The sequence below is a fragment of the Acinetobacter sp. LT1 genome (genome assembly GCF_059800965.1).
Genome location: NZ_JBBAXE010000003.1, coordinates 230,686 through 272,929 on the forward strand (window position 1 = coordinate 230,686; position 42,244 = coordinate 272,929).

Sequence of the window (42,244 nt, forward strand, 5' to 3'; positions counted from 1 at the left end):
TTCAAGAATATAAAAATTTGAAATAGTCTTTGTATTTATAGTAGATATCACCTTACTACATGAGTTGAATTAAATCTTCATAAAAACGCCTGAATAATCAGGCGTTTTTTATTTTGTATTTACTATTTCCATTGGCACAAAATTTGTTTAATTTCTAAACATTACGAAGTGAACAAAAGATCTTATTATGCCTGATCCTAAAAAATACGAACGAATACTCGACCGTTTCGGTCATTACGCCGTAGAAGCCTTCCATTATTTAGCCTTATTCATTATCGGGTGTATGGTGGCATGGTCGGCAGCCAATACGGTTTTTGAAATTCTGACCGTCAAAAAGTATGCTTCAATTGATGATATTTTATTATTATTTATTTACTTAGAGCTTGGAGCAATGGTTGGAATTTACTTTAAAACCAACCATATGCCTGTACGTTTTCTTATTTATGTCGCGATTACGGCCTTAACCCGTCTACTCATTTCAGATATTCAACATGATCATAAAGCGGATATCGATCAAGTCATTATTACGGGCTCAATTTTGATTTTAGCTTTATCTATTTTAGTCGTTCGATTTGCTTCATGGCACTACCCATCAGTGATGAAAGAGAAACATGCAAAAACTTCTAATAATTTGAAAACCCCTCAACCGCAAGATGACGAATTAGCATAGAAAAAGGCCTCAATATTGAGGCCTTTTTATTTTTACGTTTAACGAACTCGGTAAATGTTGTGTCTTGAGTCTACTAATAAGTATTGATTAGGTGTTTTAACCCAGTGGTATCCACGTGGTGGTGCATATAAACGGTGTGCTCTCCAGTCCGAAACATAATAGCGGCTATGGCGATATTGGGCAGGAATACGTTCACCACGTTTAAAAGCAACATAGTTACCATAATGCTTACCACGATCAGCATTTGACCAAACTGGCGCTCGGTGATCATTACGATAATCATGACGGCGGTCATCGCGATGCTCATATCGATCATAGTTTTTACCATGGTCATTGTTCCAACGGTGTCCAGAATCGGCCATCGCGGTAGCTGATATACCTAACATTAATGTCGAAAGTACAAGAACGATTGGCTTTTTCATGGCCTATTTCCTTTTAATCTTGATATGAAGCTAGATTAAAAGAGACTCAAGGAGAAACCATGAATAAAACCGCTTTGATTGCTAAACTTTGTAATGACTATAAAGAAAATATGAAGAATCTGTATCTGTGCTACCATTAGCATTTTTCAAACTAGGTCAATTGCTGTGTCTGAAATCAGTTTTGAGCGTCTTCATCAATTTTTTTGCAAAGTTCCAAGTGTACAAGAAGCCCGTATTATGGCTCATGGAGCAGATGGCGAACATGCTTGGTGGTTTAAGTTCAGTATTGACGTAGAGCATGCACTTGCATGGCAAACAGTTCAAGAACTAGGTCATGTTTTAAATTATCTATCGACGAATGAACGCCTACCAACATTATTCTTCCCTGTTTCACCGCCACCTTACATGAATGGTGAAGCCAAAGACTTTTTATCATGGATTATTCAATGTAACCATCCTGAATTTTCTCCCGATGTGGTCTGTGATTGGCTTGAAGCGCGTTTGCCGAATCCTGTAGATGATGAGTCACAGTGGAAAATTAAGACGGATTTGAGTGAAATCGAAAAACTTGATGATAAAGCGTTGGATCAGTTGATTCCGCCAGCGCCTTAAATTATTTCAATGATGGGTAGGCTAAGTGATATAGAAATTAATATTTTCCAATATTCGCTTGTGCTAAATGTCATCCACAACCTACCCAAAATTTATGAATATATTGTATTTGCAATAAAATCGGTTAAATGAAGATATTGAACAGGTTTTGTGGATGACAAATGCCTTTGGTTACTTTGGGCAAAACCAAAGTAACGAATGAGCTCTAGTTTTAGGGTGAGACTAAGTAAGACTCCGTCGTGAACATATAGCCTCAACGTTTATATAAAAAAATAGAATTAGAAAGTCGATAATCCTGACCATTCCATAAAACGATAAATCCAATACTTCACTTTAGACTCATCTGCATACTTCGCGTAATCCACGCTCATCTGTCTATCTTTTAGGTTTGACCACGAGGTATTGAAGTAATCTTGCGCATCTTTAAAAACTTGATCTTGAACTTTGCCAATGACCAACATATCCGTTTCAAGGTTGTAATTTTTTAAATTACGGGCCGTAAAGTTGGCGGATCCTACAATCAACTCAGCGTGTTGGGCGTTATATTTCAAGATCATTTTGCTATGGTTCTGCTCGCCATGAGTATCACACCAACGGATTGGAATACCGACAGCATGCAACTCTGAAGCCACCTGACGGTTTGGAATACCATTCTTTTGTCGACCAAATGCATCTTTATTTGGATCAAGTAAAACACGAACAATAACACCTCGTTCTTGAGCACTTTTTAGAGCTTTAATAATCTTACGTTCAGACAAATAGAACATACTTAAATCAAGATGTTCTTTAGGTTTAGCCGTATTAATTAATTTTAATACAGCTTCATAGATTGCGCCTTCAGTTAACACCTGCACTTGAGGCTTGCTAACGTCTTTTTCAAAGTCACCTAAAATGAGCGATGGAGAGCTACTGCCTGACATTTGTGCAACGGCAGCTTCAGTTTGGAGAACATCAGCAGCTGTTGCCCCTGTTACAACCAACGCGACATTAGAGTGTCTAGAACTACCATCGTGTGGATTTGCTGAGGTCACCAATGACTTCCAACCAGCATCGGTATCGACCACAACAGTCTTACGGTGATTGGCCTTAAAATTAAATAAGTTTAGATAGCTGCGCAGTGTAATTTTTTCATCACCGAATGGATTCGGTAACCAGCCCTTTTCAGGGTTATTACCAATATTTTGACAGCAGATGTACCAGAAGCCTGACCAGAATGGGTTAGAAGCTCGTAAAGGGGCTAAATTCGTTTCAATCACATCAACACCTGCCTGACGTAACTGACGGTAGTGTTCAGGGCTGATACCACCATAAACCGAGTTAATCGGGTCGGTAATCATAACGATCTGAATTTGGCGGTTCTGTCTTTTCTTACTTACTAATGCATCGGTTAGCTCTTGCATTAATGGTCTTTGCTTGAGTTTTGAGTCACCCACTTCTGAATTAAACAAGAACATATCCACCACAATCGTGGTTTTTGCCTCATCAATCATTTTCAAAATTTCATCAAAAATATGCTGGTCAACCTGCTGTTGTCCTTTTGCATCAAGATAAGTTTTGTCTGCTAAAAATTTGACATCGGCATGTCTAAGCTTGCCACTAAAGTTAATCCCTTGTGGTAATGGTTTTACTGTGTGGTAAATCGCTGATGCAAGATATGCAATAGCAACAACGCAAAGTAATACCGCCATATAACGACGCCCTGACCAATTTATTTTTTGATGAATTCGTTGAAAAATACGCATAAAAAAGACCTAACTTGATGCTTTCAAATTAGGTCTTTTGGATTGATTTTTCAAGTTTAGTTTCGTGTTAAAACCTTAGAAACTAAAATCAACACCTACAGTAAAATTACGTCCAACTTGTGGAATATTTGATAAGAATGAAGCATGTTGATAAACCGTGTCATCTAACAAGTTATTTGCTTTCATATAAACACGATAATCTGTTTTTGCACCATATTGTCCAGAGTATGCCACGCCAAGATTAAGCATGTTATAGCCTTCTGTTTCGGTCTCGTAAGCTGCGATCTTATCTTGGTTAAAGACATGATAGTACTCGGCAGAACCACTAAAACCATCGCCAAAGTCTGCATCAACTTTAGTACCTAAACGTCCCGCTGGAATACGTGGAGCGTTACCCTCTGCATCAATTTTACCGCGTACATAGTCACCGAAAGCACTGATCTTGTACATTGGGGTAATTTGATAACCAATTTCACCCTCTGCACCATAGAAACGAGCTTTATCTTGAGTATATTGAACTAAACGGAAGTCTTTATAACGGTCAAGGGTTTGCGCATAGGTGTAGTCATCAAACCAGTTATGGTAAACATGAAGATGGTAATCAAGTTTGTTATTATCAAAATGCAAACCTAACTCAACATTATTCGATTTTTCCTTACTGAGTTGATCATTTCCTAACTCATAAGTATTTGTCGCAAAGTGCCCACCATTTGCATATAACTCTTGAGCTAAAGGTAAACGTTCCTGATGTGAAGCGACAAAAGAAAGTTTATAGTTCGGTGCAAACTCCCAATTTGCAGCACCTGCGTAAGAAAATGCCGAGCCATCAAAATCCTGTTTAGAATTATCGTCTACATCAATTTCTTGCTGATCTGCACGGGCAGAAAGCTCAAAATGTACGTCTTTCCATTGTTTATGTTCTAAAGCAAATACGCTCCACTTTTTGGTAGTGGTCGGGGCCATAAATGCTTCTTCACCAGTTAAATCTAATTTCTGTTGACCTAACTGTGCGCCAATTACCCCTTCCCAACTTGCAATCGGGTTATGTACTAACTCAATGCGTCCATCATAGCCTTTGTTTTGGAATCGGGTTGCAATTGCGCCCTCTTCAATTTCATCATGCTGATAGTCAGTATAGCTTGCTTGCGCACGTAACTTTTGGAAGCCTGCAAATGGATCATTTAACTCAGTTTTAAAATCATAACGCTCAGATTTTAAGTCAATCCATGGGCCGCCGTGTTCGTGCTCATGTTCTTCATGTTCATGATCGTGAGCTTCTTCACCCTCTTCATGTTCATGGTCTCCACAATGCAAATGCGGTCTTCCACCTAGATGAGCGCTACAACTTTCATATTCATGGCTATGCCCCGGTAAGCCATATTGATCCCGACGGTTGCTATAAGAAATACCCGTATAACCACGGTCATAAATCCAAGACAAACCAACGTTAACTGAATCACCCTGCGCAAAGGTATTGTCTACACGGCGCTCTTTTTCACCTTCATGAATATAATTGGGCGCAATATAATTATTCGCATCACGAGTTAACCCCTCAACACGTAAAGCAACTTGGCTGCCCAAGCCAACAGTTACGCCAGCACTCGCTAGTTTTTCATCACTTCCAGTGTTGTAACGTAAGCCAACTTGTCCTTCATAACCATTTTCAGGCATTTGCGTAGGGATCTTGTTATCAATGACGTTAACTAAACCACCGACAGTCCCCGCACCAAACAATAAAGTTGAAGGGCCGCGAATTACTTCGACTTGTTTCGCAAGCACAGGATCTACAGTGACGGCGTGGTCAGGAGACAACGTCGATACATCAATATTTTCTGATGAATTTTGAAGAACTTTAACACGTGGTCCATCTTGTCCACGGATGACTGGACGGCTCGAACCAGCCCCAAACTGATTCGCGTAAATTCCCACTTCACTACTGAGTGCATCCCCAATGGTAGCAGCGCCTTGCGACAGATGCTTTTGATCAACCACAGTATCTGCAACAGCAAAATCTTGTGACGTTTGCTCAAGTGGATGAGCCTTAATTCGAATGGTTTCTAGCTTTTCAACATTTTCACTTTCTGCTGCAAACGAAGGTACGGATATGACAGCTAAAATGGATAAGGTCAAAATATTTTTATAGAACAACATGAGGTGATTCTCTGATCGCTACGCCTTTTTGTTTTGTTATATTATAACATTTCAGTCTTTTTGCAATAAAAAACATTTCCAATCGGCTGATTCGTTAGACTGGGCAATTAAATGATGTGAGTAATCTCTGTTTTATAATGCCTTTTACAATCTCTCATGCCGTTATAGCTCCTCCTCTTTCAAAGCTTAGCCGAAACACTTTACCAGTTGCAGCTCTAGCAATTGGAAGTATGACACCCGATCTTTACCGCTTATTTACAATGCAGTCAGGGATGTTGACACATCAATGGAAAGGACTTTTCTACCCAAATCTTGCATTAGGATTATTATTCTGTGCTATTTGGTATTTACTTTACCGGCCTGTAATTTATCGTTTTTTGGGCATTCAACATGATCTTGACCTCCACTCTTTAAAACGTATGTTTTTATTTTTGATTGGAACATTACTCGCGCTTATTTTAGGGATTGCCACTCATTTAATTTGGGATGGCCTAACACACTCAGACTTTCGGACTTTTATATTTAAAGATGTATTAGCGACCACAGTTCATCTTTTGGGACACCCTTATCCCTTACATCGTCTTTTACAGCTAGGCTCCTCTGCTCTTGCGCTACCTTTTATTGCTTGGATGTGTGTTCATTATTATCAGCGCTATAAACAACACTGGAAAGTAAACTATAAAATTAAAATTTTCGCATGGTGTCTGTTAATTCTATCTACAGTGTTAGGTTTATTCTCTTTTTGGGATTATGCCCGCTACATTCCTCATGAAGTTTGGCATGTCGATACCTATTATTTCACTGGTCGTTCTATTAATGAATTTATGCAAGGCTGGCTAAGTACCTTTAGCTTAGGATGCTTACTATTCTTGGTTTTAGATCGGCAAAAAAGAATGGGGTGAATACTTAAAGTTGCTGCCAAATTGCTCATTTTCAGCTTAATTTCTGCGGTTTTTTGATCTAGTTCTTGTGGCAAACCATCCAACAAGGCATAATCGAAAACTTACTTTTTTGACGGTGCGCGGTTTACGCATCCGTCCTTTCAGCCAATATAGTTTGGATAATCTTCATCATGATGCGAACTCATTACTGTGGCTCTTTAACTGAAGCCCAAATCGACCAGACCGTTACACTATGCGGTTGGGTACATCGTCGCCGTGACCATGGCGGTGTTATTTTCCTTGATATGCGTGACCGTGATGGTCTCGTTCAAGTGGTTATTGACCCAGATACTCCAGAAGCATTTGCAACAGCAGATAAAGCACGTTCTGAATATGTATTAAAAATTACAGGTCGTGTTCGTCGCCGTTATGAAGGTACTGAAAACCAAAATATGGTGAGTGGTCAAATCGAAGTTTTAGGCAAAGAAATCGAAGTTCTTGCTGCTTCTGAAACTCCGCCATTCCCGTTAAATGATGACACAATTAACGTGTCAGAAGAACACCGTTTAAAATATCGTTTCTTGGACATCCGTCGTCCAGAAATGTTAGATCGCTTACGTTTCCGTTCTAAAGTAACTAACTTGATCCGTAATTATTTAGACGATCACGGTTTCTTAGACGTTGAAACTCCGATTTTAACTCGTGCAACTCCTGAAGGCGCGCGTGACTATTTAGTACCAAGTCGTGTACAAAATGGTAGCTTCTACGCACTTCCACAATCACCGCAATTGTTTAAACAATTATTGATGGTGGGTGGTATTGATCGTTACTACCAAATCGCGAAATGTTTCCGTGATGAAGACTTACGTGCTGACCGTCAGCCAGAATTCACTCAAATCGACATTGAAACATCGTTCTTAAACGACGATGAAATCATGGATTTGATGGAAGGCATGACTGTTAAATTATTTAACGACTTGCTTGGCGTAAAATTTGAAAAATTCCGCCGTATGCCATATAGCGAAGCAATGCGTGACTATGCATCTGACAAACCAGATTTGCGTATTCCGTTGAAACTCGTTGACGTTGCAGACTTAATGCAAGAAGTAGAGTTCAAAGTATTTGCTGGCCCTGCAAAAGATCCTAAAGGTCGTATTGTTGCTTTACGTGTTCCTGGTGCAGCTTCATTGCCACGTAGTGCAATCGATGAATACACCAAATTCGTTGGCATCTATGGTGCTAAAGGTTTAGCGTACATTAAAGTTAATGAACTCGCTAAAGGAATTGAAGGTCTTCAATCTCCAATCGTGAAATTCATTGAACCGATTGTACTTGAACTGTTGGAACGTGTTGGCGCACAAGATGGCGATATCGTATTCTTCGGTGCTGATAAAGCTAAAGTTGTAAATGACGCAATGGGTGCGCTTCGTGTCAAGATTGGTCACGATTTGAATCTTTCAACTTGTGAATGGGCTCCACTTTGGGTTGTTGACTTCCCAATGTTTGAAGAAACTGACGATGGTAAATGGACTTCTGTTCACCACCCATTCACACTACCTAAATCTAGCGTAGAAGACGTGAAGAGCAATCCAGGTGAAGCACTTTCTGTTGCTTACGACATGGTATTGAATGGTACTGAAGTTGGCGGTGGTTCACTTCGTATTTACACATTAGAAATGCAAAAAGCGATTTTTGAAGCGCTTGGTATTTCTGATGAAGAAGCAGAAGAGAAATTCAGCTTCTTACTTAACGCGCTTCGTTATGGTGCTCCTCCTCACGGTGGTTTGGCATTTGGTCTAGACCGTTTAGTTATGCTTATGACTGGCGCGACTTCAATTCGTGACGTTATTGCGTTCCCGAAAACTAAGACTGCTGAATGTCCACTTACTCAAGCACCTGCTCCTGTTGAAGCAAACCAGCTTCGTGACTTGGGTATCCGCCTACGTGAAAAGCCAAAAACTGAAGAATCTAAATAATTTTTAGATTTTCTCAATAAGAAACCCTGCTTATGCAGGGTTTCTTATTAGACAGTATTAAACAAACATTCAATTTTCATAAGCTATACTTTGCGAAAAAGCACGTCAGTGGCATAATAGGCTGCTTTTAATTAAGAGGTCAGCTTTATGGCTATGCGCCCTGATGTACGTCGACATGCTTTAGTCGTGATTGTATTCTCCCTCGCACAATGGTTTTTCATGCGCTATATTCTTGCAAATGAATTATTTAACATGACTACAAATCAACGTATTTTATTTTTCTGTGTAAGTAGCTTGGTTGGTGCATTGCTCATTTTTGTTGCATTGATTTATATGGTTTTAAAAGGAAATGCGGACAAAGAGTAATGCAAAAGAAATTACTCATTCTTGGTAAACGTGGGGGTATATTGCAATGGTTCGAAAATATTCTTGCCACTTCTCACCGACACCCTAATTATGTGATTCAAGGCTTTGCTTTAAATCACAATAATACCTGTGAACGATTTCTTAAGAAAATTTTACCAAATAAAGATATATATACAGCTAATTTACTAAAGAAAAAGTTACAAACATTTCAGCCCGATCTAATATTGATTGCCGATCTCTTTTATTTTAATGATTATCTACTAGAAGTTTTAGCTGACTTTCCATGCAAAAAAGCTCATTGGATCGGAGATTTTTTTGATTCAAGGCTAAAAAAAACAAAAGAAATTATTGACTTATACTGCTTTACCGACTTCAGTTTTATTAAAGATGCTAAAGATATAGGATTAGATCATTCAATCTACCTTCCATTAGCTTACAATCCTGAAATCTTTTTTCCGAAGGATGAACAAAAAAATGACAGACTTTTATTTGTAGGAGCTTGGTCTCCTGACAGACAAGAACTAATTGAACGAATTCCGCTCCCAATTACTATTTATGGTAAAGGCTGGAATAATCTTGTAAAAAATGACAGTATTATTCATCCACATAATATTAGTCTACCCAATGTCGCTGAACTTTACCGTAAACATAAGTATGTTCTTAACCTCATTAATAAAGTAAATATACGACAAGGCATGAATATGCGTTGTTTTGAAGCACCTGCTTGCGGTTGCATTTTAGTCAGTGAATATGTAAAAGATCTTGAATTTGCATTCAGCATAGAAAATGAAATTATAACTTTTTCAGACCCTTCCGAACTGCAAAGCAAACTCAAAGAAAATTCTATTAATCCCTTACTAGCAATGGACAAGGTTCAACGAGATCATACCTATAAAAATAGGATAGATACGATTGTTGACCTATTGCTTTAAGAGTATCGTTACCAGTATTCATGTTATAGGTTCTACTCAGTGTTTGTTAGTATCATTGTCCCAAGTTATAATCATGCTCAATATTTAGAAGAAAGAATTAATAGTATTCTTAATCAAAGCTATTCACAATTTGAATTAATCCTTTTAGATGATTTGTCACCAGATCATAGCGCTAAAATTTTAGAAAAATACCGAAAACATCCTAAAGTTTCTCATTGCATTATCAATGAAAAAAATTCAGGCTCCACCTTCTACCAATGGAACAAAGGGATGCATTTAGCGAAAGGAGAGCTGATCTGGATTGCTGAATCCGATGATATAGCAGATCCTCGTTTTTTAGAGAAATTAGTACCACAGTTTGAGAAAAACCACAATTTAGTACTGGCGTATAGCCAATCATATCGAATGAACGCTAAAGGAGAAATAACTGGTTCTTGGAAAGATTTTACAGATCAAGTAGACCCAAAACTTTTCGAAAACAACTTTGAAATGAAAGGGCTTGAATATATAGAAAAATTTTTAAATACTCAAAATACTATTCCTAATGCGAGTGGGGTTATTTTCAAAAAACAAACTTACTTTGATGTGGGAGGGGCTAACCCGAGCTTACGCTTCATTGGCGATTGGGAAATTTGGGCAAAGATCGTAACACAAGGCGATATTTTTTTTACTCATGAATGTTTAAACTATTTTCGTTATCATAATACAAGCGTTATTGCGCAGGCAAAAAAGAAAAAAGATCATTTTGAAGTTAGACGTCAAGTCATTTTGTTCCGCCAAAGCATGTCACAGTTTTTAAAAGCCTATTCCCATCAACATCCAGAAGCGAATAAGGCTTATCAAATTAACCAAAGATGTCTATCAAAAGAATTAAGAAAAAATGCTTCTTTAGCTATTCGTCGTCGTTATTATAATCGGATTATGCCAACCTGTATAACAGCGCTGGAGACTTTACCTTTCTACATTGTACCTATTTATATTCTAAAACTACTTATACAACTTATTTTATCAATTTGCTTCGTTGCTCCTTATAAAGCATTATTAAAGCAAACAAAATAAAAAAGAGGAGATTCCTGCTCTTTTTATTTTTTAAATTTATCTAGAATTTGATATATTGAATGATCAAGTTGGCGATTATTAAAAAATAAAATCTAAATATTTAGTTTATTTTCCCAAAATATTATTCAATTTTCGAGTCATCTCTCCCGTATGGTCTTGTACTTTTAATTTTTGGACAGCCTCAACAATTTGATGAGCATCTAAAAAATTTAATAAATATAACCACCGCTGTTGAGCTAAGGAGTTTAATTGTTGTTTGATAGCCACATCTTGTACTGCAACTTCATCATAAAGTACTAGCAATTTGCTTCCGGACATAATAACCTCTGCAACCATCGAGGTTGAGTCTGGGCTCGCTAAAATCCAATCAGCTGCTTTAATGTAGTCTTTAATATCACAACTTTGCCCTTGTGCAACCCATGTTAGCAAGTCATTTGCCTGAAAAATATCGTACTGTTCAGTAAGCTCTTGTAACTCTTTTTCGAAATTAACTGACGTTCTACGCGATGTCGTAACTAATAATCTCGCTGTTGGATATTGCAACCGAATCTGTTGTAAAACAGTTGCCCATTGTACAGCATCACCGATTTTGACTGTTTTGGTATTCGCACCAATTAGAACTGCTATCACTAATTCAGCACTGTGAATTCCTAAATGCTCACGTGCCTGATCACGTGTCAAAGGCAAAGCACACATTTTATTAGGTGCAACTGGGTAGTAAAAGTAATGTGGCAATGTAGCTTGTTGATCATGAATGGTAAATACCACATCGAATAAATCAGCACGAATTCCTCGTAATGAACTCGCTACTAAATTTTTAATGGCTTGATTATTGCGTAAATGTTGTTTTAACAACAAATTGGCGAGCAAGGTATTTCCCCCCGCTGATACAATATATGCAACTTGTTTCTGTTCTAACGACTTGATAGTTTTCATATCAAGGAAATAGCATAACCAATGAGTATTTATTGAAAAATTGGACAGAAACTTAAGAACACGGTATAACCATTTCTTAGGTAAATTTAGTTGAATCCATTCCACTTGATAGTTTTTCTGTTGATTCAATAGCTGAACCATTCCCTGAGTTTGAGTTTCGTGACCAGGTTTACCATCTGTCAATGCAAGAATAAAATCCTTTTGTTGTGTCATCAATACATAATCCTATACTGAAAACAGTGACTGATATACTTGTACTGTATGATCAATCATTTTCGTGAAAGTAAGTTGTTCTTGTGCTAGTACATAAGCAGTTTTAAAACTACTCTCTGGATCAGATATTTTTAAATAATTTTGGATGAGCTGCTGTAAAGCCAATATATTATTAGGTTCACATAAAAATTCTGTGGGAATAAATTCAGACATCATCCCGACATTTGTACCAATAACTGGTCGCTCAAGCAACAAGGTCTCAGCAAGTGTATAAGGACCGCCTTCACGTAAAGATGAAACAATTAAGGCTTCATGTTCCGCAATCAATGGATGAATATTATTACTATAACCATATAGCTTAACACGATCAGCTAACTGATATTCTTTAATCAATTTTTCCAGTCTGTCCCGTTCTTCACCATCACCAATAATAGTTAATTCACAAGGAATGTTCTGCCAAGCGGCTAATAAAAGATTAAAACCTTTCACTTCATTTAAACGGCCTATTGCAATAAATTTTCTATTCTTTACAAATGGTTGAGCAGTTATATTTAAGGAAATCCCATTATAAACCACACTTACTTTATGTGGTTGCCCTACTATTTGTGCAAGACGTTTACTTACACAAATAATATGATCAAATGCCAAATAGGTTTTAATATTCTTTTTTGCACCATGCATGGTTACAACACATGGAAAATTCAAACTATTCAATATACCTTGTAAAAGTTTTGCTGTTTTCGAAGCATGAGCATGTAGCACTTGTGGCTCTGTCGCCAATATTAATTTTTTAAGCCGATATTTTGTCCATGGGTTATAACGGCTACCACTCATGTCGAAAGCCACAAAGTTCACCGCACTTTTCACCTGACTTTTATATTTCTGATGTGCAATTAAAGATACTTCATGTGATTGTGACAAACCAGCAGCCAACTCAAGTACATGCTTTTCTAGTCCCCCTTCCTCATCACTCGCCATTACAAGAGTAATTTTCATGCTTATCCCTCACGCTTACCAAGCTTTAAACGGAGCTTGACAGCAAATAATGAATCTTTACCACTGATTTTAATACGTTGTAGTTGAAAAAAGTCTGGCTGTTCGCCTTCAATTCCTTCTACAGTCGTTACAGCATTGCTATACCCTGACTGTTTTACCAGTTTGACATCGCGGTCTGAATAAATCCCAAATGGATATGCAAAACTGGTCACGGGTTTGCAAATTAATTGCTCAAGTTGTTGCTTTGAGTCAGTCAATTCTCTTAAACAATCGGCATCACTGAGTTTATTTAAATTGGCATGCGTCAATGTATGTGAACCAATTTCAATCAGCCCACTGTCTGCGAGTTGCTTGACTTGGGCATCATTCAACTTAGCTTCACGCATAAGTTCACCACTATTGTGATGTTCTTTTTTATAAGTTGACCAATCTCTATCATGACGGTCAACCACCACATAAACTGTTGCTTTTGCTTGATATTTTTCTAAAATTGGATAGGCATTTTGTAAGTTATCTAAATAACCATCATCAAATGTAATTGCTATTGTTTTAGCAGGGTGTTTCCCCCAACCATTTTGTAACTCTTGCATAGTTACAAAATGGAATCCTTGTGATTTCATCCAGGCAATCTGCTTTTCAAATTCAGCGGGTTTCACACGAAGTTTATTAAATTTAGCACCATCAATATGGTTTCTGACCATGTGATACATCAATATACGAGGCTGATTCCAACTTATTTTCGGCTTCCACCAAGCATACTTATAACTTAATACGAAGATAAGCAGAACCAATAAAATCAGTATATATAGCACAATCTCAAACTCATTATTTTGCTAAAAGATATGTTGCCACACGGTCTGCTTCTTTAAAAGCATAAGGTTGTGGTAACTGTACAACATAAGTCTGCTGTGAGATTAATTTTGATTCTAACATTTGGTCAACTGAGTGCGTAATCCGGTCGTCTTTCAAACGGTCCATTGCCATCACCCCGACTCGACAACCCGCGGTAAGCGCCTCAAAAATCATAGAGACGCTGTCTTCTGTCACCCAAACTGCTTCTGCTTTTTGCATTTCTTCGAAAATCCAGCCTTGGGGTGTTTGATCAACTGGAAATATGTGTAAATGCTGGGCAAAACTTTGTTGCCTTAAAATATCGACAAACTCTGCTGGGGTTCGACGTGAAGTGGTCAGAATAATTTCAGCGTCTGGATTATTCTCAACAATTTTTTGAACACTGGTTAATACTTTATTTTGGTTCCATTGATGTCGTTTAGATGAACCACCTAAAGCGATTAAAACTCTCGCGGTTTGATGGCGATTTTCATTACGGATAGGATTTAATGCACCACGCGTGACAATCACATGGTTATCGGCGTGAATACCGTCATGTTCTGGAATAACAGCATAATCAAAGCAACCAATAGGTAAACTTGGCTTCATTAAAATAATCGTTTTGGCCTTTTTGAAAATTCTACCGAGTAACCAAACACGAAAATGAGTGTGACTTCCCACGCCAAATACAAAGTCAGGCACTTGTTTAAATAAGGATTTTTTTGAAGAGAAAAGTGCCTGAATTAAAGAAATAATAGGTAAATCAGAAATTAGGACCTCTTCAAAAGTTGTTTCTGGCTGTTGTCTTTGCATTGCCTGAAACAAGCCTAATGCTTGTGAGCGGTGCCCTGCCTTACCATCAGACACATAGACAATATGCATAGAAGCTCCCTAAGCCAAAAAATAAAAAAGGCGAAACCGAAGTTCGCCTTTTTATGTTAACGGATTAACTTATTTTACGTAAGTTAACCAGTGTTCATATTTCGGATTTCTACCTTGAACCGCATCAAAGTAAGTTTTTTGGATTTCAGTGGTAATTGGGCCACGAGTACCCGAACCGATTGGACGGTCATCGTATTCACGAATTGGTGTTACTTCAGCAGCAGTACCTGTGAAGAATGCTTCGTCTGCGATATAAAATTCGTCACGTGTAATACGGCGCTCAACAACTTGGTAACCAAGATCTCTAGCGATTGTCATCACAGTTTGACGTGTAATACCATCAAGCGCACCACCAGCGATATCTGGAGTGTGCAAAACGCCATCTTTAATTAAGAATACGTTTTCACCAGAACCTTGGCACACATAACCTTGTGGGTCCATTAACATTGCTTCGTCGTAACCAGAATGTGCAACTTCTTGATGAGCAAGAATTGACAATGTGTAGTTACCAGATGCTTTTGCTTTACACATCGTCACGTTTGGATGATGGTGAGTAAATGATGAAGTTTTTACGCGAATACCTTTCGCCATCGCTTCATCACCAAGATATGCACCCCACGCCCACGCAGCAACAGCAGCATGAATCGTGTTATTTGTTGCTGCAATACCTAGTTTCTCTGAACCGATCCAGATGAGTGGACGTAAATAGCAAGAAGCTAATTTATTTTCACGAACAACATCGATTTGTGCTTGTTCAAGCGTTGCTTGATCATAAGGCACTTTCATTTGATAAATTTTTGCTGAATTTAACAAACGTTTTGTGTGGTCTTGAAGACGGAAAATCGCTGTACCTTTAGGCGTTTCATAAGCACGAACACCCTCAAATACGCCCATACTGTAGTGTAATGTATGGGTTAAAACGTGAATCTTTGCATCACGCCAATCAATTAATTTTCCATCTTGCCAAATAAAACCATCACGATCAGCCAAATTCATGGAACACTCCAAATTGTTATAAAATCATTCACTATCCAACTCAACCGAAGCGGTTGGGTCTATTAATCTTTGCCATAAATTGCAAACGACCGCACGGGTACTACGCCAGTCCGCTGCGCTGACTTGCATGGATTGATTTGCAAGGGCTAAGCGGTGGCTTTCGGCACGTTCACTAAGATAGGCTCGAATTAATGCTGTGGCATCTTCACTGGATAAGCAGTCTGCTTTAGCAGCATCTTCTAATATTCTTACATTATCAGAATAATGGGCGAGATCGGGTTTCGTCCCGCTCCATGCAAGTACAGCATACTGTGCCATAAATTCGATATCGACGATACCACCTGCGTCCTGTTTTAAATGAAAAATACCATGTTTTTTTTGTTCAGAAGACGAACCTAGGTGGTCTTTCATTTTCTGACGCATTTTCAACACTTCCTCACGAACATAAGCCTCATCTCTAGATTGAGTCAATATCTCGCGTCGAAATATTTCAAATTTCTGGCAAAGCACCTCATCACCTGCAATAGAGCGGGCACGTACTAATGCCTGATGCTCCCAAAGCCATGCACTTTTCAACTGATAGTGTTCATAGGCTTTCAGACTTGTCACCAATAAACCAGCCTCACCTGAAGGTCTTAAGCGTGTATCAATCTCATAGACACGGCCATCAAGGGTTTGCGTAGTCATCAAAGACATAAACTTTTGAGCAACACGCATAGCAAACTCAAAGCCACTAATTGACTTGGTTCCATCCGTATCAGCTTGTTCATCTAGGTAATGAATAAAGACAAGGTCTAAGTCAGAACCATAGCCCAGCTCAATACCACCCACTTTGCCATAACCAATGACAGCAAAAGCTTTGTAGTCGAGTGAGCAGCGTTTCCCATCAACATCTTTTGGGTAACCATGGCGCTTCGCCACAGTTTGATAAGCCAAATGTAGGGTTGCATTAACACTAACTTCAGCAATATCTGTTAATGCATCGGAAACCTTCATTAGAGGGCTTTCAGCTAACACATCACTTGCAGCAACAGTAAGTACATTGCTCTTTTTAAACAGGCGAAGTGCTCGCATTTGGTCTTCGACCTGATCAATCTCAATACGAAGTAACTGCTGACGTAATGAGTCTTCTAAATCCTTACGTTTTGGTAACTCAAAATCCATCGATAAGAACTCATCCAACAGTACCGGATACTGTGTCAGTTCTTCACAAATCCACGGACTCACCGTCGCCATTTTCACTAAGCGTTGCAATGCGCCTTTACTTTCAATCAACATCACCAAATAAACGGTTCGACGCATGACTGATTCAATCAGTGGCATTAAACGCAACAATGCAGTTTGAGGTTGTTCAGACTGTAAGATCGCTTCAATTAAATGAGGCCAAAATGTTTTTAAACGCTGCACAGCATTTGAAGGAAGTTTTTTAAGTGCATGGCCATGCCAAAACTCATGAATCAGATTTTTCGCATTGTCATCCAGCACTTCATCTAATTGCTGCTCTAATTGCCCAAAATTTTCAGTTGCGGCATTAGAGCTGGTATCTTCAATGAGCTGCTTAAATTGAACTTTTACCTTTTGACGTTTTTCATTAAGAACATCGAGAAACTCATTCCAGCTCGTAAAACCTAAGGTATCTATAATGCGTTGTCTTAAGTCCAATTCTTCTGGTAATAATTGGGTTTGTTGATCATTTAGAGCTTGAATCGCGTGTTCAACACGGCGTAAAAATAGGTAAGCATCTTCAAGCTCTAATACAGCTTGTTTTTCTAATAAGCCAGCTTCACCAATGTGCTCAAGACTGACTAAACATTGACGGTCTTGTAACTCACGTTTAGAACCGCCGTAAATCAGCTGGAAGACCTGAACAATAAACTCAATTTCACGAATACCACCCGCCCCGAGTTTAATATCATCCTCAATATGACGACGTAAGACTTCGCGCTCGATCATTGCTTTCATATCACGCATGGCAGCAAAAGCGGTGTAATCGACATAGCGGCGGAACACAAAAGGACGTGTCATTTCTAACAAATCCTGTCCTTCTTTACCTCCAGTGACAACACGCGCTTTAATCCAGGCATAACGTTCCCATTCACGGCCATGTTGACTTAAATATTTTTCTAAAGCTGCATGACTAATCGCTAATGCCGAGCCATCCCCCCAAGGACGTAAGCGCATATCAACTCGAAATACAAAACCATCGGCAGTAATGTGTTCAAGCAAATAAATGAGTTTTTGTCCCCACAAAATACAGAACTGCTGTACATCAATACATTTGCGACCATCGGTTTCACCTTGCTCATCAAAGGCAAAAATTAAGTCGATATCACTCGACAAGTTAAGCTCTTGAGCACCAAGCTTACCCATGGCAACCACAATCAAATCTTGAATTTTGCCAGAGTAACTCACAGGTTCACCGTGTTTCGCCACAAGTGCGACACGCGCAAAATCTTTTGCAGCACAAATACTGGCATCAGCAAAATCAGAAAGTTCACGAGTGAGTGTGACAACATCGGTCAGTTGGTTGGCATCCTGCCAAATCCAGCGGAACATTAAACGGCTACGTAAAATGCGCATTCCGCGCATCCAAGACGTTTCATCACCAATCCCATCTAGCGTGGTCTGTACAAATTGGTAAATCTGTTCGGTCGAGAGCGGTGCAGTAAATTGATCTATTTGATAATCTTGTTCTAAAACAGCTTGATGCAAACCTAAAACTTGTTCTGCGTACTGACTGGCACGCAATGTTTTTTGTAACTGCTCCGCATTCATATAAAAAGCTCTTTTCCTCGTACTCTGTTTTTAGTTATAGCAGTTCGAGTAGTGTTAGGAAAAGGGATTAGACTAATTTTGCTTCTGATGAAGAATGATGTTCGGTATGCACCTCATGACTTTCTTGAGCTGAAGGTAATAAAACCTTAAATGTCGTTCCCACCCCTTCTTTAGAGCTAACAGTAATTTGCCCCTGATTAATCTCGACAAAACGCTTGCAAAGACTCAAACCTAAGCCAGCACCTTTTTCCCCTGCAGTGCCTTTAAAGCTAGCAGTAATACGTGGATGGAATAAATTTGCCATTTGTTGCTCGGTCATGCCCAGACCTGTGTCTCGAACAGTAATTTCTACATTTGTATCCGCTTGTTGAGCTTCAATAAAGACTTTGCCTGATCCATCAACGTCGGTAAATTTCAACGCATTTGACACCAAGTTCTGAATTACAGAGGTCATCATATTGATATCGGCGTAGATGTTTAAATCATCTGGAACACCATTAACCAGTTCAATATTTTTCTTTAAAGCTAATGTATGCAGTACATCGCAAACGATATTGCTGACTTGTCTAAGTTTAAAGTTAATCGGGTGATAGACAAAACGCCCTCCCTCGGCCATCGCCCATGTCAGCAAACTTTCAAGCAAGTTATAGGTCGATTGTGAGGTGTCATATAAATAATCTGCAATATTTTGAATACTCGATTCATCTAAAGTTTCTCGCTCTTTGGCGAGTACCTCAGAAAATCCAAGCAAGCCATGAAACGGTGCACGTAAGTCATGTGAGATAATCGAGAAAAATTTTGTCTTACTCGAATTAATCGCAACTTGTTGTTCATAAAGTTCATTTAACTCTTCATAGTTAAACTTCAACTCAACTTGTTGCATAAAAGTAGAACAATAATCGAGCAGTAATTGAATATCGTCATCTTCAAATGTTGCCGCATCGTCATCAAAAAAGACAGCAAAACCCATCGAGGTTTTATCAGGGTGTAAAAGATGCACGGCCAGTGCCCTACTGCACTCAATATTTAATTCTTTTAAATAGTTGATTAAATTTTGATATGAAGGATGTAAGTGATTAATGATCTGTTGTTTGGCGAAGCACTGTTTTAAATGCTTCGATGGCTTAAACGAAATGGCTGTCATGCCTTCAGGGCAACGATGCCAAAAGTAAGGTTCCTGATTAAAAGTCAATAAGGCTTTTTTACAATTCAAAAGACGAAGACTAAACCGGAAAAATTGCTCGATGTAGTTCTGCTCGGCATTTAATCCAAGCAACAGGGATATCCTACAAGCACTTAACTGCTCGACCTGATTTAGTTCTAAACGTTGGAATGTCATTGCCCGCCTCACAGATTATGTCGTTTTTGGTCGGAACCGCTCTCAAGAAATGTACTTATAATCATTATGATCTACTACAAACTTTAACACAGTACATTAAAAGCGCAACGTTCTTTTCAAAATAGAAATGTGAAGTTTCAATTAAAGGTTTTCAGATACATAAAGTGGGTATGTTTTAGAAAAATACAACAAATGTTTGAAGGTGGTGAGTTGAAAGAACTTGGAAATGCGAGTTCAGAATACTCGTAAAAGATGGTCAAAAAATATTATTCGAATAAGAGCTTAGATTCTTGCTTAGTTTGACTTTTAACAAACGTGTTTAGTGTTTAAACAAGAACTTCTTGAGCTTAAAAATGAAAAGATTTTTATAAGCTCTAAATTTATAGCTAGAAATTCGAGCCCGACACTCGGGATCAAATAATCATTTCATAATTTCTTAAGCCCTATCTACTTTTTTATATCCAACAAAAAACCCCTAAGCCGTTAGCTTAGGGGTTTTCGGAGAATCTTACGATTCTGAATTTGGTCCCGAGGGTCGGACTCGAACCGACACGTCATCTCTGACAGCGGATTTTGAGTCCGCCGCGTCTACCAATTTCACCACCTCGGGAGAGGAAGTATGTTTGTGTTGCGTATATTAGCGCGTTTGTAAAACTTGTCAAACCCTAAGTGAATATTATCGTTCACTTTTAGATCATTTAAACATTTTTCATGATTTAGGTCAGAAGCACAGCCATAAAAAAGCGAAAAAGTTTATACTAGGCCCAATTTTTGCGGTGTTTTTTCTCAAATATGCAACTGTCTGACTTTTCCTTTGAATTACCTGATGAACTCATTGCCCGTTACCCTCTCGAATCACGTAGTGCTTCGCGGTTGTTGCACCTAGATTCAAAGGGTCAATATCATGATCACATGTTCACAGACATTATCGATCTGTTCGAAGAAGGTGATTTGTTGGTGCTTAATGACACCAAGGTCATGAAAGCTCGACTTAAAGGAAAACGCTCTACAGGCGGTGCTATTGAGATTTTGGTTGAGCGTATGCTGAACCACACCACAGCGTATTGTCATATCAAATCGAGTAACTCACCTAAAGCAGGTGCCGAGCTTTTTGTCGGTGCAGATAATATTCCAGTGATTGTGCGTGGACGTCACGAAAATTTATTTGTGGTTGAGTTTTCACAGCCCATCTTGCCTGTACTTGAGCAATATGGACAGTTGCCTATTCCGCCTTACTTTAACCGTGAAGCAGAAGAAATTGATACTGAACGCTATCAAACGGTTTTTCATAATCCTGAAAAAATTGCCAGTGTTGCCGCTCCTACTGCGAGCTTGCACTTTGACGAAGAGTTACTAGCAAAATTAGAGCAAAAAAATGTTCAAAAATCTTTTGTGACTTTACACGTCGGTGCTGGCACATTTATGCCTGTTCGTACTGATGACATTACCAATCATGTCATGCACAGTGAATGGTGTGATGTTCCTCAAGAAACCATTGATTTAATTTTGGCGACTAAAGCACGTGGTAATAAAGTGATTGCCATTGGTACAACCGCGACACGTGCTTTAGAAAGTGCAGCTCAAGCTCATGGCGGTAAAATTGCAGCTTGGACTGGCGACACACAAATCTTTATCTATCCAGGTTATGAGTTCTGCATCGTAGACCGTTTAATTACTAACTTCCATTTACCAGAGTCTACCCTGCTCATGTTGGTATCAGCACTTTCAAATCGAGACAACATTTTGACTGCTTATCAACATGCAGTTAAAAGCCGCTATCGTTTCTTTAGCTATGGCGATGCAATGTTGATTGATAAGTTAGAAGTTTAAAAATTAAATTCTGATCGATATTGTTAATCATCTATACACATCTTCTATAATAAGGATGCAAATATTTAGCAATATCGATTAGCTTTACCAAGTCGATTATAATCTTTATAAGCCTGAATTTTAGATATTTCCTTCATTAAAATATCTATGCCATAAAACCTATCCTTAGTTTCTCCAATCTTTTTATATAACAGCTACATTTAGTAGTAGAACTACGTCGCAGAATCAAGGAAAATAGCCCTCTTTTTAGCAGCGAACTGTTTCTTCGCCTCTGCTCGAGTTCAGGATTTTTAGATGAAGTTTGAAAAATTAGGTCAGTCGGGGCGCGCCCGTCGTGGTCGTTTAACTTTAGAACATGGTGTTGTTGAAACACCTGTTTTTATGCCAGTGGGGACTTATGGCACAGTCAAAGGCATGTTACCTCGTGACATCGAAGACATTCAGGCACAAATTATTTTAGGAAATACGTTCCATTTATATTTGCGTCCGGGTCTTGAGGTGATTAAAGAGCACGGTGGTTTACATGACTTTATTAAATGGAATAAGCCAATTTTGACTGACTCTGGCGGTTTCCAGGTTTTTAGTCTTGGCGCAATGCGCAAAATCAAAGAGGAAGGTGTTACTTTCCGCTCACCGATTGATGGTTCAAAAGTATTTTTATCACCTGAAATTTCTATGGAAATTCAGCAGGTCTTGAACTCTGACATCGTTATGATTTTTGATGAGTGTACGCCTTACCCTGCAACACATGAAGAAGCTCAAAAATCATTGCAGCTTTCTTTACGCTGGGCAAAACGTTGTAAAACCCATCATCATGATGAGCTCAAAAATCACAATGCGTTATTTGGCATTATTCAAGGTGGCATGTATGAAGACTTACGCGATGAGTCTTTAAATGGTCTTTTAGAAATCGGCTTTGACGGTTATGCAATTGGCGGTTTATCTGTAGGTGAACCTAAAGAAGAGATGATCAAAGTTTTAGATTATCTACCGAATAAAATGCCGCATGACAAACCGCGTTATTTGATGGGCGTTGGTAAACCAGAAGATATCGTTGAAGCGGTGCGCCGCGGTGTCGATATGTTTGACTGCGTAATGCCGACTCGTAATGCTCGAAACGGTCATTATTTTGTCACTGATGGTCTGGTACGTATTCGTAATAGCAAATATCGCCATGACCAGAGTCCACTCGATCCACATTGCGATTGCTACACTTGTAAAAACTTTACCCGCGCTTATCTATTCCACCTTGAAAAATGTGGAGAAATGTTGGCATCTATGCTCGGTACTATTCATAACTTACGTTATTACCAACGTTTGACTGAAGGTATGCGTGATGCATTAGACAATGGCACATTTGATGAATTTGTTCAGGACTTTTATGCCCGTCGTGGTTTAGAAGTTCCACCATGTCCGGTTGATGAATAAGCCAGATTTGCGCTCAACCTCAAGACAAGGTAAATTGCAAAACGAATTAGGATTATGTCAGTTATCTGACTCATATTTTTAACTTTAGGAAATCAAAATGAGCTTTTTAATTTCTGCTGCTCATGCAGCACCGGCAGCTGGCCCAACTAATGGTATTTTGCCAAACATCTTGATGATTGTCGTATTCGTTGCAATCTTTTATTTCTTAATTTGGCGCCCTCAAGCAAAACGTGCTAAAGAACACCGTTCTTTGATCGAGAGCTTAGGTGTGGGTAGTGAAGTTGTTTTTGCTGGTGGTTTAATGGGCAAAGTAACCAAAATTGAAGGTGACTATGCAGTTGTTGAACTTAGCCGTGGTGTAGAAGTAAAAATTCAGCGTGCCAGCGTAATTTCAGTATTACCTGAAGGCACTCTAAATAACCTTTAATCATAAAACAGTCGTGCTTTAGCACGGCTTTTTCATTTAAGAAGAAAGCGAATGCGTTACCCTGCATGGAAATATTTACTGATTCTGGTTGTTCTGGTAATCAGTACATTATACGCACTGCCGAGTCTATATCCGGATGAGCCCGCTGTTCAAATTTCCGGTGCCAAAGCTGGTACCCAAATTGATCAAAGTGTGGTGAAAAAAGCAGAGCAAATTTTAAAAACAGCAAATATTGCGAGCCATGACAATACTTTTACAAATAATGCTGCCCTATTGCGTGTCAGTTCATCTGAAGCACAGTTAAAGGCAAAAGAAGTATTACGTCGTGACTTAGGTGATGAATATGTTGTCGCCCTAAACCTTGCACCAACCACACCGGAATGGCTGCAAAAGATTGGGGCAAAACCAATGAAACTTGGTTTGGACTTACGTGGTGGTGTCCACTTCTTGCTTGAAGTAGATATGGACAAAGCCGTTGCCCAACGTATGGAAACCTCTGCCACCGATTTGCGTCGTCAGTTCCGTGAAAACAAGATCAAATTTAACAGTCTTGCATTAACAAATAATGTGATCACTGTTCAATTTGCTGACAATGCTGACCGTGATGCAGCAATGGATTTTTTACGTCGTAATGGGAATGAATATACCCAACAGGCATTAGCAAGCTCTACAGGTTCTACTTTAAAGCTTACTTATACTGATGTACGTCGCCAAGAAATTCAGTCATATGCGGTAAATCAGAACTTAACAACATTACGTAATCGTATTAACGAACTTGGTGTTGCAGAAGCATTGGTACAAAGTCAGGGTAGCAACCGTATTGTTGTTGAATTACCAGGTGTACAAGATACAGCTGAAGCTAAACGTGTTTTAGGGCGTACTGCGAACCTCGAATTCCGTTTAGTTTCTGACTTAAATGATCAATATATCGATCCATATACGGGTAAATATAATGGTCAACCTTTACCTCCGGGCACAGAAGTTTTTGCTTATGAGTCTTTAGATAGTGGTCGTCAACTCTTGTTGCAACGTAACCGAATCTTGACTGGTGAGCGTGTTCAAAATGCAAGCTCTGGCTTTAGTCAGGACTCTGGCGGTGCCGAAGTAAATATCACGCTCGACAGCGCTGGCGGTAAGCTAATGTCCGATGCAACCCGTAATGCAGTTGGTAAACGCATGGCGGTATTGTTCATCGAGAACAAGCAAAAAATTAACTATGTCACAGATCCAAAAACTGGTGCACAAACAGAAGTTCGTACGCCATATACTGAGTCTGTAGTCATTAATGCAGCAACAGTTCAAGCTGTTTTAGGTTCGACTTTCCGTATTACCGGTTTAAGTTCTCCTCAAGAAGCATCTGAACTTGCATTAATGCTTCGTGCTGGTGCTTTGGCTGCGCCAATGTACTTTGTTGAAGAGCGTGTAGTAGGTCCAAGCCTTGGTCAAGAAAACATTGATAAAGGTGTATTGTCTACTCAAATCGGCTTCTTGCTCGTTGCAATCTGGATGGTGGTTTTCTTCCGCGTATTCGGTTTAATCGCGAACTTTGCTCTTGTGTTTAACTTGGCAATGATTTTAACTGTGATGTCATGGATTGGAGCTTCCCTCACCTTACCGGGTATTGCCGGTATCGTTATTACCATTGGTATGGCGGTCGATGCGAACGTATTGATATGTGAGCGTATCCGAGAAGAAATGCTCTGGGGGGCCTCACCCAAACAGGCCATTGTGGCCGGTTATGATCGAGCCTATAACACCATTTTTGACTCGAACTTAACCACGTTCCTCGTTGCATTCATTCTGTTTGCAATTGGTACAGGCCCAATCAAAGGTTTCGCCGTGACATTAATGATCGGTATTATTTGTTCGATGTTTACTGCAATTACAGTAACTCGTGCAATCGTACAAATCATTTATGGCAAACGTCGTAATTTGAAAAAGTTGAGCATTTAAGGAGATCGATGATGACTAAAGTGACTCAACAAGATTCAAAACAATATGGTCGTCCGGATGATGCAAAAATCATCCCGTTCATGAAGATTGCCAAACCTGCGGCGATCTTCTCGATCCTTATTACTTTGGCAAGTATTTTCTTTATTGCGACTAAAGGTCTTAACCTCGGTTTGGACTTTACAGGTGGTGTTTCAGCTGAGCTTAACTATGCTCAACCAGCCAATCAGTCTGAAGTTATTCAGGCACTCGATAAAGCTGGTTTTAAAGATGCTGTAGTACAAACCTTAGGTAGTAATAAAGACTTACTTGTGCGTATGCCAGTACAAGAAGTTAAGGTTGAAGACCTTAGTAATGCGATTACTAAAGCAGTGCAGTTACCAAATAATGCTGCCGAAGTTCATAAAGTGGACTCTGTTGGTGGTCAAGTTGGTAATGAACTCTATGTCCGTTCTGCTGGTGCCGTTGCACTTGCACTTATCTTAATGTTGATCTACGTAACCATTCGCTTTGAGTTTAAACTCGCGATGGGTGCCGTAATGTCTTTATTCCACGACATCATCATTATTATTGGTGCTTTTGCATTATTCCAATGGCCATTTGACCTTACAGTGTTAGCTGCGGTACTTGCTGTTATTGGTTTCTCGCTTAACGATAACATTGTAGTGTCAGACCGTATTCGTGAAAATTTCCGTAAAATTCGCGGTGCGACTCCTCGTGAAATCGTCGATATTGCGTTAACTGAGACTTTACGTCGTACCATTCATACATCAATGACTTTATTGCTGGTTGTTCTAGCTATGATGTTCTTAGGTGGTGATGGTCTACACTGGTTCTCTGTGGCAATGTTTGTTGGTGTATTTGTCGGTACTTATTCTTCGATTTATATCGGTACTGCATTTGCATTATGGCGTGGTCTTAACCGTCAAGACTTCATTGTTCAGGTTAAGCCTGAATTTGAGGATGAAATTCCTTAAGCTGTCTAAAACAAGACAAATAAAAAAAACCGCGATTCATTCGCGGTTTTTTTTATTTGATTCAAAAATTATTTACGGCGTAATGCATCTGAAATAGCTTCAACCAATTGTTGAGAAATTTCCTGTTTAGATGCTTTCTCCAACTCACGCTTTTTCATGTGATAGCTTTCAGCAAAGAAAACTGTCATCGCATTCTCATCAGAAGCAAACCCAATATCAGCACGTGATACATCGTTACACGCAATCATGTCTAATTTTTTAGCAACAAGTTTACCTGCCGCATATTCTTCAACATTTTGCGTTTCGGCTGCAAAGCCCACCATAAATGGACGTTTTTCCTGACCTGCGATTGTTGCCACAATATCCGGATTTTTGACAAGGGAAACATTCAACTCATCCCCTGCTTTTTTAATTTTATGCTCAGCAACTTCTGCTACGCGATAGTCTGCAACTGCCGCAGTCGCAATAAAAATATCGCAGCCTGTTTCTAGTGAACTCATACTGACATCGAGCATTTGTCGTGCTGAGGCAACATTTACACGTTGAACACCATTAGGCGTATCTAAACTTACAGGTCCCGCAATCAGAGTCACTTGCGCGCCAGCAGCATAACAAGCAGCGGCTAAAGCAAAGCCCATTTTTCCAGTACTATGGTTTGAGATATAACGGACAGGGTCAATCGCTTCACGTGTTGGCCCAGCAGTAATAACTACTCGCTTACCTGCCAACAGCCCAAATTTCTCAGCGATGGCACGTTGAGCTTGATGGAAATAGCCAGCGACTTGGCGAGCAATTTCTTCTGGCTCAGGCATACGGCCTAAGCCAACATCACCACAAGCCTGCTCACCCGCATCCGGCATGATCACATGCACGCCATCTTCGACCAAGGTTTGCAAATTACGTTGTGTAGCTTTAGCAGCCCACATTTGCTGGTTCATCGCCGGAGCTACCCAGACAGGAGATTTTGTTGCCAAAAAAACTGTACTGAGCAAGTCATCTGCCAAACCATTCGCAAATTTAGCCAATGTGTCACAGCTTGCAGGTGCGACTAGTAATAAATCAGCCCAACGTGCTAATTCAATATGTCCCATACCCGCTTCAGCCGCAGGGTCTAGAAGTTCAGTATGAACAGGATTACCAGAAAGAGCCTGAAAAGTTAGTGGTGTAATAAATGCCTGAGCACCATGTGTCATCACCACTCGCACGTCAAAGCCATAATCTTTGAGGCGGCGGACTAAGATAGCACTTTTATAGGCAGCAATTCCGCCAGTAACAGCTAAAACAATGTTTTTATGAGGAATAACACTTAGATCAAAGCTCACGAACAGGATACCTTTCTGTTGCAGTGGCGCTCACAATAGCATTAAATACGCGCAGACCCAAGATTGATTGGGCAAACAAAATAAAATTTTAAGCGAATAATGCTGGGGAATATGAATACTTCTATTAAAAATTGGCCTGAACAAGAACGGCCAAGAGAACGGTTATTACAACAAGGTCCACAAAGTTTATCAGATGCTGAGCTACTCGCGATTTTTCTTCGCTCAGGTTCAAGGCAACATTCAGCAGTCGAGTTATCTCGTTTACTCATTCAGCACTTCGGTAATCTTAATGCCGTGTTTGATGCCTCATTTAGTGAGTTAACTCAATTTAATGGCATTGGGGCAACGAAATATTCACAATTACTGGCAGTCAAAGAACTTGGACGGCGTTATCTCGATCATCACTTCCAGACAAATAATATCAGCCTTCATTCATCAGATTTAGTTTTGGATTATCTGCGTTATGAATTAAAAGGCGAAAAACAAGAAGTCTTTGCTGTTTTGTGCCTAGATCCCGAATTAAGAAAGCTTCATTTTAAAAAGCTATTCTTTGGTTCAGTTCAGCATTGCGCAGTCTCGGTCAATCAAACCCTACGCTACGCCTTACAGCAACATGCTTGCCAGCTCGTTATTGCACACAATCATCCATTTGGTTCAGCGCAGCCTTCTTCCGAAGATATTGCCTTAACTCAGCAACTTGAACAGGCTTGTCAGCTTGTCGAAATTCGTTTGCTTGACCATTTTATTATCTCACCAGAAGGGAGCTTTTCCTTTGCTGAACAACAACTGCTCAACCCAGCAACAATATCATTTCAATGATATTGACAAAGTACCACTAAGCCTAGAAGATCAAAACAAAAATAGCGACGTTTAAAATAAAATGATTGTTCGGGAACAGCCTAGTATTTTCAAAGTTTTATTCTCTTGGCGAGGCACAATTTTACCCAAAATTTTGCCATCCCTAGGCGTTGTGATGCTGATCTCGGCAATCATTGGTGGAGTGGAGTACATCAATCTTTATCGCTTTCCAGAGATTCCTTTGGTTGGCTTCACGCTCATTGGTGTCGTACTTTCAATCTTCCTAGGATTTAAAAATACTGCGTGTTATGACCGTTGGTGGGAGGCCCGAAAATTATGGGGCGTTCTAATCGCAACTTCACGCCATTTTGACCGTGACTGCCGTATTTTAACTCAAGCTCGCCGTGAGCGTGTTATTCAACATGTGATTGTTTTTGCTAATGTATTGCGTGACCGTTTACGTCGTCAGACGGCGAACCCAACTGAGTTGATTCAAACCAGTGGTATGAGTCAGCAAGCACTCACTCAACTCTACCAACAAAATAATGCCCCTCAGTACACGCTCAGTCTCATTCACTGGGAATTGTTGCAGGCACTTAAAGAAGGCGAAATTTCTGACATCATTTATGCACAAATGAATAAGAATGTTGCCGACTTAAGCGTCGTACAAACTGGCTGTGACCGAATTGCCAATACACCTATTCCATTTGCTTATTCAGTTTTACTTAACCGCACAGTCTATTTTTTCTGTTTTATGTTGCCGTTTAGTCTGGGTTCATTGCTTGGATTAGCAACACCTTTACTCGTCGGAATTTTGGCATACACATTTTTAGGTCTAGATGCGCTAAGCTCTGAAATTGAAGAGCCCTTCGGTACTCAAAGTAATGATTTACCGCTAGATGCAATGGTACGTAGTATCGAGATTGAACTATTAGGGACTCTCGGTAAACCTACCCCACCGCCAATTCAGGCTCAAGATAACAACTTACTATAAAAAGTTTAAACAAAACGTTCCCAAATCCCATACTGCTTATCAGTGGGTTTAGGCGTATTTCCGAGTTTAATCCATGGCATATTTTCACCATGAAAATCACTGCCAATTGAAACTGCCAACTGATATTGTTCAATCATTCGATCAATCATCTGGCGAGTAGATAGAGGTTCCATTGGTGGAGGTAACTCAATTGCATCTCCACCTGATGTCGCGAATAATTCAATTAAATAACGAACGTTAGTTGCAGATAAATCATAACGGGTCGGATGTGCTAATACTGCGAAGCCTTTACTTTGATGAATCACATCAATCGTTTCTTTTAAGCCTAGTCCTTCAAACTTTACAAAAGCACGTTTTCCTTCTTTTAAGAAACGATCGAATGCTTGTTGAGGACGAGTCACGACATTTTTCTCGACCAATGTTTTAGCAATGTGAGTTCTTGTTATCCTATCCGCCTGATGTTCTACTTTAGCAAGAACATCATCATAAATCTGAAAGCCAATACATTTTTCTAATAGCTCACAAATCAATTTAGCTCTTTGCGCTCTAATTCTTTTTTGTTGTTCTAATGCTTCTAGAATTGGTGCTTCATCTTGCATATTTAAAGCAACAATATGTACACCATAACTCTTCTTAGTGGTTGGGCGCGACCATTGACTAGAAATCTCTACACCAGAAATAATATTTAAATCATGACCTTGTGCAGCAATTTTTGCACGCTGTAACCCATCCATTGTATCGTGGTCAGTCAAAGCCAATGTATGCAAGTTCACATCTATAGCAGCTTGCACCAGTAATTCCGGAGACAAAGTTCCATCAGAAATATTGCTATGTGTATGTAAATCTATGCCTTGCATCTTTTATACTATGCCATTCGCCAAACCTGATCAGATACTCTAACATGAAAGCACTTCTGGACTTTGTTCCATTAATTATTTTCTTCTATTTATATAAAACAGTTGATCCAACTGACACCCAGCATCCTTTACTCAAACTGATCGGGTCTGCTGGTGGTGCCGATAATAATAATATTCTTGTAGCGACGACTGGATTAATTATTTCAATGCTTGTGGTATATGGTGCCCTATTCGTTTTCCAAAAATTCCGTCTTGACAAACAACAGTGGTTTGTATTGTTTATGACTGTCATTTTTGGTGGTATCACCCTCATGTTAAGTGACGACTTCTATATTCGTCTTAAAGCTGCGATTTTAAATTTAGTTTTTGCAGGCGCATTCTTGATTTCACCTTGGTTTGGTAAAGATCGTAAACCACTCATTCAACGCTTATTTGACCCGATTTTAGATTTGAGTGAAAAAGGTTGGAAAAACCTCAATTTTGCTTGGGCTGCGATGTTTGTCGTGATGTCTTGTCTGCATATATTCTTCGCGTTTTTATTTCACGGTGGAAAATATTGGGGCGAATTTACTGCATTTGGTGACATGATCGTGATGTTTTCATTTATCATTATTCAGTTCATTATTTTACGCAAACATTTTAAGTCACCAGATGCTTAAAATGCTTCCTGATTGATTATAGAGATACGATTACATGCCTTTTTTTGTTCTAAGCTGTACCGATAACGAAGGAACTTTAGAAAAACGCTTGGCAGTACGCCCTCAGCATATCGAACGCTTACAAAAACTCGATGATGAAGGCCGCCTTGTTACAGCGGGTGCTATGCCAAAAGATCCTAATGATCCGCAAGCAGGCTTCTATGGTAGCACCATGATTGTTGAATTCGACAGTCGCGAAGCATTAGATGAATGGTTAAAAGAAGAACCATTTCTTAAAGAAGGCATTTATGCTCACGTTGATGTAAAACCGTTTAATAAAGCATTTCCAAAAGGGTAATCGCATGCAGCTTGCAATCAAAAGCTTTCTTGGCTTGTGTTTGATATGTTCAACTGCTGGAGCAGTTGAACCTGCTGCGACACCAGCAACTCCTTCCCCAAGTGCGCCTTCAACTCAAGCCGCTAAACCAGCTCCAACATCTTCAACTGGAGCCAAAACTGCAGCGACGACAGCACCAACTGCAACACAACCACTTACAGCAGAACAGCTCGCAAAGAACAAGCAACAGCAAGACGCAAAAATCAAAGCCCTGGTTCAAGATCAAGCATCTCGCTTAAAACAGCTAGAACATGCCAACCTTGAAGCATTGGCCCAGAACCAAGAGTTACAGCTAAAAAATGATAATCTCTCTGTTCAGGTTCAAGTCTTACAAAGCGAACGAAGTGCGCAAATGTTTTTATATGGCGCTGTTACCTTAGCGGGTGGTGTATTGCTAGGTTTCTTTATTGCTAGTTATATTCATACAAAACGTCGACGCCAGTGGTAATACCAAGCGATCTATTAAATTCAATGAACGTATCAAACCGTATCCAAACAGCAGAGCTGGACTGGGAATTTGTCGATGGTATCGAGATTCCCATTTCTAAACAATTTGGTGATGTCTACTTCTCTAAAGATAATGGCCTACTTGAAACACGACATGTTTTTCTAAATGGTAATGACTTATCAGAACGATTAGCTAATCTAAAAGATTTTGAATATTTCAGTGTAGGAGAAACCGGTTTTGGTACAGGTTTAAATATTCTTGCACTCTGGCAACTTTGGCGGCAAGTTCGTCCTGATAATCAAAGCCATTTACATGCAATTAGCGTGGAAAAATTTCCATTAAGTAAAGCTGATCTTATTCGCGCTTTAAATGTCTGGGATGAACTTAAACCACTTGCAGAGCAGTTAATTGAACAATATCCCCTGCCTATTGCTGGATGTCATCGTTTAACTTTTCCTAAAGAACGTTTTAGCATCGATTTATGGCTTGGAGATGCGCAAGAAATTTTCCCAAGCATGGCTAAAACTAAAGCTGTGAATGCCTGGTTTTTAGATGGCTTTGCACCATCTTGTAACCCAGACATGTGGGAACAAAATGTTTTAAATAATATTGTCCGTCTTTCAGGTTATGGCACTACCTTTGCCTCTTTTAGTGTTGCTGGCATTCTAAAACGTGGACTCAAAGCACATGGTATTGATATTTCTCGTCCACGTGGTTTTGGCCATAAACGAGAAATGCTCAAAGCAGTCTGGAATCTGCCTGAATCTGATGAAGGTTCCACAGAATTAGGGCAAACTCATACATTGGCTACAGAGCAACAGCATATTGCGATTATAGGGGCTGGTGTAGCAGGTTTAAGCACGGCGTGGGCATTTGCAGCACGTGGCCACCAAGTGACCTTATACGAGCAAACCAAGGCACTATTGGGTGCCTCTGGAAATCCTTTGGCATTACTTAATCCGAAACTATGCCCAATTGAACAAAGTCATGAACATCTCATGACCTTAAGTTGGCAACATGCTTTAAATTTTTATAAAAATTTTAATGCATTCCGTCCACTTCAAATTCAACAAATTGCATTGAAAAATGCAGAAGAACTTCTAGATTTGGTAAATCAGTATCCAGCTCAAGTTGTTACCAACTCAGTGAGCTCACTTGAAACTGATTACTCAAGCATATTACTAACTGAGGCTGGTTCCGTTTCACCACATCAATTACGTGATGAAATTTTGCAGCATCCATGTATCAATCTCAAAATTGCCCATGTCACAGCACTTGTTTCTTCTGAAAATAAAGTTCAATTGCACACCGACAATCAAATTATTGCAGAAGCAGATCATGTCGTTGTGTGCTGTGCTCGAGAAAGTGCTGCTTTATTTGACAGCTATCCACAGTTAAAACCAATACGTGGACAAGTGAGCTGGGTTGATAATACGTTTGCTCCCCTGCCTTTAAATGAAGCTTATAGCTATGGCGGCTATTGCATGCAACTTGATGCCTCGCTGATGATTTTAGGTGCGTCTTTCTACCCAAATCGTGAAGATCAAGATGTACTTCCCGAAGATCATGTACATAACTTTGAATTAATCCACAACGTATTCCCTGAATATGCTGAAAAGTTACCGTCACCTTCGATATGGCAAGGGCGTGCATCCATACGGGCACAAAGCTTGGATTATTTTCCGCTGGTTGGAAAAATGCAGGACAATAGCCGAATTGCTACTTTTGCTGGGCTTGGCTCTAAAGGGTTCTTATTTGCCCCGCTGTGCAGTGAAATCTTAGTTGCTCAAATGTTAGGAGAAGCTTGTCCAGTACCAGACCACTTATTACAAAAATTGAATCCTCAACGGTTCCAAAAGAAAGTGAAACCTAAAAAGCCTTATTTTAAACCGCAATAATTCACTTCAATAAAAAAGCACCCGAAGGTGCTTTTTTTATGCGCCCTGCTCTAGAGGCAAGCCAGCATCACGAGCTGCACGTGTCCCGCCCATCAGCACGACATATTCACGCGAGGCATCCAATCCTTCTAGTTTCTCAGCTGCACGAGGAGCTTTGCTACCACCACCACATAAAATATAAATCGGCTGACCCGCAGAGACCTGGTTCAAAATATCAGCATTCAAATCATTAATTGGGCGATTCACCGCACCTTTAACATGCCCTTCTGCATAAGCATTAGTATCACGGACATCCCAGATAACAGCATTTTCTGGGAATTCAAATGTTGTAATTTCTTGTTTACGGATCATTGTGCACTCCTTTGATGTAAACAACACTTGGCAAATGAAGAAAACCCTCTTAGCATCTCAAATATTCTTTCACTTTGTAAAGGTCTAAACTATGCCTTCTTTCGATATTGTCTCTGAATTAGAGTTATTTGAAGTTAATCATGCTGTACAAAACACACAAAAAGAGATTGCAACACGCTTTGACTTCCGTGGTCACGATGTTTCTATCGAATTAAATGAAAAAAATAAAGAAATCAAAATCAGTACCGAAAGTGATTTCCAGTGTGAACAAGTTTATAACATGTTAGAAAATCATTTTTATAAACGTAAAATTGATGTTCAAGCACTTGATCCACAAAAAGCTGCGGCTTCAGGCAAAAACTTTGTACAAGTCATTAAACTTAAAGATGGTCTTGACTCTGATACTGCAAAAAAAATTAATAAAGCCATTAAAGAAAGTGGCGTTAAAGTGCAATCTTCTATTCAAGGCGACAAAATTCGTGTGACTGATAAAAAGCGTGACACCTTACAACAAGTCATGACTTTTTTACGTGAACAACAATTCGGTGTGCCATTACAGTTTAATAACTTTAAAGATTAATATCTTGTCGGCCATTTAAAGCTAAGGTAATCCCATGTCTCAATCCAACCGTCTATCAAAACTGGTAAAAGCAACTTCAAAATTCCCTAAAGGCATTCGGAGCACGCTTTGGAGCAAGGCGTTTGGTCGTATCGTACCAATGGTGGGTACAGCAAATATCCGCTATCTGGAAGTAGACTCAAACCACGTTACTGTCCGTTTAGATAACCAAAAAAATATGCAGAATCATATTAAAGGCGTCCACGCTGCGGCTATGGCTCTTTTAGCAGAAACTGCAACAGGTTTTCTAACCGGTTTACATATTCCCGATAATCGAATTTTATTAATCAAATCATTACATGTAGATTATTTAAAAGTGGTTGAAGGCGGTTTGACTGCTACAGCAACATTGTCTGTTGAACAACAAAAGTTTATTGCAGATAATGAGAAAGGCGAACTTGTGATTCCTGTTACTGTGATTGATGATGCAGGCAATGAACCAATTCAATGCCAAATGCTCTGGGCATGGTTACCTAAACGTAAGAAATAATAACTAATCTAAAGTATTTTTAGACGGTTATTTACCTCAAGATATAAAACTAATATTTTGTATCTTGAGGTTAAAAATGAAAAAAATATTAATTCTTTCCTCTTTATTTACCAGTTTAATATTTACAACAATAACGGCTCACGCGACTGAACCCAGCATTAAAACCAGTAAAGTAACTTCGGCTAAATCAGAAGCTATTGATAAAGTAAGTGCTCAAAACAAAAGAATAGTGACCGACTTTTATGAAGGTGTCTTTTTAAAACATAAAGTTAAAGAATATGCAGACCGCTATATTGGTCAACAATACATTCAGCACAATCCTAATGTTCCAGATGGGAAAGCACCTTTCGTTAATTTCTTCACTGAAAAATTCCAAAAGAATCCGCAAGCTAAAAATGAGATTAAACGTGCGATTGCTGAAGGTAATCTTGTCGTTTTACATGTCCATTCGACTGAAAATGAAAAAGATCGAGGAAGAGCGATTGTTGATATATTCCGTGTTGAAAATGGAAAAATCGTAGAGCATTGGGATGTAATACAAAATATTCCTGAGCAAAGCAAAAATACAAATACGATGTTTTAATTTCTAAAAACTCATTTTTCTTTTGAATAAAGATTAAAGCCTGAATACTAATATTCAGGCTTTCTGATTCTTATTGAGTTTCCAAAAACTTTTGTTTCGCTTCTTCAGGTATTTGACGCTTATTACCTTTTACATCTACTGCTACAAAGGTAAAAACTCCTTCAGTAATGCGTATTGGTTCACGAGAGTCATCATGACTATCCCAAACTTCAATTTGCATCTGAATAGAAGTATTTCCAACTTTTAAGATCTTGGTATAGCAGCTAATGACAAAGCCAACTTTTACCGGAACCAAAAAGGTCATTTGATTAATAGAAATCGTAGCACAGCGACCACGACTGAAACGTTCTGCGTGAATTGCTCCAGCCAAGTCCATTTGTGACACAATCCATCCACCAAATACATCACCACTCCAGTTTGTATCTGCTGGCATGGCAATCGTTTGTAAGGATAAAATTCCTTCTGGTTTGGTATAAGCTTCTGACACCTTAGCTCCCGAAATTCGTTTGAAGTTGTTGATCGAGCCACTGTTGCAATTCAGGCGCACGTAATGCACCGCTAATACGCGCGACCTCTGTCGTTTTATTCATTAAGACAAGTGTCGGAATACTTCTCACATGAAAAGCTTGGCTCAAGCGAGGAGATTCTTCGGTATTAATCTTGGCAAAGATAACGCCTGGATTTTGTTTTGCGACCTGCGCAAAATGTGGAGCCATCATTTTACAAGGTCCGCACCATTCTGCCCATAAGTCTATAAGAATAGGTAGATCACTATTCGTGATGTAGTTACTAAAATTTTGCTCATTTAACTCAATAGGTACAAGCGGTAGTAAGGGCTGATGACATTGCCCACAGCTTGGTTGCTCCGGAAGTTTTTCTTCTGGAACTCGGTTTTTAGCACCACACGATGCACATACAATAATCATTTACATCACTCCTATATGCTGATGTAAAAATTCTAATTGGGTTGTTACTGCTTTTTCAAACCATGAACCGTGATAGATATCAAAATGTTTCATATCCCATTCATGATAATTCACAAAAGGCGCAATATTTGTCGCAGCTTCACGGCTTGACTCAATAGGAATAAGCGAATCTTTTTGAGCAGCAATAAATAAAACAGGAATATTAATCTGGCGCACAACTTGAATTGGACGGTAGCGCATCAGATTAAAGAAGACACGAGCTGGGACTTCCCCACTCCAATAATAGTCAGGATTTACAATCGATAAATAGCCATAATAACTATCTGCGGTAGGCATAAAGCATAGGTTATGTTGATCAACAACAGGTAATCGCTTTGGATTAAGCCCCATCTTTGATCCCATATAATCCTGACTCGATAGCTTTAATGCTTGGGGATAACGCTGTAAAGGATAGAGCTTGGCAGTTTCAGCGCCATCTACATATGGAATTTGTACTAAAACTGCTTGAATATTCTTTAACTCAGAAGCTAGGCTTAGCGCATATCCCCCACTTAAAGAAGTTCCCCAAAGCACAATCCTTCGGTTATCTACAAGTTTACAAGTCGAAGCATACTGAATCACTGTCTTCCAATCTTCTAATTGTAAATTGATAGAGACCATTTCTCTAGGCTTGCCAGTACTACCGCCCCAATATCTGTAATCAAATAAAATAACAGCGTAACCTGCTTGTGCAAATCGCTGGGCATACTGAATGAGTTTAAATTGACGCAATCCGGCAAAACCATGCGCCATGATAATTACCGCAGATTTATTATTTGTTTTTGGAATATAAAAGTCAGCTGCGATCATTTCCTGATCACATGGAACATATAAAGGCTCAACCGTATAAGCGTGCATATGTGCTCCGTGGCATTATGGTCGAAGTAATGAATTTACAAAAAACATCCTGATCGCCTTTTAAAAATCTAGAGCTGTTCTATGACATAAGTTTTATCTATGTAGGAACAACGTTTTAGTGTCTTGTATCTCAGGTTAAGCTTAATGCTATGATACAGCATAAGAGGTTTTGTTAAATTTTGGAGTGACGAAATGTCAGATAATGTTGGTTTCGCAGGTCAAATTGGTCCAGAACACGTTGGCCAAGTTGTAGAAAAAGGATTTAAATCTATTATTAATAACCGACCAGATATGGAAGGCGGCCCAGAACAACCTACAAGCGCTCAGATTGAAGAAGCAGCACGTCAAGTAGGCTTAGACTATGTTTATCAACCTGTTGTAGCTGGACAGATTACTGAGCTAGATGTACGTACTTTTGCTAATCATTATAATGAATTGCCAAAACCTGTGCTGATGTTCTGCCGCACAGGAAACCGTTCAAATAATCTATATCAATTAGCAAAACAAATGGATTTATTAGACGATTAAATTATTGAATGAGCCAACGAGAAGCTCTATTTTTCCTAAAAAGTAGAGCTTTTATTAATAAAAAGAATATATACAACTGTATCAACTCAACAGATATATAAATAATTTTCAGCTAAAGTATTAAAATCACATTAAATTTCTCAGTTCTCTTATGAATAAACTTATATTTTTATTGGTCAGTTGTCTTATTCTTAGTGCATGCTCATCTATGCAGGTCCGACCTACCGTAGGAGTTAGTATGGGAACACAACTCTAAAAAAAGAAGCAGCTTAAATGCTGCTTCTTTTTATATTAATTACCATTTGAACAATTTGGATCTATTCCATATGGGCTTTCTATATTTGGCCCATTAAGATCAGTAAGATTAACATCTTTCGATAGATAACCTAAAGTTAAAGATGTAGATCCTTTAATTAAACTTCCCGAAACTGTAGATTTAGCAGTTAACTGAACAGTTAACCATGATGCATAAATTTTAGGATATTGAATTTTAAGATCAAAACGTCCATTTGCATCTGTCGTATATTTATTATTGGTTGCAGCGGTACCTGCACTGTTGATATACGATACAACTTGGACTGTAGAATTTTCTTTAAGCGGCTTTAATTGATTAATAACGTCCCCATTCACATTTACAGCTTGGACTGGTGATGTACAGGCTGTTCTAATAACAGGAAGATATTCATCTGGTTTACCATCAGTTGGATTAGAAGTATCAACAAACCCATATCGCCCCTTATAATACGCAAGAGCATTAACGCCCATGACTACATCTTGATTGGGTATCGGTTTACCATCCACATCAGTCACTTGTACTGAAATATTTTTATAGTAGTAGACTCCATCACTTGAATCTTCCATTGTGGTCGGATTATATGCTACGGCAATAGCGCCTACTGCTACTGGTACATCAGAATTAACCACATCAAGTTTATAAGTATAAATTTTTGTAGATTGGCCAAAGTTTGCTTCTAAAACAAGATCATCTGTTACGAACTGAGCAGCACTATATGATGAAGTTCTTTGATTTTCACTAAAAGATAAAGTATAGGTGATCTGACCATTTGCATCAGTTTGTGTCGTATTAGGAGTAAATTTGACACCATTTAAAACTGAATTTCTAACTTTAAGTGTAATCGCTTGGTTTGCTAAAGTTGCACCATTTGCATCTACAGCTGTTAATGTGACGGTTGTTTGATCACCTCTAACATTTAGAGAGGTTTTTGTAGCATCAAACAATACAATACTCGTAGTATCAGCTTCGACAGTACTGTTGCTACCTGTTACTGTCACTGTCTGTTCTTGAGTAAGTGTACCATTATTCGTAGAGACTTTTAATTTAAAACCATTTTTCACCAACTCATTTATCGAACTCGATGTTTTTGGTGTTTTTATAATGTATATAGCATTACCTGCCGCATCAGTAGTTTGAGTAGATACGCCTTCTATAGATACGTTATTTGTTGGATCATCTAATTCCAAAGTGATATTAGCACCAGCAACACCGCCTTTATTCTTATCTAAAGCTCTAACAGTAACAGTTAAAGTATCATTCGTTGCAGCAACTGATAATTTATCTAGTTCTATCTTTAAAGCTGTAGCAGTCGCTTGCTGAGATCCGCTATTACTACTTCCAGATGATGAGTTACTATTTGATGAACCATTTTGGTAATAGCCATCACCGCCTCCCCCACCACAACTTGCTAACATAATTGACACAGCAATAGCCGACAACTTTAAGGTAAGTTGTTTTTTATACATACTTTTCATTTCCCCAATCTTTCCTAAAGGTATAAGATTTTTTAATTATTTATATTATTAGTGTAATCATATTCACCATACTCTGTAAACATAAATTACATTGTGTTTTATTATGTAACTTATTAAGTGAAAACTTATAGATATTGGAATTTATAATGTTCGATATTATTATCATTGGCGCAGGTACTGCTGGTATTAGCGCATACAAAGAAGCCGTTAAACATACCAACAATATTTTAATTATAAATGATGGACCATGGGATACCACTTGTGCCCGTGTAGGCTGTATGCCAAGTAAAGTTCTCATCTCTACAGCAAACCGTATGTTTGACATTCAAAATGCTCAAGAGGTTGCTTTAGATGTATCTGCAAATATTAATACTGATCAAGTAATGCAGCATGTACAAACTTTACGTGACAGATTTACACAAGCAACTTTAAAAGATGTAGATCAATGGCCGACTGAGCATAAAATTTCTGGCAAAGCATATTTTATTGATGCACAAACTGTAGAAGTTAACGGAAAACAGTATAAATCAAAAAGTTTTATTCTAGCGGTTGGTTCAACTCCTAATTATGATCAAATTTGGAAGCAAGAATTAGGAAACCGGCTTATAACAACAGACCAAATATTTGAGTTAAAAACACTTCCTAAATCTATTGCTGTAATTGGTAGCGGTGTAATCGCTCTTGAGATCGCACAAGCTATGCATCGCCTAGGTGTAGAAACAACAATCTTCGCTCGCAGTAAACGAATTGGAATCCTAACCAGTTCTAGACTTCAACAGCTTGCTCAAAAAGAGCTAGGAAAAGAATTAACAATTCTATTCGAGACTTTACCGAGTGAAGTTAAATGCAGTCAGGAAAATGCTGTATTAACTTACCAACTTGATGAAACAGAGAAAACTCTCAAAGTTGAATATGTTTTAGCTGCAACTGGCCGTACAAGTTTAATTGATACTTTAAAACTAGAAAATATTGATAATTCATTCAAAGATATTAAGTTATTACCTGTAAATGCTAAAACTAAGCAGCTAGATACATATCCAGTTTTTATTGTTGGGGATGCTTACACCTCAACACCACTACAGCATGAAGCAGCTCATGAAGGTAAAAAAGTTGTTTATAACTGTTTAAATTATCCACAGGTTAATTCAGTTAAGACCCTTACTCCATTAGGAGTTGTGTTTAGCCATCCTGAAATGGCGATCGTAGGTCAAAGTTATAAACAGCTAAAAGATGAAGGTATAGATTTTATTACAGGCGAAGCCTCTTATGAACGACAAGGAAGAGCTATAGTTCTTGGAAAAAATAAAGGTGCTATTGAAGTTTATATAGAAAGGGAAAGCCAAAAGCTTCTAGGTGCTGAGCTATTTACAGAAGCAACTGAACATATGGCCCATTTATTAAGCTGGATAATCGGTGAAGAATTAACGCTAAATGATATTCTAGAGAAACCCTTTTATCATCCGACTTTAGAAGAAGGTCTTCGAACTGCTCTAAAGCATGCGCGTAGACAACTGAAGTAATCTATTTTAGAAGAGCCCTTTATTAATCAAAATTGGCTCTTCTCTACTTCACATTGCTTTAATTAATTCATTTGATGGGAAATAACCGCAACTAATGAAGCATTCTTTTCAGATGAACTAGTATATATCCATGTCTCTAAAGGCTTCCCATTTTTAGAAATAATATAATTTGTTGTGGTCAAATTCTTATCTTTAAATACTTCTTTTTTATAAGTTAGGCCCGTAGATTCTGGAGGTAGCCAGTTTTCTAAATTCTTCTGAATTTCAGTTGAATTTCCTTTATTTATAAATAATGAACATACGCCATTATCGAGTTGAGTAATAAAAAATTTTCCTTCAGAAGAACTTATCATCCAAGCATGACCATTATAATCTTTTAAAAAATGCGCAGCATATTCATTAGGCATTTGGATAAATCCCATATTTTTTGCTTGTTTATTTATTAATTCTGGATTTCCTCTAGAACTTACACAAATATTTAAAAAAGCTTTTGTACTATACAAACTTTTCACAGTTTCATTAGCATATATACAACTACAACTCAGTGTTGTAGCCAATATAAAGGAAAATATTTTAAATTCTGAAAATTTCATGATTAATACTCTTGTTATCATTCTAAATAATGTGATTTATATCATAATTCATTCTAAAGTTAGTCGGGGATTTAGATTTTTTTATCGCAATAAAGAAACACCCCCATTCATTAGAACGGGGGTGTTTAGAATAATGAGCTGGCGATGACTTACTCTCACATGGGTAACCCCACACTACCATCAGCGCTAAGAGGTTTCACTTCTGAGTTCGGGAAGGGATCAGG

The 42,244-nt window shown here is 38.7% G+C and carries 42 protein-coding genes, 1 tRNA gene and 1 rRNA gene (1 of these 44 cut by a window edge); 24 read left to right on the forward strand and 20 right to left on the reverse strand.

Features of this window, described 5'->3' with window-relative positions; all coding sequences use genetic code 11:
- Together WBW42_RS04310 and WBW42_RS04315 are read left to right on the forward strand one after the other, a co-directional pair.
- Positions 1–26, forward strand: partial view of a glutathione S-transferase family protein gene (locus WBW42_RS04310; protein WP_032056714.1) — the final stretch only. Its footprint begins 685 nt before the window's first position; 26 of the gene's 711 nt are visible here — the last part of the coding sequence; its start codon lies off the left edge, out of view; its stop codon occupies positions 24–26.
- 161 nt (positions 27–187) lie between these two features.
- Positions 188–670, forward strand: a complete 483-nt coding sequence (locus WBW42_RS04315) for a phosphate-starvation-inducible protein PsiE (RefSeq protein WP_002116490.1) — start codon at positions 188–190, stop codon at positions 668–670.
- Between the two features lie 38 nt (positions 671–708).
- Here WBW42_RS04315 and WBW42_RS04320 read toward each other — a convergent pair whose 3' ends face one another.
- On the reverse strand, positions 709–1,092 hold the full coding sequence (locus tag WBW42_RS04320; RefSeq protein WP_005064209.1) for an RcnB family protein: 384 nt from the start codon (positions 1,090–1,092) through the stop codon (positions 709–711).
- A 165-nt stretch (positions 1,093–1,257) separates the two neighbouring features.
- Between WBW42_RS04320 and WBW42_RS04325 the strand changes: the two genes are divergently transcribed.
- Positions 1,258–1,704: a hypothetical protein gene (locus WBW42_RS04325; protein WP_002116392.1), complete on the forward strand. Its 447-nt coding sequence runs from the start codon at positions 1,258–1,260 to the stop codon at positions 1,702–1,704.
- A 278-nt stretch (positions 1,705–1,982) separates the two neighbouring features.
- Here the strand turns inward: WBW42_RS04325 and WBW42_RS04330 are convergent, their stop codons facing one another.
- Both WBW42_RS04330 and znuD read right to left on the reverse strand, forming a co-directional pair.
- Positions 1,983–3,446 (reverse strand): phospholipase D family protein, encoded by a 1,464-nt coding sequence (locus WBW42_RS04330; RefSeq protein ID WP_005804716.1) that lies wholly within the window; start codon positions 3,444–3,446, stop codon positions 1,983–1,985.
- Positions 3,447–3,521: 75 nt separating this feature from the next.
- On the reverse strand, positions 3,522–5,597 hold the full coding sequence (znuD, locus tag WBW42_RS04335) for a zinc piracy TonB-dependent receptor ZnuD (protein WP_032070557.1): 2,076 nt from the start codon (positions 5,595–5,597) through the stop codon (positions 3,522–3,524).
- A gap of 137 nt (positions 5,598–5,734) precedes the next feature.
- On the opposite strand from znuD, the gene WBW42_RS04340 reads away from it, so the two are divergent.
- The 5 genes from WBW42_RS04340 (at position 5,735) to WBW42_RS04360 (ending at position 10,811) form a co-directional block, all read left to right on the forward strand.
- Positions 5,735–6,499: a DUF4184 family protein gene (locus WBW42_RS04340; RefSeq protein WP_032056716.1), complete on the forward strand. Its 765-nt coding sequence runs from the start codon at positions 5,735–5,737 to the stop codon at positions 6,497–6,499.
- Positions 6,500–6,669: 170 nt separating this feature from the next.
- Positions 6,670–8,454: an aspartate--tRNA ligase gene (gene aspS / locus WBW42_RS04345; RefSeq protein ID WP_002116046.1), complete on the forward strand. Its 1,785-nt coding sequence runs from the start codon at positions 6,670–6,672 to the stop codon at positions 8,452–8,454.
- A 147-nt stretch (positions 8,455–8,601) separates the two neighbouring features.
- A complete protein-coding gene (locus WBW42_RS04350) occupies positions 8,602–8,820 on the forward strand; it encodes a hypothetical protein (RefSeq protein WP_002116556.1) in 219 nt (72 codons plus the stop codon).
- Positions 8,820–9,752, forward strand: a complete 933-nt coding sequence (locus tag WBW42_RS04355; protein ID WP_002116205.1) for a CgeB family protein — start codon at positions 8,820–8,822, stop codon at positions 9,750–9,752. Before WBW42_RS04350 ends, WBW42_RS04355 begins: the two co-directional genes overlap by 1 nt.
- A 39-nt stretch (positions 9,753–9,791) precedes the next feature.
- A complete protein-coding gene (locus tag WBW42_RS04360; protein ID WP_017482205.1) occupies positions 9,792–10,811 on the forward strand; it encodes a glycosyltransferase in 1,020 nt (339 codons plus the stop codon).
- Positions 10,812–10,916: 105 nt separating this feature from the next.
- Here the strand turns inward: WBW42_RS04360 and WBW42_RS04365 are convergent, their stop codons facing one another.
- From WBW42_RS04365 to WBW42_RS04400, 8 genes are all read right to left on the reverse strand, one after another.
- The gene (locus tag WBW42_RS04365; RefSeq protein ID WP_005064198.1) at positions 10,917–11,960 is read right to left on the reverse strand and encodes an ELM1/GtrOC1 family putative glycosyltransferase; all 1,044 of its coding nucleotides are present in this window, start codon (positions 11,958–11,960) and stop codon (positions 10,917–10,919) included.
- Between the two features lie 12 nt (positions 11,961–11,972).
- Complete coding sequence (locus WBW42_RS04370; protein ID WP_002116302.1) at positions 11,973–12,956, reverse strand: glycosyltransferase; 984 nt, start codon at positions 12,954–12,956, stop codon at positions 11,973–11,975.
- Positions 12,957–12,958: 2 nt separating this feature from the next.
- Positions 12,959–13,768, reverse strand: coding sequence for a polysaccharide deacetylase family protein (locus WBW42_RS04375; RefSeq protein ID WP_032056717.1), 810 nt, complete (start codon positions 13,766–13,768; stop codon positions 12,959–12,961).
- Positions 13,769–13,781: 13 nt separating this feature from the next.
- Positions 13,782–14,669 (reverse strand): mitochondrial fission ELM1 family protein, encoded by an 888-nt coding sequence (locus WBW42_RS04380; RefSeq protein ID WP_032056718.1) that lies wholly within the window; start codon positions 14,667–14,669, stop codon positions 13,782–13,784.
- Positions 14,670–14,738: 69 nt separating this feature from the next.
- A complete protein-coding gene (locus WBW42_RS04385) occupies positions 14,739–15,665 on the reverse strand; it encodes a branched-chain amino acid transaminase (protein ID WP_004705670.1) in 927 nt (308 codons plus the stop codon).
- Between the two features lie 24 nt (positions 15,666–15,689).
- Entirely contained in the window at positions 15,690–18,440 is a 2,751-nt protein-coding gene (glnE, locus tag WBW42_RS04390; RefSeq protein WP_032056719.1) for a bifunctional [glutamate--ammonia ligase]-adenylyl-L-tyrosine phosphorylase/[glutamate--ammonia-ligase] adenylyltransferase, read from the reverse strand.
- Positions 18,441–18,507: 67 nt separating this feature from the next.
- A complete protein-coding gene (locus tag WBW42_RS04395) occupies positions 18,508–19,779 on the reverse strand; it encodes a sensor histidine kinase (RefSeq protein ID WP_032056720.1) in 1,272 nt (423 codons plus the stop codon).
- Positions 19,780–20,302: 523 nt separating this feature from the next.
- Positions 20,303–20,389: transfer RNA gene (locus WBW42_RS04400), tRNA-Leu, on the reverse strand.
- Positions 20,390–20,571: 182 nt separating this feature from the next.
- Here WBW42_RS04400 and queA point away from each other — a divergent pair.
- The 5 genes from queA (at position 20,572) to secF (ending at position 26,391) form a co-directional block, all read left to right on the forward strand.
- Entirely contained in the window at positions 20,572–21,609 is a 1,038-nt protein-coding gene (gene queA, locus WBW42_RS04405) for a tRNA preQ1(34) S-adenosylmethionine ribosyltransferase-isomerase QueA (RefSeq protein ID WP_032056723.1), read from the forward strand.
- 294 nt (positions 21,610–21,903) lie between these two features.
- Positions 21,904–23,037, forward strand: coding sequence for a tRNA guanosine(34) transglycosylase Tgt (gene tgt, locus WBW42_RS04410; RefSeq protein ID WP_002116306.1), 1,134 nt, complete (start codon positions 21,904–21,906; stop codon positions 23,035–23,037).
- A gap of 97 nt (positions 23,038–23,134) precedes the next feature.
- Positions 23,135–23,464, forward strand: coding sequence for a preprotein translocase subunit YajC (gene yajC / locus WBW42_RS04415; protein WP_002116168.1), 330 nt, complete (start codon positions 23,135–23,137; stop codon positions 23,462–23,464).
- A gap of 51 nt (positions 23,465–23,515) precedes the next feature.
- A complete protein-coding gene (gene secD / locus WBW42_RS04420; RefSeq protein ID WP_002116237.1) occupies positions 23,516–25,417 on the forward strand; it encodes a protein translocase subunit SecD in 1,902 nt (633 codons plus the stop codon).
- Positions 25,418–25,425: 8 nt separating this feature from the next.
- Positions 25,426–26,391: a protein translocase subunit SecF gene (secF, locus tag WBW42_RS04425; RefSeq protein WP_005804728.1), complete on the forward strand. Its 966-nt coding sequence runs from the start codon at positions 25,426–25,428 to the stop codon at positions 26,389–26,391.
- Between the two features lie 68 nt (positions 26,392–26,459).
- Here secF and coaBC read toward each other — a convergent pair whose 3' ends face one another.
- Positions 26,460–27,713, reverse strand: coding sequence for a bifunctional phosphopantothenoylcysteine decarboxylase/phosphopantothenate--cysteine ligase CoaBC (gene coaBC, locus WBW42_RS04430; protein WP_002116235.1), 1,254 nt, complete (start codon positions 27,711–27,713; stop codon positions 26,460–26,462).
- Between the two features lie 99 nt (positions 27,714–27,812).
- Between coaBC and radC the strand changes: the two genes are divergently transcribed.
- Together radC and WBW42_RS04440 are read left to right on the forward strand one after the other, a co-directional pair.
- Entirely contained in the window at positions 27,813–28,532 is a 720-nt protein-coding gene (gene radC / locus WBW42_RS04435; protein ID WP_080776814.1) for a RadC family protein, read from the forward strand.
- Between the two features lie 61 nt (positions 28,533–28,593).
- Positions 28,594–29,505, forward strand: coding sequence for a bestrophin family protein (locus WBW42_RS04440; protein WP_005064169.1), 912 nt, complete (start codon positions 28,594–28,596; stop codon positions 29,503–29,505).
- Positions 29,506–29,510: 5 nt separating this feature from the next.
- On the opposite strand, the gene WBW42_RS04445 is transcribed toward WBW42_RS04440, so the two are convergent.
- A complete protein-coding gene (locus WBW42_RS04445; protein ID WP_032056725.1) occupies positions 29,511–30,362 on the reverse strand; it encodes a PHP domain-containing protein in 852 nt (283 codons plus the stop codon).
- A 44-nt stretch (positions 30,363–30,406) separates the two neighbouring features.
- On the opposite strand from WBW42_RS04445, the gene WBW42_RS04450 reads away from it, so the two are divergent.
- The 4 genes from WBW42_RS04450 to mnmC are packed head-to-tail and all read left to right on the forward strand — an operon-like array spanning position 30,407 to position 33,743.
- A complete protein-coding gene (locus WBW42_RS04450; protein WP_032056726.1) occupies positions 30,407–31,021 on the forward strand; it encodes a septation protein IspZ in 615 nt (204 codons plus the stop codon).
- A gap of 34 nt (positions 31,022–31,055) precedes the next feature.
- A complete protein-coding gene (locus tag WBW42_RS04455; RefSeq protein WP_002116400.1) occupies positions 31,056–31,358 on the forward strand; it encodes a YciI family protein in 303 nt (100 codons plus the stop codon).
- Positions 31,359–31,362: 4 nt separating this feature from the next.
- A complete protein-coding gene (locus WBW42_RS04460; RefSeq protein ID WP_032056727.1) occupies positions 31,363–31,845 on the forward strand; it encodes an SH3 domain-containing protein in 483 nt (160 codons plus the stop codon).
- A gap of 23 nt (positions 31,846–31,868) precedes the next feature.
- Positions 31,869–33,743, forward strand: a complete 1,875-nt coding sequence (mnmC, locus tag WBW42_RS04465) for a bifunctional tRNA (5-methylaminomethyl-2-thiouridine)(34)-methyltransferase MnmC2/FAD-dependent 5-carboxymethylaminomethyl-2-thiouridine(34) oxidoreductase MnmC1 (RefSeq protein WP_032056728.1) — start codon at positions 31,869–31,871, stop codon at positions 33,741–33,743.
- Positions 33,744–33,779: 36 nt separating this feature from the next.
- Here the strand turns inward: mnmC and WBW42_RS04470 are convergent, their stop codons facing one another.
- Entirely contained in the window at positions 33,780–34,094 is a 315-nt protein-coding gene (locus WBW42_RS04470; RefSeq protein ID WP_002116171.1) for a rhodanese-like domain-containing protein, read from the reverse strand.
- Positions 34,095–34,185: 91 nt separating this feature from the next.
- Between WBW42_RS04470 and WBW42_RS04475 the strand changes: the two genes are divergently transcribed.
- The 3 genes from WBW42_RS04475 (at position 34,186) to WBW42_RS04485 (ending at position 35,786) form a co-directional block, all read left to right on the forward strand.
- Positions 34,186–34,674 carry a YajQ family cyclic di-GMP-binding protein gene (locus WBW42_RS04475; protein WP_002051423.1) on the forward strand — a complete coding sequence of 163 codons (489 nt, stop codon included), beginning with the start codon at positions 34,186–34,188 and terminating at the stop codon, positions 34,672–34,674.
- 34 nt (positions 34,675–34,708) lie between these two features.
- Complete coding sequence (locus WBW42_RS04480; RefSeq protein WP_014207651.1) at positions 34,709–35,203, forward strand: DUF4442 domain-containing protein; 495 nt, start codon at positions 34,709–34,711, stop codon at positions 35,201–35,203.
- A gap of 76 nt (positions 35,204–35,279) precedes the next feature.
- On the forward strand, positions 35,280–35,786 hold the full coding sequence (locus WBW42_RS04485) for a nuclear transport factor 2 family protein (protein WP_032056729.1): 507 nt from the start codon (positions 35,280–35,282) through the stop codon (positions 35,784–35,786).
- A gap of 70 nt (positions 35,787–35,856) precedes the next feature.
- Here WBW42_RS04485 and WBW42_RS04490 read toward each other — a convergent pair whose 3' ends face one another.
- From WBW42_RS04490 to WBW42_RS04500, 3 genes are read right to left on the reverse strand one after another with little or no spacing between them, the layout of a single operon-like run.
- Positions 35,857–36,273: an acyl-CoA thioesterase gene (locus tag WBW42_RS04490; RefSeq protein WP_002116010.1), complete on the reverse strand. Its 417-nt coding sequence runs from the start codon at positions 36,271–36,273 to the stop codon at positions 35,857–35,859.
- A 1-nt stretch (position 36,274) separates the two neighbouring features.
- Complete coding sequence (gene trxC / locus WBW42_RS04495; RefSeq protein ID WP_032056730.1) at positions 36,275–36,712, reverse strand: thioredoxin TrxC; 438 nt, start codon at positions 36,710–36,712, stop codon at positions 36,275–36,277.
- Positions 36,713–37,609: an alpha/beta hydrolase gene (locus tag WBW42_RS04500; protein WP_032056731.1), complete on the reverse strand. Its 897-nt coding sequence runs from the start codon at positions 37,607–37,609 to the stop codon at positions 36,713–36,715.
- Positions 37,610–37,801: 192 nt separating this feature from the next.
- Here WBW42_RS04500 and WBW42_RS04505 point away from each other — a divergent pair, with 192 nt between their 5' ends.
- Positions 37,802–38,137, forward strand: coding sequence for a protein tyrosine phosphatase family protein (locus WBW42_RS04505; RefSeq protein WP_002116083.1), 336 nt, complete (start codon positions 37,802–37,804; stop codon positions 38,135–38,137).
- Positions 38,138–38,428: 291 nt separating this feature from the next.
- Here WBW42_RS04505 and WBW42_RS04510 read toward each other — a convergent pair whose 3' ends face one another.
- Entirely contained in the window at positions 38,429–39,907 is a 1,479-nt protein-coding gene (locus tag WBW42_RS04510; protein ID WP_032062606.1) for an Ig-like domain-containing protein, read from the reverse strand.
- A gap of 146 nt (positions 39,908–40,053) precedes the next feature.
- On the opposite strand from WBW42_RS04510, the gene WBW42_RS04515 reads away from it, so the two are divergent.
- A complete protein-coding gene (locus WBW42_RS04515) occupies positions 40,054–41,427 on the forward strand; it encodes a dihydrolipoyl dehydrogenase (protein WP_032057793.1) in 1,374 nt (457 codons plus the stop codon).
- A gap of 62 nt (positions 41,428–41,489) precedes the next feature.
- On the opposite strand, the gene WBW42_RS04520 is transcribed toward WBW42_RS04515, so the two are convergent.
- Positions 41,490–42,020, reverse strand: a complete 531-nt coding sequence (locus tag WBW42_RS04520) for an NMCC_0638 family (lipo)protein (protein WP_032057792.1) — start codon at positions 42,018–42,020, stop codon at positions 41,490–41,492.
- A gap of 136 nt (positions 42,021–42,156) precedes the next feature.
- Positions 42,157–42,244 (reverse strand): 5S ribosomal RNA (gene rrf, locus WBW42_RS04525); the annotation flags it as partial.

Coding starts and splice junctions, on each gene's coding strand:
- WBW42_RS04315 (WP_002116490.1), top strand. CDS start 188: ATGCCTGATCCTAAAAAATACGAACGAATACTCGACCGTTTCGGTCAT.
- WBW42_RS04470 (WP_002116171.1), bottom strand. CDS start 34,094: ATGATCCGTAAACAAGAAATTACAACATTTGAATTCCCAGAAAATGCT.
- WBW42_RS04330 (WP_005804716.1), bottom strand. CDS start 3,446: ATGCGTATTTTTCAACGAATTCATCAAAAAATAAATTGGTCAGGGCGT.
- mnmC (WP_032056728.1), top strand. CDS start 31,869: ATGAACGTATCAAACCGTATCCAAACAGCAGAGCTGGACTGGGAATTT.
- WBW42_RS04440 (WP_005064169.1), top strand. CDS start 28,594: ATGATTGTTCGGGAACAGCCTAGTATTTTCAAAGTTTTATTCTCTTGG.
- WBW42_RS04395 (WP_032056720.1), bottom strand. CDS start 19,779: ATGACATTCCAACGTTTAGAACTAAATCAGGTCGAGCAGTTAAGTGCT.
- WBW42_RS04355 (WP_002116205.1), top strand. CDS start 8,820: ATGCAAAAGAAATTACTCATTCTTGGTAAACGTGGGGGTATATTGCAA.
- yajC (WP_002116168.1), top strand. CDS start 23,135: ATGAGCTTTTTAATTTCTGCTGCTCATGCAGCACCGGCAGCTGGCCCA.
- trxC (WP_032056730.1), bottom strand. CDS start 36,712: ATGATTATTGTATGTGCATCGTGTGGTGCTAAAAACCGAGTTCCAGAA.
- WBW42_RS04340 (WP_032056716.1), top strand. CDS start 5,735: ATGCCTTTTACAATCTCTCATGCCGTTATAGCTCCTCCTCTTTCAAAG.
- WBW42_RS04450 (WP_032056726.1), top strand. CDS start 30,407: ATGAAAGCACTTCTGGACTTTGTTCCATTAATTATTTTCTTCTATTTA.
- WBW42_RS04385 (WP_004705670.1), bottom strand. CDS start 15,665: ATGAATTTGGCTGATCGTGATGGTTTTATTTGGCAAGATGGAAAATTA.
- tgt (WP_002116306.1), top strand. CDS start 21,904: ATGAAGTTTGAAAAATTAGGTCAGTCGGGGCGCGCCCGTCGTGGTCGT.
- queA (WP_032056723.1), top strand. CDS start 20,572: ATGCAACTGTCTGACTTTTCCTTTGAATTACCTGATGAACTCATTGCC.
- aspS (WP_002116046.1), top strand. CDS start 6,670: ATGATGCGAACTCATTACTGTGGCTCTTTAACTGAAGCCCAAATCGAC.
- secD (WP_002116237.1), top strand. CDS start 23,516: ATGCGTTACCCTGCATGGAAATATTTACTGATTCTGGTTGTTCTGGTA.
- WBW42_RS04320 (WP_005064209.1), bottom strand. CDS start 1,092: ATGAAAAAGCCAATCGTTCTTGTACTTTCGACATTAATGTTAGGTATA.
- WBW42_RS04455 (WP_002116400.1), top strand. CDS start 31,056: ATGCCTTTTTTTGTTCTAAGCTGTACCGATAACGAAGGAACTTTAGAA.
- WBW42_RS04505 (WP_002116083.1), top strand. CDS start 37,802: ATGTCAGATAATGTTGGTTTCGCAGGTCAAATTGGTCCAGAACACGTT.
- WBW42_RS04370 (WP_002116302.1), bottom strand. CDS start 12,956: ATGAAAATTACTCTTGTAATGGCGAGTGATGAGGAAGGGGGACTAGAA.
- WBW42_RS04380 (WP_032056718.1), bottom strand. CDS start 14,669: ATGCATATTGTCTATGTGTCTGATGGTAAGGCAGGGCACCGCTCACAA.
- WBW42_RS04350 (WP_002116556.1), top strand. CDS start 8,602: ATGGCTATGCGCCCTGATGTACGTCGACATGCTTTAGTCGTGATTGTA.
- WBW42_RS04365 (WP_005064198.1), bottom strand. CDS start 11,960: ATGACACAACAAAAGGATTTTATTCTTGCATTGACAGATGGTAAACCT.
- secF (WP_005804728.1), top strand. CDS start 25,426: ATGATGACTAAAGTGACTCAACAAGATTCAAAACAATATGGTCGTCCG.
- WBW42_RS04485 (WP_032056729.1), top strand. CDS start 35,280: ATGAAAAAAATATTAATTCTTTCCTCTTTATTTACCAGTTTAATATTT.
- WBW42_RS04480 (WP_014207651.1), top strand. CDS start 34,709: ATGTCTCAATCCAACCGTCTATCAAAACTGGTAAAAGCAACTTCAAAA.
- glnE (WP_032056719.1), bottom strand. CDS start 18,440: ATGAATGCGGAGCAGTTACAAAAAACATTGCGTGCCAGTCAGTACGCA.
- WBW42_RS04460 (WP_032056727.1), top strand. CDS start 31,363: ATGCAGCTTGCAATCAAAAGCTTTCTTGGCTTGTGTTTGATATGTTCA.
- WBW42_RS04520 (WP_032057792.1), bottom strand. CDS start 42,020: ATGAAATTTTCAGAATTTAAAATATTTTCCTTTATATTGGCTACAACA.
- znuD (WP_032070557.1), bottom strand. CDS start 5,597: ATGTTGTTCTATAAAAATATTTTGACCTTATCCATTTTAGCTGTCATA.
- WBW42_RS04475 (WP_002051423.1), top strand. CDS start 34,186: ATGCCTTCTTTCGATATTGTCTCTGAATTAGAGTTATTTGAAGTTAAT.
- WBW42_RS04515 (WP_032057793.1), top strand. CDS start 40,054: ATGTTCGATATTATTATCATTGGCGCAGGTACTGCTGGTATTAGCGCA.
- WBW42_RS04500 (WP_032056731.1), bottom strand. CDS start 37,609: ATGCACGCTTATACGGTTGAGCCTTTATATGTTCCATGTGATCAGGAA.
- WBW42_RS04445 (WP_032056725.1), bottom strand. CDS start 30,362: ATGCAAGGCATAGATTTACATACACATAGCAATATTTCTGATGGAACT.
- radC (WP_080776814.1), top strand. CDS start 27,813: ATGCTGGGGAATATGAATACTTCTATTAAAAATTGGCCTGAACAAGAA.
- WBW42_RS04510 (WP_032062606.1), bottom strand. CDS start 39,907: ATGAAAAGTATGTATAAAAAACAACTTACCTTAAAGTTGTCGGCTATT.